Here is a 57671-nt window from a genome sequence, read left to right on the forward strand (position 1 = left end):
TCTGAAATATATCCTATAAAATGAAGTATCTTTCCTATAAAATAAGTAATATCATGAAAAACACATTCCTATTTGCGCTTATACTGTGCCTAAGTCTAACCAGTTTTGCCCAAACAAATAACTTTGCCGTGACATACACCCTCACCATCAACGCTACCGCGGAAGATAGTGAAATGATGGCGCAAATGATGCAAGGATCAACCATGATCCTCGCCAGTGACGGTACATCAACCTACATGAAGAACAGCATGGGTATGATGGGCGATCAAGAAGTGCTTGTAAATTCAGAAACCAAAGAAATGACCATGTTTATGTCCGGTATGATGGGGAATATGGCCTTTCAAGGCAAAAGTGATGCCTTGGGAGAAGAAACTCCAAACAGCGGAAAGGTCACCCTCATCAATGAGACGAAGAAAATCCTCGGAAGGAAATGCAAGAAAGCCATCGTTGAGGATAATGAGGGGAATACTTCAGTCTTTTGGTATACCGAAGATATCATACTACCGAAGAACTCCGAGAACATGCCTACCGATTTACCCGGTCTTGCACTGGAAATGATCATTAGTACAGAAGGGGTCGATATGACCTACACCGCTACCGACTTGAAAGAGGATATATCTATGAAGAATTATGCCATTAAAATTCCCGAAGGTGTAGAAATTCAACCACTGGATGCCATTATGAATATGGGGAAGATGTAAGTTGGTGAGGGGTGAATGGTGAATGGTGAATGGTGAATGGTGAAAAATAATTCCTTATTCCAGATTTTTTACTGCTTATTTATTATTCCTTATCCTCCAGCAACGGCACAAACCGAAACTCTCCGTATTCCTCTTTTTCAAATTCGGTATCATCGGTCCGCGTAAAGACGGTCATGATTTGGACGTGCTCCCCCACGGGGATCACCAGCTTCCCGCCTACTTTCAGCTGTGCTAACAGGGGTTTTGGCACAAAGGGTGCCCCGGCGGTTACAATGATACCGTCAAAAGGAGCTTCAGACTCCAGCCCTGCATATCCATCCGCAAAAATGAGTTTCTTGGGTCGGTACCCCAATTTCGGAAGAAAACGATTGGTCTTTTTAAACAGTTCGTTCTGCCGTTCGATGGAATAGACCACTGCGCCCATCTCTAGCAGTACCGCTGTTTGATAGCCACTACCCGTACCTATCTCCAAAATCTTATCCCCCCGCTTCACCTCGAGCAGTTCTGTTTGTCGCGCCACGGTATAGGGTTGCGAAATGGTCTGGTCTGCCGCAATGGGAAACGCCTTATCGACGTACGCATGATCCACAAAACCACTGTCCATAAAGAGATGTCGCGGCACCGCATTGATGGCCTGTAATACCACTTTATCCGTGATCCCCTTCTTTTTTAGGGTTTCAACGAGTCGTTTGCGCATGCCTTGGTGGGTAAACGTATCTTTCACTGCTTCGGATTTGGTCTTACAAAGTACGTAAAATTTATGCGTTTCTTCGGAAGGATTTCTTCTGAAAATAGTTTCTGAAGGCAACTTTACGTTGCTGAAACAGCTTCCATACGTTGTCGGACTAATTCAGAATGTGGCTTCGTATTTTCTTCTGAAACACCTACCTTTGTGAAAAACAAATGCCCATGCTAAAAGCAGGAGTTCTGGGTGCAGGTCACCTGGGCAAAATCCATCTTAAGCTTCTTCACCAGTCTGAAAAATACGAACTGGTAGGTTTCTTCGACGCCAACCAAGAAGCTTCCGCCACAATAGAATCGGAATTAGGGTATAAGAGCTTTCCCTCTATGAAAGCCCTTATCGATGCCTGTGATGTCGTGGATGTGGTCACCCCTACCGTATATCATTTTGAATGTGCCAAACAGGTCATTGAGGCCGGCAAGCATCTCTTTATCGAAAAACCTATTACCCATACCGTCGCTGAAGCCGAAACCCTGCTTGCGTTGGCCAAACAACACGGTGTGATGGGCCAGGTGGGTCATGTAGAACGTTTTAATCCGGCATTTCGAGCGGTCCATGAAAAGATCGAAAACCCCATGTTCATCGAAGCACACCGCCTTGCGGAGTTCAATCCGCGTGGAACCGATGTTTCTGTAGTTCTGGATCTCATGATACACGATATCGATGCAATATTGAGTGTGGTCAAGTCCAACGTAAAGCACATCAATGCCAGCGGCGTATCTGTCATTAGTGAAACTCCGGACATCGCCAATGCGCGAATCGAATTTGAAAATGGTTGTGTAGCCAACCTTACGGCCAGTAGGATCTCGCTTAAAAAGATGCGAAAGGCACGGTTCTTTCAACGGGACGCTTATATCTCTGTCGATTTTTTAGATAAAAAATGTGAGGTGGTTAAGATGAAGGACGCCCCTGAAGATGCCGATGATTTCGCAATGGTCCTTACAAACGCCGAAGGTGTCAAAAAACAGATCTATTTCGACAATCCGAAGATCGATGCCAACAACGCCATTTTGGATGAATTGGAAACCTTCGCCGATGCTGTTTCCAACAACACCACACCTATTGTCACCCTCGCGCAGGGAACGGAAGCGTTGCGCGTAGCCATGCAGATCATTTCCAATTTTAAAAAAATATAAACAACGAATATGAAAAATATAGCAGTCATTGGTGCCGGAACCATGGGGAATGGAATCGCCCATACCTTCGCACAATTCGATTACAAAGTACAACTCATTGATGTTTCACAAGCGTCTTTGGATAAAGGAATGGCAACCATCACCAAGAACTTGGATCGCATGGTAGCCAAAGAGACCATCACCGAAGCCGATAAGAACAAAACCCTTAAGAACATCACCACATATACCAACTTGGAGGAAGGAGTGGAATACGCAAGTTTGGTTGTGGAGGCCGCTACTGAGAATCTGGATTTGAAATTAAAGATCTTCAAGGACCTCGATACCTTCTGCCCGGACGACACGATTCTGGCGAGTAATACGTCCTCTATTTCCATTACACAGATCGCGGCTGCTACCAAACGACCTGGCATGGTGATAGGCATGCACTTTATGAATCCGGTTCCTATAATGAAACTGGTAGAGATCATTAAAGGGTATAGCACCAGTGAGGAGACCTTTGCTATTGTGAAGGAACTTTCAGAAAAATTGAATAAGGTACCGGTAGAAGTGAACGACTATCCCGGATTTGTAGCTAACCGGATCCTCATGCCCATGATCAACGAAGCAATAGAGACCTTATACAATGGTGTGGCCGGCGTTTCTGAGATCGATACCGTGATGAAATTGGGGATGGCACATCCCATGGGCCCCTTACAGTTGGCAGACTTTATTGGGTTGGATGTTTGTTTATCCATCCTTAAGGTGATGTATGATGGCTTTAAGAACCCGAAATACGCTCCGTGTCCGTTATTGGTTAATATGGTCATGGCCGGAAAGCTGGGAATCAAAAGTGGTGAAGGCTTCTACGATTACAGTGAAAGCCGAAAGGCCGAGACCGTAGCGGCAATGTTTCGGTAGAACGTATGCGTATGCAGAGGAATCCTGATACCATGGTGAGCACCTTGAGCACAGGTTTGAAATCTACATGTGTGCAGTCCCGTTCTTTTATTTCGCTTTTAACACTTATCTAAAAAAATGGCAACCATACTTCCATTCAGAGCAGTTCGACCCACCAGAGACAAAGTAAGTCTGTTGGCGGCACGGTCCTATGACAGTTATACCCCTGCGCAGGTGGAATCACGCCTGCGGGACAATCCGTTTTCTTTCTTACATATTATCAATCCCGGCTATAAATACCAAAAGGAAATAGAAGGAGAAGAAAGATACACCTTGGTGCGAAACCGCTATCAAGAATTCAAGGAAGACGGTATCTTTATACAAGACGAAAAAGCTTCGCTTTACATCTATAAGATCGTAAATCGCGACGGACTCGAATTTAACGGATTGGTTGCCGCCGCCAGTGCACAGGATTACGAGAGCGATGTCATCAAAAAGCACGAAGACACCTTAGAATACAAAGAGACTATTTTTGTAAAATACTTAAAGACCGTTGGCTTTAATGCCGAACCTGTACTCCTCACCTATCCCGATCATGATGAACTTGCGAACCTCATCGAGTCGGTCATGCAAGATCGAGCCGAATATGAGTTCACCACTACCTACCGCGATACCCATTATATGTGGAAGGTAGACGATGCGGTCTTGGTGAAACGCATCACTGCTATCTTTGGCGAGATGGAAACACTCTATATTGCCGATGGACACCACCGGTCTTCCTCTTCCTACCTCTTGGCAAAAGAGCTTCAGTCCGAAAATAACGCGCATACCGGAAAAGAAGCCTATAATTACTTTATGAGCTATCTCATTCCCGAAAGTGACTTGAAGATCTACGAGTTCAACCGCTTGGTCAAGGACCTCAACGGTTTGACCAAAGAAGAATTTTTGATCAAATTGGATGCGCTTTTCCGTATTGAAAATCGCGGACAAGAATATTACAAACCTTCCAAGAAGCATCATTTTAGCATGTATCTGGATGGAGCATTCTATTCGCTGTACCTTCGGAAGAATAATTATTCCATTGAAACCGCTTTGGATGCTTTGGATGCTCAAATCCTGTACAAAACAATACTACGTCCTATTTTAGGGATTGAAGACCTTCGCAATGACCATCGTATTGAGTATTCCCACGGCAAGAACGATCTCGCCTATGTAAAAACTGCCGTCGACCGAGGCGATTTTAAAGTAGGTTTCGGACTGGTACCTGTTGATACCGAAGAACTGAAGCAGATCGCAAATGAAGGCCTTAAGATGCCTCCTAAGAGTACCTATATCGAGCCCAAGCTTCGGAGTGGGGTCACCATATATGAATTTTGATAGAAAGAAGAACGTTGAAAAGCTTGTATGAATATTTCAGAAAACATTACACAACTTAAACAAAAGATTCCTTCCCATGTCACTCTGGTAGCGGTCTCTAAGACCAAACCGGTCGCAGAACTTATGGAAGCCTACAACGCCGGACAACGCGTTTTTGGTGAGAACAAGATCCAAGAGATGGAAGAAAAGTGGCAGGAAATGCCTAAAGACGTGCAATGGCACATGATTGGTCATGTACAGCGAAACAAAGTAAAATATATGGCACCGTTTGTAAGTTTGATACATGCGGTGGAGAGCGAACGATTGCTAAAGGAGATCAACAAACAGGCAAAGAAGCACGAACGTGTGATCGATTGTTTGCTTCAGATCAAGATCGCCGAAGAAGATACCAAGTTTGGCATGGATACTGCTGATGCCCTAGCGCTGCTCACTTCAGAAACCCTAAAAAACTTTACGAATATTCGTGTGGTAGGGCTTATGGGAATGGCTACCTTTACGGAAGATGAAGCACAGCTTACAAGGGAGTTTCAACAGTTGAAATCCTTTTATGATGCCCATAAAGAACGCTATGGCTTTCATACCCTTTCTATGGGAATGAGTGGCGACTATAAGATCGCCATCGCTAATGGCAGCACGATGATTCGGGTGGGTAGTGCGATCTTTGGAGACCGAATTTATTAAATAACGCAAATAGAATTTACAGAATACGAGTGTACGCGATCTTAGATATAGAAACGACCGGAGGAAAATACAATGAAGAAGGGATCACTGAAATTGCGATCTACCGTTTCGACGGACAACGCATCGTAGACCAATTTAGTAGTTTGGTCAATCCTGAAAGGAAGATCCAACCTTTTGTAGTGAATCTTACCGGGATCAATACCGAAATGCTACGCAATGCACCCAAGTTTTATGAAGTGGCTAAACGTATTATAGAGATCACAGAAGATTGCATTCTTGTGGCGCACAATGCACAATTCGACAACCGTATTCTTACCACTGAGTTCGACCGGCTTGGATATCCTTTCGAAAAAGAAACACTATGTACTGTGGAGCTTTCCAAGAAACTCTTACCGGATCTTCCCTCCTACAGTCTGGGCAAATTGGTACGCAGTCTGGGAATTCCCCTAAGCGACCGTCACAGGGCACAGGGAGACGCCAAAGCTACACTTACCCTCTTCAAAATGTTGCTGGCAAAAGATACTTCCAAAGAGATCATAACAAAACATGTTCGTAAAGATCCCAAGCGACAGCTGGAGCCAAAACTTTTGGATATGATCGCCGCCGCACCTTCAACCACCGGCGTGTATTATATGCACAATGCCGAAGGGGATATTATCTATATTGGGAAGAGTAGGAACATCAAAAAACGGCTTACACAACACTTTACCAACGACAATAGAAAATCGAAAAAGATACAACTGGAAGTCACAAGTGTGAGTTTCGAAGAGACCGGAAGCGATCTTATTGCGCAGTTGAAAGAGAGTGAAGAGATCAAGCATAACAAACCTTTATTTAACAGAGCCCTTCGGAAGTCGATCTACAGTTACCAATTGGGCATGTCTATCGATGAAAAGGGATATAGACAATTGAAGATAGAAAAGGCAGATTCCCGCAAACAACCCATACTTACGTTTACTAACTACCAGCAAGCAAAGGCTGCCGTATACCGTATTACGGAAGAATATCAATTGTGCCAAAAGCTAACGGGGTTACATAAAACACAGCACAGTTGTTTTTCCTACGGGATTAAAGAATGTCAAGGTGCTTGTATAGGGGAAGAAGCAGTGGAGGCCTACAACGCTCGCGTACATACTTTTTTGGAAAAGAACAGTTATAAGAACAGCCACATGCTCGTTATTGATAAAGGAAGGGATGTCGACGAGCGGTCGGTGATCCTTATTGAAAACGGGAACTACAAAGGATTTGGTTTCTACAATCTCAATTATCAGATCAACAATCCGGAAATCCTGCGATCTATCATTAGTCCGATGAAGAATGATCGTGATGCGCAGCATATCATTCAAAGCTATCTGCGAAAATATAAGGTACTAAAAATTGTAAATCTGCCTAAAGAGCCTGCTATCTAAAGAAAGTTGTTTAAATTTAGGGCAGTACATAAATACGACCTCATTGGAATCACACCCAAAAAGAACCTGGAGAGCTAAGTTACACACCATCATCTATGAGGCCGATACGCCTTTGGGGAAGCTTTTTGATGTTGTACTGCTCATCCTCATCTTATTAAGTGTTTTGTTCGTGATGCTGGAAAGTGTCAGAACCATTGATGAAAAATTCCACGACATCCTTTATATTGGTGAATGGGTAATTACGATCTTCTTTACGTTCGAGTATATTGCCCGTATCATCACTGTCAAGAAGCCTACCAGCTATATCTTTAGCTTTTATGGGATCATCGATTTCCTGTCAACCATTCCGTTATACCTATCCTTTATACTGGTAGGGAGTAACTTTTTACTCACAGTAAGAGCATTGCGGTTGTTGCGGGTCTTTCGGATCTTAAAGATCACCCGCTACGTGGGGGAATCCAACAAATTGAAGAAGGCTCTCATAGACAGCCGACCCAAGATCTTCGTGTTCCTGTTCGCCGTTCTTATCATTTCGATCATTGCCGGAACATTGATGTACCTTGTCGAGGGCGAGGAAAGCGGATTTAAAAGTATTCCTTCCAGCGTTTATTGGTGTATCGTAACCCTTACTACGGTTGGTTTTGGTGACATTGCTCCGGTAACACCTTTAGGGCAGTTTATTGCGGCCATCATTATGATCATGGGATACGGCATCATTGCGGTCCCTACTGGCATTGTAAGCGCAGAATACGCCAAATCCATGGAAAAGAGAACGCAAGATGATCCGCATTATGTACATGTCAATACGCAAGTATGTCGTAATTGCGGTGCATCGCGCCATCGGGATGATGCCGATTTTTGTCATCGCTGCGGTAACCATTTACATCCCGAAGATATAATCCCCGAGGATGGCAACTCCTAGACCCTTACTTGTATGTGTCGTTGGTCCTACCGCCATTGGCAAAACAGCCTTGTCTGTAGCCATTGCACAAGAATTCAGTACACACATCCTTTCGGCCGATTCCAGGCAATTCTATAAAGAAATGACCATTGGAACAGCGGTACCTTCTTCGGAAGAACTCCTGGCTGCCCCACATCATTTTATTCAAACTAAGAGCATTTTTGATCCGTACAGTGTAGGTGATTTCGAACGAGAAGCACTGGAAACTCTGAAGCAATTGTTTAAGGAACATGCCGTTGTCGTCCTCGTGGGCGGTTCGGGATTGTATATCGATGCCGTGGTTCATGGCTTGGACGATTTTCCTGAGGTTCCTTCAGAAATACGGGAAACGCTCAATACGCTTTATGCAACGAAAGGAATTGAGCCGCTACAAAAGGAATTGTCACGCACAGACCCGGTGTATTTTCAGAAGGTAGACATCCACAATGCGCATCGTCTTATCAGAGCTTTGGAAGTGTGCCGCGGCACGGGACGTCCCTATTCTTCTTTTCTGAAAAAAGGGACTGTTGCGCGCTCATTTGATGTATTGTATGTTGGGTTGACGGCAGAGCGGTCTCTTATCTATGAACGAATTAACGCACGCGTTGATGCGATGGTCGCTTCGGGATTGGTGGAAGAAGCACGAGCCTTATACGCACACCGGGACGTGAATGCACTACAAACAGTGGGATACCGCGAACTGTTCGATTATTTTGAAGGAACACTGGATTTGGAAGAAGCCATTGAAGCGATAAAAAAAAACAGCCGGCGCTTTGCAAAGCGCCAACTTACTTGGCTACGGAAGAACGATGCGATCCATTGGTTCGATTTCCCTGTAGATCCTTCCGAAGTGATCCAACTTATTTCCATAAAAAAAGCCCGATGAACGGGCTTTCTTTACACTTATTCTTGTGGTCTTAAACTATTGATCGACCTCGTCCTTTACCACCAAACGGAATCCTTCTCCGTGAATATTGATGATCTCGACGCCGTCGTCCTTACTTAGGTATTTACGCAATTTGGCTATGTACACATCCATACTGCGCGAGGTAAAATAATTGTCGTCCCGCCAAATCTTGGTTAGGGCCAGTTCCCGCGGCATGAGATCGTTCTTATGCAGGGCCAAAAGGCGCAACAGTTCGTTCTCTTTTGGAGATAATTTTATTGGTGACTCCTTCTTATAGGTAAGGAAACGCAGTTTCGAATTGAGATGGAAATTACCTACGTTGAATTCAAATTGTTTGCTGTCGGCAATAGAATCAGTTGCCTTGCGCTGAATGATCGCTTTGATCTTCATAAGCAACACTTCGCTATCGAAAGGCTTATTAAGATAATCATCGGCTCCTACCTTATAACCTTTTAAAACATCTTCCTTCATCGCCTTAGCCGTTAGGAAGATAATAGGGACATCCTCGTTCTTTTCTCTAATTTCTTTTGCCAACGTAAATCCGTCTTTATACGGCATCATCACATCAAGGATACAAAGGTCAAAGTCGTCTTTTTTAAACTTTTCAAAACCTTCCATACCGTTCTTGGCATGTGTTACTTGATAGTCGTTCATGGCTAGGTAGTCTTTAAGTACCGTACCAAAGTTGGGATCGTCTTCTACTAAAAGGATTTTTTTGTTTTCAGTTTCCATAATTTAAGATATTAAGTGTAGTTTTAGTATAAATGTACTGCCTTTGCCTTTTTCACTTTCTACGTAGATCTCTGCATCGTGATCGTCTAAGATGCGTTTTACGTAAGCCAGACCAAGACCATGTCCTTTGACATTGTGAATGTCGCCGGTAGATTCTCTATAAAATTTTTCAAAGATTCGTTTCTGAACTGCCTTGCTCATTCCCATACCTTGATCACGAATCTTGAGAATGATACTGTTCTTTACATTTTCGGTATAGATATCGATCTTTGGAGTATCTTCTGAATATTTTATCGCATTGTCCAGTAAATTCACCACCACATTTGTAAGATGCGAATCGTTCCCTAACACTGAAGATTTTAAAGCGCCGAAATGGGTGGTGATGTAACCACCGCGATCTTCTACAATTAGTTCCACGTGTGCGATTGCGCTCTCCACGATGTCGTGTAATTTTAAACGTTCTTTTGGCAGATCCAGTTCATTCTTCTCTAGTTTGGAGATTCGCAGTACGTTCTCCACCTGTGCGTGCATCCTGCGGTTCTCATCGCGTATCATTCCCAGATACCGATTGAGAAATTCATGATCGTCCTTCACTTTGGGGTTCTTGAGTGCATCCAACGCCAAATTGATGGTAGCGATGGGCGTTTTAAACTCATGGGTCATGTTATTGATAAAATCGGATTTGATCTGTGATATCTGCCGTTGTTTAAATAATTGAGATAAGGCACTCGAATACGCCAAGATGATTACCCCCGTAAACACAAGAGACAGTAAGGCCATCCCTAAGATGGAACTTAGTACCTCTTGGCGTTTTCCCAAGAAATTTACGTGTAACGTATAATTTGCGTTCATTTCTTCATTTTCAAAAAGCGGTACCTCATACGTAGATTTAGGGTCCATCTTAAAATTTTTGGAGTGCACCTTCGTCGCCAAGTCATTGCTATACACTGCATATTCAAATTTCGAGGTCACTCCTCTATCCATAAGCTCCTTGCGCAGTTCACTTTCAATCTCTTCACCACTTACGCGTTTGTGAATAGGGGTCTTAGCCGATATATTTCTGAAAGCATCCTCAAACTGTTTACGCTCGTAATCCTTTAGCCTACTAAAGGATTCTATAGTACTCTTCGCCACATTGTTACTGCCATCCACTCCCGGAAGTAACTTGGTGGTACTTTTTTTATTTGTGATCTTCTTAAATCGAATGCTGTCTATTTCAGTATCCAAAAAATTTGACGACAACTTATAATCTTCTTCCAAGATACCGTCGGAAAAAATAAAGGTCTCATCGGTCCCGTCATTTCGTGTGGTATAGATCAATTCACTGAAATTTACATTGTCCGGTACGTCAATACTGTCTACATACCCACTATACACATTATAGTAATCCTCAACCTCACGAAGTTGAATCTTCGACGCCACCGCTATAAGAGTATTCCGAACGTTAAAACTAAACTGATCTTCCTTGGTTTGATAGGAGTTCGTGATCCAATACCCCTGAACAAAAATGATCCCCAGTAATGAGAGCGTCATTAGGGCGATAAGGATTGCGAAAAGCTTTTTGTTCATATCCCCAAATGTAAGATTTTAACATTTAGGCGACTTTCCATTTAACCAAATGTTAACAAAATGATTTGGCGATCACTTTTCCCTAGTATTGATAAGCCTTTCGTGGATTTGTTTCACCTGCGCTTGCGTAGCGCTCAGATCTGTATTTTCAATGACGAAATCGGCCAGAGGGATCTTTTTTTCATCCGACCATTGGTTGGCCATTCGTTGCTCAATTTGTTCGGCACTAGCAGTATCGCGCTGCAGGATTCTTTGGATGCGCGTTTCACGAGGTGCAATTACCAAAATTGTGAGATCACATTGTTTATAACCTTCATTCTCGAACAGTATGGCTGCTTCCTTAATGCAGTAGGGCCCCTCTTGGCGTTTGACCCATCGTTTAAAATGTGCTGCCACCTTTGGGTGAATAATGCTGTTCACCTGTTGTAATATTTTTGGGTCATTGAATATAATAGAAGCTACATAGGCCCGGTCAAGTTCCTCATTTGTATAAGCCTTTGTTCCTAAAAGTGCGATCAACCTCTTTCGGATAACCTTTGAAGTATTAGTGAGCTTTTTGGCTTCGATATCGGCAATGTATACGGGAATACCTAAATTTCGGAACATTTCCGCCACAGTGGTTTTCCCACTACCAATACCGCCGGTAAGTCCTATAATTTTCACGATTTTTAAGTCACTTTTTTATTGTTTGAAGACCAAATAATCGATCTTCTTTTCACTAAATTCTATATTTCGAATACTTGTCGGGCTTTCTTCAAGCTTGGGTATCATAAAATGTTCTTCCTCATTTCGTTCGGCAAAATCACAAATCAACTTAAATTGTTTCGGGTCGATCGTATTGAATTCGGATACAGAAACGATGAAGGTAATTACAATGCGTTCGGGAATTAGTTTTAATGTAATGCCATCCGGCAGATTGACCACCGTGATAGGGAGTGTCAATTCTTTTTGCGTGAACTCTTCAGCACGTAGCGAGATTCTAGCCTTTGTGGGGCTTAGTGTTATTTTTTTTTGAAGCGGTACTTTCAGTTCGATCTCCCTATCAATATTCGTATCAATATTTTCTAGCGACAAGGGTTCTGTCTCAATAAACTGAATGGAATCCAATTGAGGTGCCGGACCCGTAACTTGTACTGAATCCGGGGACATGCGCAATGAATCGGTAGTATTAAATCCTTCTTTGAAAGAGATGCTAACTTGAGGGCGTAACGGTACTTTCTTTGAGATCACCTCACTTAACGAAATACGCAATTCGTCCAAAGAAATATTCTTCACCAATACTTGCTGTTCCAACTGACCCGAAATAATCTTTGCTAGTTCAGTCTTGTTGATCACGGCCTGTCCCGCATTCGTTTTATAGTAATTACTTACATCAATGGTAACTTGAGGTCTTTTCAATTCATATAACAGAAACTGAAATCCACTGGCCGTAATGTCGAAGGATAACTCGGTAGGGTTATCATCTCCCAAAACCTGTGTCGCAGGGGGGTTCACATAATTCAGGGACGCACTTAAACTAGCAGTATACTCCCTTGAGAATTTAGTAAGGGACCAAAAAAGAGCCGCCAGCAAAAGAAAGAACAAAAAGGATTTTAGTTTGGCACTCTTGTATTTTTTCTTTTTCAGCATGGACGATGTAGGTATTAGCTCTAAATTACTTAAAAAATAAGTTCGGGAATTGTTTTTGCGGATCTCTTTTCAGCAACCGAATATAAAAAGTAGACCTCAAAAAAGAAATTCCGTAGCCAAAGAATTGAACAAAAAGCGCCACGACCGCTAACATCCCTATATGCAAACTCTTGTTTTTAAAGGTTGCATCAAAAAATAACAGTAATACATAACCACTTAATGGGATGATGAATTTCCAGTCCAGAAAAATTGATGCAACCAATGAAGCGATCGCAAACGCTATAAACAAAGAAGGTAACCAAAAAGTAACTTTAGCGGCATTTGGATGCCATGTCGTTAAGATAGGGCGCACCAACCCGAACTTTTTGACTTGAAGGTAGAACTTCTTCCAAGAGATACGTCTTTTGTGATAGACATATGCATTGGGTACAAAAGCTGTCTTAAATCCCTGCTTGCGAATACGCTGAGAAAGATCGGGGTCCTCCCCCGGGTGTATCTTGCCAAATCCGCCGGTTTGCTCGAAAGCTCGCTTAGAAATACCCATATTGAAACTTCTGGGTTCAAATTGCTGCACACTTCGTTCACTCCCGCGAATTCCCCCGGTAGTAAGAAAAGAGGTCATGACGTAATTGATCGCCTTTTGAAGGTCGGAAAAGCTTGGGTGTGCAGCATCGGCCCCTCCAAAACAATCGACATCATAAGTCGATAAAAAAGCGTCCACCGTAGTAAGATAATGAGGCGGTATAAGACAATCGGAATCGAGAATAATAAAATAATTCCCCTTGGCCTTATTCATGCCGTAATTTCTAGAATCTCCGGGTCCTGAATTCTCTTTAAAGTAATAGGAAATTGGTAAGGTCTCGCTGTATTCTTGAACGATTTTTTCTGAAGGAACCGTTGAACCGTCTTCGACGATCACCACTTCAAAAGGGATGTTTGTCACCATCTTTGAAAAGCTTTCCAGCAGTTCTTTGGTTTCCTCCGGTCTGTTATAGACCGGTATAATAAACGAATATTGACGATTCATTTGCCAAAGGTACTCAAAAAAAAAAGCCACTCGCGTAAAGCGAATGGCTTTTAAAACTAACTTGAAAAAAATTACTCCTTAATAATCTGGTACGTTCCAATCTGTCCGTTTACGGTTGCTTTCAGGATATAGGTTCCTGTAGCAAGTCCCGAAACATCCAATTGCGAACTCGTAGCTCCGATCTTTTGGTTGAGTACTGTTTGACCCAACATATTATACACCGCTACCTGCTCGATGGTATCCAACGCGCTCACCGTCAAGATGTCATTGGCAGGGTTCGGGTAGAAGCTAAAGCCTTCTATGCCGTTCTCATCCACACCCAGTAAGTATCCTTGGATCAAGATATCGGACGCTGCTCCTGTGTTCAATACAAACACATAGTACGCCTGTCCGGCTACCGTATTGATCGAGGCATTCACACCCGGACCACACTGGTTGGTTCCTTGTGGCACTAACGTAAGTTCTGCTTCGGTAGAACTCTCATCCGGAGCGGTATAGAACGTTACCGAACTTGCTCCCGCAGGGTTCAAAATCGTACAAGAGGCTCCTCCGTTGCCTTGAGAGACAAAGTTGTACCAAACTCCGTTGGCTCCGTCTATGTTACATCCCGTCGGGTTTCCGGCCTCTGTCGTTGCAGCAGGCATCGCCACATTAGGATCGGTATAAGGGAAGCCTATCTCATCCACATCTATAGAGTTGGCGATCATATCGTTTGGTGGCGGTACCGGAGTACAGTTCAGGTTCAACGAGAAGTCGCCCTGAGCGCTTCCAAAACCATGTACCAAGATATAGTAGGTCGTACTTCCGTCTCCCTGGAAGGCTACTTCCGACTGAAGACCACAAGTGTCGTCGTTGTCACCAATACAGGTCAACGTACCACAGTCTCCAGAGTACACTGTAAGCTTACTGTCGTAGCTGGTTCCACCATCACAAAGCGATACCACATAGTCGGTAAGCAATCCGCTGGTATCGGTAAAGGTATACCAAACACCCGGAGCGGTGATCGAGGTGTTACACACAGGAGCCGCAGCATCTAAGGTCGCAAAGTTGGTAGAACCTAAAATAGTCTGTCCGCAGCTAATGGTTTCGGCGTTGGCACATTCGTCATTAGCAGCAACCGGGTTACAAGTAACCGACATGGTAAAAGCACCGGAACCTGTTCCGAAGCCTTCCACGGCAATGTAATACGTGCTTACCCCGTCTGAGATAAAGGATACTTCAGACTGAAGGCCGCAAGCGTCATCGTTATTGACAACCACTGTACCACCGCAGGCATCGTATACCGTAAGCATCGAATCGTAGGAAGTACCGGTACACAAAGAAAGCGTCACGATCTCACCCACAACCGTTCCGGTAAATGAATACCACTCATCCGGAGAAGCGTTGAAGCCACCGGTATCGGTATTGTCGGCTGTAGTACCAACAACAATTTCTCCACAGGTTACAGGAGTTGCTCCTATACACACGTCGTTATTAGGTGGAGGTGTTCCTGCGATAGCCACGATTCCTAGTTCAGCACAGTTGGCATTTACCGGACCTAAAGCAGTAGCGGCTCCGGTTGAAATATCTACAGAAGCCCATTCATTGGCACCGCCGCCAATATAAGCACCCATATATAAGGTGTTGGTTGCTGGATCAAAATCGGCATCTTGTGCAAAGTTGATCGCAATACCTAAGGGTCCAATAAGGGTTGGAACCGCTGTGGTAACATCAATAGCGTAAAGGACATCATTTACCAATTCGGCCATATATCCATTTCCGTTATTATCGATTGCCAACCAGATTCCAACCTCACCGGGTAAAACAGCAGTACCCACAACTGTAAGGGTTCCGGTAGCAAGGTCTACAGTATAGATGGTATGATTATCCCCAGATCCTGTAAGTGCATACATGGTACTATTGCTATAATTCCAAGCCAGTCCACGCACTCCATGCCCTGCCTGAATATTTGTCAAAGGACCCACGGTTGTTTGTACACCGGTGGCCGGGTCGATAGAAATAAGGGAAAGGGTTACATTATCAAGCGCATATAAGTTTCCGGAACCGTCATAATCTCCTGCAAATAATTGTGCAGTTGAAGTATTCACTGTGTTGATGGTATAAGGTCCTCCCAAAGCGAAGGTTCCCATGTCGTCTGAACAAAAACCTGCGTCAAAGGCAAAGACCTCATCCATGCCGCCACCGCCGCCACTGTTAAGGACTTCTACTTCCCAACCACACGTGTTAACTACTGCAGTGGCACTAAACTCAAAAGTCAGTGCTCCGCTGGTTGAAGTAAAAACTGCAGATCCATTGGCTGCGATCATCCCCGCTAGTGTATCTGTATCTGCATTTAGGTTACTGTCGTATATTTGTGGGGAAGACGTATCCGGTCCATCGTAAATGTTCAGGAAATCGAAATTTCCAAAAACTCTAAAAGATAAAAATTCTACTTCCAGACCTGTCCCGGTTAGTGTAGTGGTCGTAACACATCCACAATTCGGATAATCTCCTGTGTTACCCGAAGATGTCGTAGCACAGTCTCCTCCGGGTCCTCCCGTGGTTCCATCAGACGGATCGTAAAAGAAGTCCCCTGTTGCAACAGCAAAGGTTTCGGTAGCACCTGCCGTAGGTATAATATTTGCTAAGGCATTTCGGTTTTGAGAGCTGTAATACGCATGGAGCATTTGTCGCTCTACAGCTGTGAACTGACTCGTATCAACTCCTGTTTGGTTTCCTTGAGCTGCAAGTCGCGCCAGAAGTTCATCAATACTAGGCGTTTCTTGCACCTGTGTTCGAAACAATTGTTCCTGTTGTAATTCGGCTTCAATCGCTGAAGCCGGTGTTTGCGCTATGGTAGTACCAAAAAGTAGCATGGTACATAACGCGATTGTAATTTTCTTCATAATGAAAAGTTTAATTAGTTACTATTTGTTTAAAGTTACTGAAAAATGTTCTAGCTTCATTAAAAATTCGATAAGAAAACACAAAACATCGATGTATACTTTATTCATGTTAATGAAGAAAATAAATTGAAATTTGAGTAATGTATTGACTTCTATACTGATGTTTAATGAAATAAAGAAAGCAGACCGTAGACCTGCTTTCAAAATAGTAACTAATTAGTCTGAAATAGACTACTCTTTAACAATCTGGTACGTTCCAATCTGTCCGTTTACGGTTGCTTTCAGGATATAGGTTCCTGTAGCAAGTCCCGAAACATCCAATTGCGAACTCGTAGCTCCGATCTTTTGGTTGAGTACTGTTTGACCCAACATATTATACACCGCTACCTGCTCGATGGTATCCAACGCGCTCACCGTCAAGATGTCATTGGCAGGGTTCGGGTAGAAGCTAAAGCCTTCTATGCCGTTCTCATCCACACCCAGTAAGTATCCTTGGATCAAGATATCGGACGCTGCTCCTGTGTTCAATACAAACACATAGTACGCCTGTCCGGCTACCGTATTGATCGAGGCATTCACACCCGGACCACACTGGTTGGTTCCTTGTGGCACTAACGTAAGTTCTGCTTCGGTAGAACTCTCATCCGGAGCGGTATAGAACGTTACCGAACTTGCTCCCGCAGGGTTCAAAATCGTACAAGAGGCTCCTCCGTTGCCTTGAGAGACAAAGTTGTACCAAACTCCGTTGGCTCCGTCTATGTTACATCCCGTCGGGTTTCCGGCCTCTGTCGTTGCAGCAGGCATCGCCACATTAGGATCGGTATAAGGGAAGCCTATCTCATCCACATCTATAGAGTTGGCGATCATATCGTTTGGTGGCGGTACCGGAGTACAGTTCAGGTTCAACGAGAAGTCGCCCTGAGCGCTTCCAAAACCATGTACCAAGATATAGTAGGTCGTACTTCCGTCTCCCTGGAAGGCTACTTCCGACTGAAGACCACAAGTGTCGTCGTTGTCACCAATACAGGTCAACGTACCACAGTCTCCAGAGTACACTGTAAGCTTACTGTCGTAGCTGGTTCCACCATCACAAAGCGATACCACATAGTCGGTAAGCAATCCGCTGGTATCGGTAAAGGTATACCAAACACCCGGAGCGGTGATCGAGGTGTTACACACAGGAGCCGCAGCATCTAAGGTCGCAAAGTTGGTAGAACCTAAAATAGTCTGTCCGCAGCTAATGGTTTCGGCGTTGGCACATTCGTCATTAGCAGCAACCGGGTTACAAGTAACCGACATGGTAAAAGCACCGGAACCTGTTCCGAAGCCTTCCACGGCAATGTAATACGTGCTTACCCCGTCTGAGATAAAGGATACTTCAGACTGAAGGCCGCAAGCGTCATCGTTATTGACAACCACTGTACCACCGCAGGCATCGTATACCGTAAGCATCGAATCGTAGGAAGTACCGGTACACAAAGAAAGCGTCACGATCTCACCCACAACCGTTCCGGTAAATGAATACCACTCATCCGGAGAAGCGTTGAAGCCACCGGTATCGGTATTGTCGGCTGTAGTACCCGTGATTACATCACCACAGGCTACGGGAGTTGCACCCAAACACTGATTGTTAGTAACCGTACAGGTGCCGCTGATAGCGTAAACGCTTTCAAAAGTACCGTTAATGAACCAACTCGCACCACCGTCCACAGTAGCCGCTTGAAAATTTCCTACCGCACTTGCCGAACTTGATTCGATAGCCGATGTTGTATTAGCATTTGTAGAAGGTGTAAGATGATAGGCCAACCAATAGGTAGTCGTGGAAGTTGCTTGTCCATTCAACATAACCGGAGTAATATCAAAAACAATATCTCTTACATCTACTGCACCATTGGTAAAAATAATGGTTTCCGAAGAAGATGCTAGTGTCTCGGTCGCTATGATATTAGCAGTATCAGGTAGACCTGCCGCATCGCCATAAATTGTGAATTCTGAACTCACTGTAGCCCCAGTATCTAATAATACACTTAGCGTAATAGATTCTAAAGATAAGTTGCTATCTAAAGGTACGGTAATGTCATTCGCAATAATCTGATTGGGAGATCCACTCGTGGTATCATCTGTGAAGAACACTTCGAATCCATTACTGGGGTTCATTTCTCCACACATCATGCCGCCACCGCCACCGCCGCACACAAGACCTGTCTCGGTTGTATCTGTACCACCTGCGAGTTGCCCGCTTACAATCACAGTACCACCGCAGGAAATCGTATAGTTAGGCGTATTGTCATTAAACGTACCCATAGACTCAATAAAGAATTCCAATGGCTCGTCTGATGTCGTTACCATTTGAGTATCGCTGTACGGAGGAGCTCCGTAAGGACCACCACTTAACAGAACATTTCCACCGTTATCGCGTAATTCCCAAGTCACTTCATCACCGAAATTCACGGTATCTTCAACAAGCACCGTCCACATACCCGAGCTTCCGCCACCACAGACCAAGCCGGGTTCGGTAGTATCGGTCCCTCCGGCTAATTGACCTGTTACGATAACATTGCCGCCACAGGAAACCGTATATATGGGCGTATTGTCATTAAAGGTTCCCATAGATTCTATAAAGAATTCCAAAGGTTCTCCATTGGTGGTTACCATTTGCGTATCACTATAAGGAGGTGCACCATAAGGTCCACCACTTAAGATCACATTACCTCCACTATCGCGTAGTTCCCAAGTTACCTCATCACCAAAGTTGGCAGTATCCTCAACGGTTACAGTCCAAACATCACCACCACCGCCACCGGCAGTTTCATAGATGATATTTCCGTTAAATACACGGGGAGCGAATGTTGTTCCCGTGAATGGGTAGTTCTTTGCCGCACCTTCTAAAAATTCGATATTCGCATCGCTCGCCCAAACATTACCTACACCGGTTCCATTGGTATACTGGAAACCATTGCCGGTGGTTGGATTTACCGGAGTCACGTAGAAAGCATGTGTCTCACCCGCAAGCATACTATATCCTAAATTCAAATTGAGCGGTGTTGGCACGCCCAAACCGTTGGAAGTGATACCTGTCGCGGTTCCAATCAAGGTCCAAGCCGCAGCATTTCCTTCAAAACCCACATGTGTTCCTGTCTTTGCATAGACTTCTACATCAAATACAGCTGTAGCCTGACCATGCACGTCAAACGATGTAAGAGTTACATCATTCAAGATGTTCAGGTCGAACATGTTACCGAAGTTTCCGTTCCCGCCGGCAAAACCGGTAGATAATACTTCGGTTGGGAGTGAACTTGATGCTCTGGAATTTGATTGATCCAGTATCGCATTCTGGCAATACTCACCACTGTCGGTAAGTACCATTTCTGAAGCTGCCTGCTTGTAATTCTGTGCTCTCTGAGAAGTATTCTCTAGTTTGTAATCAAGCGCCCTTTGTGAAGCAACAACTTGTTTTTTCTGAAGGGGTACCGTTGTTGAAAGTCCCCTTACTTCCGTCCGTTGAACTTTTTGTGCCGTTACTGTTCCAATGAATAGCAACATACACAACAAGAGTGTAATTTTCTTCATAATAATTTAATAGATTAGTTAATATTGTATGGAAGATACAGAATATTGGAATTGGTTGTATCAATATTCGATAACAAACCATTTTTAACGCCCAAAGAAATAGTGCCAAAAAATTGAAAAGAAAAAGCCTTTCTGTATCAGCCAGATACAGAAAGGCTTTTTCATATTAAAAAAACGTTCTATTCCTCTTTCATAAAAGATGTCATGACCTCATTACTAACACCCATATTCGAAAAACCTCCATCGTTGTATAAATTCTGAAGTGTAACTCGCTTAGTAAGGTCACTGAACATGGCAACGGTATAATTGGCACAATCTAACGCAGTCGCATTTCCCAGTGGCGACATCTTTTCGGCATAGGCGATAAAGCCGTCGAAGCCCTTAACGCCTTGACCGGCTGTGGTAGGTGTCGGCGATTGTGAAATGGTATTTACTCGTACTTTTTTATCTTTTCCGAAGAAATATCCAAAACTACGCGCAATGGATTCTAAATACGCTTTATTATCGGCCATGTCGTTATAATCCGGGAAAACACGCTGTGCCGCCATGTAGGTAAGCGCTACAATACTCCCCCATTCGTTCATTGCATTCTTGTTGTACAGAACATTCATGGTCTTATGAAAAGAGACCGCAGAAACATCCCATCCCTTATGGGTCCAATCGTAATTCTGATCTGTATAATGCTTGCCTTTACGCACGTTTACCGACATTCCTATGGAGTGTAATACAAAGTCTAACTTTCCTCCTAGGATTTCCATGGATTTCGCTATCAAATTCTCCAGATCCTCCATACTAGTTGCATCAGCAGGGATAATCTCAGATCCCGTTTTTTCGGCCAAAGCGTTTATTTGTCCCATACGCATTGCAATAGGCGCATTGGTTAATACAAATTTTCCACCTTCTTCGTGTACGCGTTCTGCCGTCTTCCAGGCGATGGAATTGTCATCCAGTGCGCCAAAGATAATGCCTCGTTTTCCTTGTAGTAAATTATATGCCATTGATTAGGTTGCTTAGGTTAATACTTATGGTTTGATTGTAAAGATACATTTAATTCAATAATTCTTTAGCGTGGGCGATGGCCGAATCTGTTACTTCTTTACCTCCTATCATCTGCGCGATCTCGACGATTCGTTCTGCTTCGGTTAATGTCTTTAAGCGGGTAGCCGTCACCGCACCGCTATCCTCCTTATACACTTTTACGTGGTGATCTCCCTTAGCGGCAATTTGAGGCAAATGGGTAATACTAAAGAGTTGCATGGAACGACTCATCGTACCCATGATGGTTGCCATTTTATGTGCGATCTCTCCCGAAACACCGGTATCGATCTCATCGAATATAATGGTAGGTAATCTTTTATAATGAGAAAGCACTGCTTTTACTGCCAGCATGATCCTACTAAGCTCACCACCGGAAGCCACTTTTTTCAGCGGACTAAAAGCCAAGCCTTTGTTTGCGGTAAACAGCAATTCCAGTTTATCGGTTCCATGGTTTCGAAAGGTTTCTGAAGGAGAGAGCTCAAACTTAAATCGCGCATTGGGAAGCCCCAATTCTTTTAAAATTCCTTCTAACTGTTCTTTTAATTTTGGGATCGCATCTGTACGCTTCTTGTGCAGATGATTCGCCTTTTCGAGGGTTTTTTCCTTCTGAGAACGTACTTGTGCTTCAAGTGCAGCAATACGTTCGTCCATGGATACCGTTACATCGATCTTTCCTTCCAATTCTTGTTGCAGTGCCAGTAATTCCTTTACACTAGACACCAGGTGTTTTTTCTGAAGCGCATATAATACCCGAAGTTTTTCTCCTATCTCAAGCAGTTTTTCGGGGTCGGCCTCTACATTTGCTGCCTTTTCTGATAGCGTCTCTTCAATATCCTCCAATTCAATGATCACACTGTTCAACCTGCTCCATAAGGATTCATATTCCGAAGAAAATGTACGCAACTTGCCTAACGCAATACGGGCTTCTTTAGCGGTCTCCAGAGAACCTATGGTCTCTTCAGAGAACAACTGAAGGATACGCGCCAGCGACTCTTGAATATCCTCAGTATTATTAAGGGTCTCATACTGTTCTTCGAGTTCTTGCTGATCGATCTTTTCTAATCCTGCTTGCTTCAGCTCGTTGTATAAAAACGTATTGTAATCAAGGTCTCTGGTGGCATTCTCCTTTTCTGTTCTTGCTTCGGAAAGGGCTTCGGAAAATTGCTTATACGTTTCTACATGGGATTGGTAGTCTTGCAATAATGCGGCATTGCCGGCCAGTGCATCGATCACTTCCAGTTGAAAAGATTCGGAAGATAAGGTTAATGTCTCATGCTGACTGTGGATATCGACCAAATGAGGACCCAATTCCTGAAGTTGTGTCAAGGCAACCGGCGTATCGTTCACAAAGGCCCGAGATTTTCCTCCCGGAAGGATTTCGCGTCGTACGATGGTTCGGGACTCGTAGTCAAGATCATTTTCCTCGAATACAGATTGTAAGTCGTATTCCCCAATACTAAACTCGGCTTCGATTATACATTTCTTGGAGGCATCTTTAACACTACTAATATCGGCACGTTTTCCCAAAACCAAGGCCAGTGCGCCCAGCAAAATTGACTTCCCTGCGCCCGTCTCACCGGTAATAATGGTGAGTCCGCTGTGGAAATCCACACGAATATCGTCGATGAGCGCATAATTTTTTATGGCAAGGGTTGTAAGCACGAATACAATTTAGTACAGCAACCGTAGGTTGCTTAGATAGCTTCTAAAATAGAAGAGTTTTGTTACTCCTGCAAGAAAATCGAGGCGTTGTTTAAAACTTAATTTCAGCCCAGTTGGTACGCTTTGTTGGTGCCATTCTATTTAGATTCTCCACCAAGGATACGATCTCCACTTGTGGCCCTCCGCTAAAGATCGCTTGGATCTCATCGCTTTTCGCATCAAAGAATGTGCGTAGTAAAAAGGAATTTGGACGTCTGTCATTAATGCTTTTAAGCTTCTCGATCGCTTTTATAATCTCAACTTTAGCCTCTTTCGAGTTCTCGTGCATCTTGTCGATCCCCAGACGGTGGTAATCGTACAGCGCATCGTGAAACTCTTTGTAAACATTAGATAATAAGGCATCGTTGTACCGGTAGCGCGATTGTACGCCATCGGTTGCGCGCCAGCCCGAAAAGTTACTGGACGCTGCCGTATTGATGATCTGTTTTGCTACTTCAAAATATTCTTGACCACCATTCAATTCGAAGGTATCTGCATCTAACCCGATGATGGTATAAACGTGATATGCGATCACCGAAATAAGATTACTATCGAAGCTGTTGATATTAAAATTTAGCGGCTGAAACTCAATGTATCTAAAATTGAATTGCTTATCATTATAATTATACACGGGACTATCGTATGTAGAACCAAAGGCAGGACGTGAAGATTGAATTTGCAAAGAAGCCCCAAAAGAATCTCCCGAATATTCGGTAATGATAATGGTCATGTTACAATCAATACGTTCTTGATTGTTATACACCTTATCTGTCCACTTGCTGTTATTGATGAATTCTGTTACCTGTTGCTCCAGTGTTCTAAATACCTGCTGATTGGGTTGTCCGCTCTGCTCGGCGTCTACGGTAACGGTACAATTCAATTCTTGAGCTTGAAGGATCAAGCTGCTACACACTAGGGAACATAAAAATATTAATCTACGCATGGAGTTGTTCTATAATATATTGTAAAATATCGTTTGCGACTTCTGTCTTGGATTTAACTGAAAAAGGAAGGACTTTATTGTCTTTCGATACTAAAGTCACTTTATTAGTATCAGTCCCAAATCCGGCCCCGTCGTCATTCAGCGAATTTAACACAATTAAATCTAAATTCTTTTTTTTGAGTTTCGTTTTTGCATTTTCCAGTTCGTTCTCGGTCTCCAACGCAAAGCCTACTAAAAATTGCTGCTGCTTTCGCGTTCCTAAGGAAGCCAAGATATCATCTGTCTTTTCCAATGACAGCGTAAGTGCTCCCTCTGTTTTTTTTATCTTTTGTTGAGCCACCTGCTTCGGTCGGTAGTCCGCTACCGCAGCACTTAGGATGGCGATATCACAAATATCGAAGTATTTATGAGCCTCATGATACATTTCTTCGGCACTGGTCACTCGTACCAAGCTGAGTCGTTTATCATCGATAGAAAGTGAAGACGGTCCGGAGATAAGGATCACCTCAGCTCCTAGTCTTACAGCAGCTTCGGCAATGGCGTACCCCATCTTTCCACTGGAATGATTCCCTATGAAGCGTACAGGATCGATGGCTTCGTAGGTAGGCCCGGCCGTGATCAATATTTTTTTTCCGCGAAGCGGAAGCGATCTTCTAATAGCAGCTTCCAAGAATGCAACAATTGTCTCGGGCTCTGCCATGCGTCCCTCACCCACCAGACCACTAGCCAATTCACCGTGTTCTGCCGGAATACGAATATTTCCGAAGGAATCCAAGACATCAAATGTTTGTTTGGTAGCGGGATGTTTATACATATCCAAATCCATAGCAGGCGCATAGTAGACGGGACATTTTGCTGAAAGATAGCACGCCAACAAAAGATTATCACTGGTACCATGAGCCATCTTCGAAAGGGTATTGGCGGTAGCAGGAGCGATCACAAATAAATCTGCCCAAAGGGCCAACTCAACGTGGTTATTCCATTGGGCATTTTCATCTTCATCATTCGTAAATGAAGAAAAGACCTCGTTCTTAGAGAGTGTGGAAAGTGTGAGGGGTGTTACGAACTCCTTTGCAGAAGGCGTCATCACCACTTTTACCTTCGCACCTGCCTTCACAAGCAACCGAACCAGAAAGGCCGATTTATAAGCGGCTATACCGGCAGTGACGCCTAAAAGTATATTTTTACCGCTTAGCACAGACATGATCTTATTTTTCTAAGGCTTCGTCCTTGGTATTACGGTAGTAAATTTTATCCTCCAACCATTCTTGAATGGCCAACGCGTGAGGTTTAGGTAATTTTTCGTAGAATTTGGACACTTCGATCTGTTCTTTGTTCTCGAAGATCTCTTCCAAACTATCGTTGTACGTGGCAAACTCATCGAGTTTTTCCAACAACTCCTTTTTAATATCCCCGTTGATCTGTACAGCTCTTTTGGAAATAATAGAGATGGCTTCGTAAATATTCCCGGTGGGAGCATCTACCTTATTTTTATCAATGGTCGTGGTATTGATAGGTGCTTCAGAATTTTTAATATCGCTCATAATCCTAATTTATACTTGTTGTTGCTGTTTCTGACTCCAAACGTTTGTTGATATCGTTCAAGATCTCATCGGCGTCGGCCTTCAGGTCACTATCGCTATAATATTTAATAAAACTGTTATAATAACTCTTTGCTGTGGTCAAGCGTTCGCTCACCAATGCAGGAATACTGTTGATCGCTAACTTATAGGCGGCTTCAAATCTTCCAAAAAAGGCATCCTTACGATAAACAGAACCCGGATTGTCTGTAATAAAATTTTCAAAGGCACTTATGGCCGCTTTATAGTCGGAAACGCGCAAATACTGTGCAGCGACTTCAAACTCTTTCTTTTCTTTTTTTTGTCTCAGTTCTGAAACCAAAGCATTCACCTCGGTACGCTTCTCGCTATTGGGATACTTATTCACAAATTCCTGAAGGCGCTCCAGTGCTTTGTCTGTATCGGTTTGATCCAAAGAGTAACGCGGCGAAAGTTCGTAATAACTTCTCGCCGAAAGATAGGCCGCAGTTTCTACACTGTCGCTCTTTGGATAGGAAGTTTCAAAACGCTCAAATTGATAGCCTGCCAAATAAAAATCCTCTAGGTTGTAAAAGGTATTGGCGTACATATACATCAATTTCTCGGCCTGTGGCTTTCCACGATACGCAGGAACGATCTGCTCCATCAACTGCAATGCTTTTTTATATTTTCCCTGTTGGTACAGCGAATCTGCCATTGCGTACTTGGGTGCTATATCATCTGCGCGCAACACCTTTTGGTATTCGCTACAGGAAACAAAAAACAACGCCATTACTAGAATTAAAAGACTCGCCTTCATATATTTAAAAAACATCGTGCAAAAGTAGTGAATTATACGTGATTATAAAAACTTATTATGCGACTAAAATAGCCGGATTAACCCCCGAAATTACTGGGGTTTTAAAATATGTAACGACAGTTTTCCCTTTTCAGTATTAAAATGACGCTACAAAAGAATCAATTTTTGCTTTCAAGTTGTCACTTACTCCTACCAGTGGTAATCGCACGGTAGGACCGCAGATTCCAAGGGCATTGAACACGGCTTTGACGCCTGCCGGATTTCCTTCGGCAAAGATATAATCGATGGCAGGTGCGATCTTGTAGTGTATTTTATAGGCTTCCTCGGCTTTTTTATCCAATCCCAGGCGAACCATTTGTGAAAATTCCTTCGGAAAGACTTCTCCAATCACCGAAATGACCCCAGCGCCTCCCGCCAATACCATAGGCAATGTGACCATGTCGTCGCCCGATATCACCAAAAAGTCTTTGGGACAGCCGGAAATTAAACGCATCGCCTGAACGATATCGCCCGCCGCTTCTTTGATGGCGACGATACTTTCAAAATCATTTGCCAAACGAATCACAGTCTCAGGAAGCATATTGGAAGCGGTACGTCCTGGTACATTGTAAAGAATAATGGGCTTGGGTGCCATTTGAGCAATCGCCGCAAAATGCTGATAAATACCTTCTTGGGTAGGTTTGTTATACATGGGTGATACCGAAAGAATGGCAGCGAAATGCGACAGATCCCGTTCTTGCATCTCATTGATCACGGCACGAGTATCGTTTCCTCCTATTCCCAATACCAAGGAGATCCTTCCGTTGTTAGCAGATACAATGGTATCGATGACCAGTTGTTTTTCACTTTTGCTTAGGGTCACACTTTCGGCAGTGGTTCCCAACACTACCAAATAATCGATTCCATTTTCAATATTAAAGTTCACCACGCGGGCAAGTGCTTCGGTGTCGATTTCATAATCTTCAGTAAAGGGAGTAACGAGTGCAACTCCGGTTCCAATGAGCTCTTTCATAATTTTCTTATGTTAACGTTATAAACTTCGGTCTAATTGACGTTCGTTTATTAGTTTATTTTATTCAATATCTTTAAATACTTCTTTAGTTCGTCTCTAAAGCCGTTTACGTTTTCCGGCGGTATGGCGATGATCAGATCGTACAATCTGGGATCGGCATGAATGACACCCACTTTAAATTTGGCTTTGCTTGCCGAAACCATGAGGTCCAGAAATTCGTTCGAGCCTTTGTAGTACCCAATAAGCACATCGAAAGGAACATCTAAGAATTCTTGTGCATTTTGATTGTGTAATTCCCCTTTCCATGTAAAGTCCTTATTGTACACTTGATTGTGCCTCAAGGAGGGTAGTTTTCGTTTCGACTCTAAAAAGGAAAACACCTTTACATCTTTTCTCTGAATGCCCAGCGCCGAAGCAAAATCATAGAGGACATCAAATTCTTGGAACTCACTCTCGTCCACCAGAAATCCTAAGCGGGTCAATGGAGCGTTCATCTGCGAAAGATCCCGGTCTTTCAGGTTTTTCTCTGTAAGTTTTTGTAAGGATCTTTGTTTTAATTTTTTCAACATGTCGGTTCCAAAGAAGTAGGGCAAAAATACGATTTTCGCATCGCTTTACGAAGGATCAAACGATCATTTCTAAAAATTCATCTTCAGAAATAATGGGTACTCCCAGATCGTCGGCTTTTGTCTTTTTACTTGGTCCCATATTCTCCCCTGCCACCACGAATTGGGTCTTTCCTGAGATGGAACCTGAAACTTTTCCGCCGTTGTCCTCGATCAATTTTTTCAATTCGTTTCGAGACACTTTTGAAAATACCCCGGATACTACAAAGGTTGCTCCCTTTAATTTATTGGTTTGATTGGCGAGCTTCTCTGCCGAGATCTCCAGTTGCACGCCATACTGCTTTAGACGTTCGATGATCGCTTTATTTTTTTCTTCGGAAAAGAATGCAACCACACTTTCTGCAATACGCTCACCAATTTCATCTACCGTAGTCAAGGCCTCTGCCGAAGCACTTGCCAAAGCGTCAACCGTTTTGTAATGTCTGGCCAATTTCTTTGCTACGGTCTCACCTACATATCGAATCCCAAGCGCAAAGAGTACGCGTTCAAAGGGAATTTTTTTTGACGCTTCGATTCCGGCAATGAGGTTGTCGGCGCTTTTCTCGGCCATTCGTTCCAACGGAATCACTTGTTCTTTGGTCAGTTCATACAGATCGGCATAATTTGAGATAAGGTTGTTATTCACTAGAAGTGCCACGGTTTCTCCCCCCAATCCTTCAATATCCATTGCTTTGCGTGAAATGTAATGTTGAATACGCCCCATGATTTGCGGCGGACATCCGTCAGAATTAGGACAATAATGTTGTGCTTCTCCTTCTTTTCTCACTAATTCTGTTTGACATTCGGGGCAATGCGAAATGTATTGGGTAGGGTTCGAATCCCTTCCTCTCTGCGAAAAATCCACAGCGATGATCTTAGGAATGATCTCCCCGCCCTTTTCTACGAAAACAGTATCCCCTTCCCGTATGTCCAATTTTTCAATCTGGTCGGCATTGTGTAAGGACGCCCGCTTCACAATGGTTCCTGCCAGTTCCACCGGCATAAGATTCGCTACCGGAGTAATCGCTCCGGTACGTCCCACTTGGTAAGTGATCTCATTGAGGACTGTTGAAACCTGCTCTGCCTTGAACTTATATGCCATGGCCCAACGAGGCGCTTTGGCCGTATAGCCCAACTCTTCTTGCTGTTGTAAGTCATTGACCTTTACGACCACACCATCGGTTTCGTAAGGCAATTGATGTCTTTTAGTGTCCCAGTAGGTTATATATTCCATAACCTCCTCCATGGAATGCGCCAATTTTGCTTCAGGAGGGACCTTAAAACCCCATTCCCTTGCTTTTTGAAGTCCCTCGAACTGTGTCTTTATAGTAAGGCGTTCGCCTTTTATACTGTAAAGCAAGCATTCCAACGGACGCTTGGCCACTTCACTACTGTCCTGAAGTTTTAAACTTCCGGATGCAGTATTTCTTGGGTTCCTATATGGTTCTTCACCAATGGCGATTCGTTCAGCGTTCATCTTCTCGAATCCGGCAAAAGGTAAAACGATCTCCCCCCTAATCTCGAAAAGCGGGGGATAATCTCCTTTAAGCTGTAAAGGCACTGATTTGATCGTTTTGATGTTGGTGGTGACATCATCCCCTTGAAATCCGTCGCCACGCGTTACCGCTCGCTTCAATCTTCCGTTCTCATAGGTGAGACTCATGGACGCGCCGTCGTATTTTAATTCGCACGTATAGGTCACCGGACCGTCAATTTGTTTCTGTATTCGTTTTTCCCAGTCCTGAAGATCTTCTTTAGAGTACGAATTATCTAAAGAGTACATCCTGTAGGTATGTGCCACCGTTTCGAAGTTCTTGGTTACTTCTCCCCCAACCCGCAATGTAGGTGAATTGGGATCGTGGTACTCAGGATGTGCAGCCTCAAGGGCTTGCAAGGTTTTCAGCTTTTGATCGAATTCAAAATCTGAAATTGTCGGATTGTCCAGTACATAATAATTGTAATTGTGCTCCCGAAGTTCGTTGCGAAGCTGATGGATCTGCTGTTCGATGTTCATGTAACAAATATAAAATTCCTTCAGAAAAGTAGAAGCGGTTGAACACACAGTTTATAAACAAAACCGTGTACAGTTTAAGTGCGTTCTTCGGTGAGCCAATGTGGGATGGGAGGTGCTTTGAATTGGGACATTTTCTCCAACAACCCATGGAGAGTGGTGTCGACCAAAAGTAATTCGTAGGTTTCCATAGCAACAAACCCCTTTCGCACCATGGTTTCCAAAAGTTGTAACAGGTCATTGTAGAAACCATTAATATTAAGAAGTCCAATAGGCTTGGTGTGTAAGCCAAGCTGCAACCAAGTAAGGATCTCGAACAATTCTTCCAGCGTGCCAATACCCCCTGGCATAGCAATGAAGCCATCACTTAGCTCCTGCATTCTAAGCTTCCGTTCGTGCATATTGTCGGTCGTAATCAGTTGCGTGAGTCCCAAGTGCACCACTTCTTTTTTCTTAAGAAATCCCGGTATCACGCCCGTAACCTTTCCGCCGGCATCCAAAGTAGCCTTCGCAATGATACCCATAACACCTATCTTGGCAGCACCATAGACAAGGGTGATTTCCCGTTGGGCAAATGTTTCACCCAAACGCACGGCGGCATCGATAATAGCCTGATCATTTCCTTCGCTGCTTCCGCAGAAAACACATATTTTTTCAATCGTTGGCATGGATAGTCGCTTTTATCATTCGGTCTTTCCCGAACATATCCTGTTTTATGACAACCTGAGCAAATCCTTCATTGTTAAGCATCTGCCTCATGTCGTTACTAAGATACTCATTAATCTCGAAGTAAAGAACCCCTTGATCGCGTAATCCTTTTTTTGCAAGCTGAGCAATCTTTTGGTAAAACCGTAACGGATTGTCGTTGGGGACAAACAGGGCCGCTTCGGGTTCAAATTGTAACACATTAGGTTGCATGTGTTCTTTTTCCAGTTCCCGCACGTACGGCGGATTGGAAACGATAAGATCGTATGGCTGTGGAAGCTCTCCAATACTGAAGATGTCTTGATGCCGAAAGGTTACAGAAACGTCGTGATACGCTGCATTCTCTTTTGCAATTTCTAAAGCTCCTTCTGAAATATCCATCGCGTCTACTTGGGCCTGCGGAAGGTATTTTGCCAGCGTTACCGCAATACAACCCGAGCCCGTGCCCAGATCCAGCACGGAAACTGTTTCCTCAGTACGATTCTTTTGGAGCTCGAGGATCCATGCCACCAATTCTTCGGTCTCGGGACGCGGAATTAAGGTATGGGAATTCAAGGTAAAAGACAGCCCGAAGAAATCCGTTCTTCCAATGATGTATTGAATGGGTTCTTGTGCTTTAAGCCGAATGACCGCTGTTTCAAATTGTTCTTGTTCAAGAACTGAAATCGTCGCATCAGGCTCCAAAGCGAGTTCCAATCGCGTCTTCTTCAGAATTTCTTCAGAAAGTATGGAAAAGAAGGATTGTACCTCTTCCGAAGGATAGCTTGGCTGTAGTTCAGAAAAAAAGTGTTGTTTAAGTTCAGTAATCGTCACACTAAAGATCTTTTAACATATGTACCGGGCACGAATAATGGCCGGTGTCGCCCATGGGCCCGTCGATATACCGAAAGCCTACCCGCTCATATAACTTTTGAGCAGCGGTCATATACGGCATGGTCTCCAAATAACATTGTTCAAAGCCGAAGGTTCTCGCCTTGGTGAGGCATAGTTTGATCATGGCATCACCAACACCACGACCCCGCGCTTCGGGAAAGAAGTACATTTTTTGAAGTTCACACACATTGCCTTCGTGATTCTCTAGTGGCGCCACCCCTGCCCCTCCAATGAGTTTTCCGTTCTCCTCTACCACGAAATAGGCTTTTTTTTGGTCTTGATAGGTTTCAAACATCGCATCCAATGCTTTGTCGGCATAGGCTGTACCAACCTTTGGGACGCCAAAATCCTCTAACACATTACGTATTAAGCTCGCAACATGGGGATTGTCTTTTTTTTCAATAGGACGAATGATAGGTGTACTCATCTAACTTATTCCTTGTATTTTTACGTTCTGGAAGTTCCGCTTAGTGTCCTTCCTTAAGGATGGTAAAAATAGGATTTAAATTTGAATACGAGATCTAAAAAACAGGATCCACCATGTTTGATACTATCTCTTAATCACCAAGGAATTGTAAGCCATTGAGCAATCACGAGACATTTATGATGCGCTGTGTACAGCTGGCCAAGAACGGGCTGGGCAGCAGCTATCCCAATCCCTTGGTGGGTAGTGTGATTGTACACAAGGGTTCAATTATTGGAGAGGGGTGGCACTTCAAAGCCGGGATGCCGCATGCCGAAGTGAACGCTATTGAAAGTGTCAAAGAGAAGAACGTTTTGAAAGAAGCAACGCTGTATGTTTCTTTAGAACCTTGCAGTCACTTCGGGAAAACGCCTCCGTGCGCCAATCTTATCATTGACAGTGGTATTAAAAAAGTGGTCGTAGGAAGCCTTGATCCCAATCCGAAAGTTTCCGGACGCGGGATTCAAAAATTGATGGAAGCCGGATGCCATGTTTTGGTTGGCGTTGCTTCTGAAGCATGTGAAGAATTAAACAAGCGCTTTTTTACATTTCATACAAAGAAGCGTCCTTACATTTTTTTAAAGTGGGCGCAAACCAGTGACGGGTATCTGGCCCCCTCGAAAGAAAACCGAACTGAACAGGCACCCATTTGGATCACCGGAAAAGCTGCCCGTCAATGGTCACATAAACTACGCGCAGAAGAACAATCCATATTGGTGGGAACCCAAACTGTCCTAGATGATGATCCCGGATTAACAACTCGTGACTGGTACGGCTCATCCCCGCTGCGCATAGTGATCGATCGGAATTTACGTATTCCCGAAACAGCAACTGTGTTTAATGGATCTTCAGAGACTCTGGTACTAACAGAAAAGGAAAAAGAGAACAACACTATGGTTCGATATGAGAGGGTTTTGTTCTCAGAAAACCTTCCGAAGCAGATATGTGATATATTGTACACTAGCAACGTCCAATCGATGATCGTGGAGGGAGGAACGAAAACACTTCAGTCTTTCATTGCCCTAAATCTTTGGGATGAAGCCTTCGTCTTTACGGGAAGCGTACGATTCAGTTCGGGTATTGCGGCTCCTGTGATTTCAAGCAGATTATTTTCAGAAAAAAAAATAAAAGAAGATCTACTTCGTCATTATAAAAACCTCAACCCTTGATCTATCTACTTCTTAGTATAGCAGCCTCTGTGGCGATCTTTATTGTCTTTAAGCTTTTTAGTCGGTATAAGGTCCATACATTTCAAGCGATCGTCGTCAATTATGTAGTTGCTTGCAGTTGCGGCCTTCTTGCCTATGAAGGTTCGGTGATACCAAGTGTGATCGTTGGTTATGGCTGGTTCTATTACACCTTGGCACTAGGTGCACTGTTTATTACCGTTTTTAACCTTATGGCGATAACGACGCAGCGCAGCGGACTATCGGTCGTTTCTGTAGCCACAAAGATGAGTGTCGTCGTCCCTATTGTTTTTGGGCTGGTCTATTATAAAGAGTCTCTGGGGGCATTGAAGATAATAGGTATACTCCTAGCGCTTGCCGCTGTGTACCTCGCTTCCATCAAGTCTAAAGAAGGACTTACTATCAAGACCAAGAATCTAATCTTTCCGCTATTGGTTTTTATTGGCAGTGGGGTGATCGACACTAGCATCAAGTATTTGGAGGGGAGTTTTGTAGCAGCAAACGATGTCCCATTATTTTCGGCTACTATTTTTGCCAGTGCTGCTATTTTGGGTATCTTAAGCATTGCGGTTCTAGCCGTTCGTGGAAAGATTCATGTACAACTAAAAAATATACTTGGGGGTATTGCCTTAGGGATACCCAACTATTTCTCTATTTACTTTTTAGTAAAAGCCCTTCGGAGTGGATTATTGGATAGCTCGGGAATTTTCACTGTAAACAATGTGGCCATCGTTATGGTTTCCACCTTGGTTGGTATCCTCCTTTTCAAAGAACGGCTACTCCCCAAGAATTGGTTAGGCATAGCGTTGGCTGTGCTCAGTATCTTTTTGATCACGATAGCCGGAATGTAATGGAATTTTCAGAAAAAGACACGTATAGGACTATTAGCAAAGCCTCGAAGGAGGTACTCTATAAAGATCGGGGAAGTAAATTCTATGGATATGCCTATCCGGTTACGAATGAAGATACCATCAAGGAGTACCTTGAAACGCTAAAAAAACAGCACCATAATGCACGACACTGGTGTTATGCTTGGCAGTTGGGCGTAGACTATTCGAGCTATAGAGCCAATGACGATGGAGAACCATCCAACAGTGCCGGAATGCCTATTTATGGTCAGATCCAATCTTTTGAGGTTACCAACATACTCGTTGTGGTAGTTCGCTATTTTGGAGGCACTAAGCTTGGCGTGGGCGGTTTGATACAGGCGTATAAAAACACGGCACAACTCGCTTTGGAAGCTTCAAAGATCGTAAAACGAACCATCGACGAATCGTTTCTTCTCAGCTTCGAATATGCAGAGATGAATACTGTAATGCGTCTAATAAAAGAAGAGAATATTAGGATAGTGAGACAAGAAATGGAGTTACAATGCGCATTTGAGATTGCCGTTCGTAAAAAAGAGGCTGAGAGGATTTTTGATCTTTTTAAAAATACATATAAGGTTACGATTAAGAAACTTGAAAACAGTTGAGCTATTCTTGTAATTTCTTCAACAAATAATCGGGTGCTTTTTGTATTTTTTTTGTGGTGCTGTTCACAAAGACAAGGGAGGTCGTTGCGGTGATCAAAAGGACCCCTTCCTCATTGTGAATTTCGTAATAAAAGTCGATTTTGAAAGTAGGAATTTTCTTTAATGCCGTTGTAACCAATAAAACATCGTCATAGTGCGCAGGAGCCTTATAATCAATCGTTAAATTAATGACCGGAAGGTGGACATTGTTCGCCTCCATCCATTTATATGAAAAGCCTAAATCCCTTAGCCATTCGGTTCTCCCTTGTTCAAGATATTGTGCATAGTTTCCATAGTAGACCACACCCATTTGATCGGTTTCTCCATAACGCACCCGTATTTTTGTAAGATTTTTTTTCACTGCAATTGACTTAAAAGGGGAACTTTTTTCGTAGATTTGAATGAAGTACAGTATGAGAAAAAAAAACAACAAATTCAATACGCTTTCGGTTTTTTTTTTCAATAATTTGTTCACATATTTGCAGTGTTAAGAAAATGTTACAGAAAACACTTTTTCTACATTTTTCACGGCATCATTTAACTAACTAAAACTTCACCATAAACTATGAGCAAAACTGCGGAATCGGTTTGGAAAAATTGTTTGTCCTTTATTGAAGATAATATTACTTCACAAGCATACAAAACCTGGTTCGAGCCTATCAAAGCAGTGAAACTTACAGACAATGCTCTTAGTATTCAGGTTCCCAGCAAGTTTTTTTATGAGTGGTTAGAAGAGCACTATGTGAAATTATTGAAGGTGGCATTAACAAAAGAATTGGGCGCCACTGCCAAATTGGTCTATGTGATCAAAATGGAGAACACCTACGGGAACAAACAGCCTTTTACCGAAAAGATCCCCAGTTCCAACAGAAGCAATTCTCAGGCTTCGCAAGAAGTGGACGTTCCATTAAAAAACAAGAGTCCGGAGCTTAAAAATCCTTTCGTGATCCCCGGGATTCGTAATGTAAAGATAGAATCGCAACTTAATCCCAATTACAATTTCGATAACTTTCTTGAAGGAGAATCCAACAGGTTGGCGCGTTCGGCAGGGATGGCTGTTGCCAATAAACCCGGAGGCACGTCTTTTAATCCGCTTCTTATTTTTGGAGGAGTGGGATTAGGTAAAACGCATTTAGGGCATGCCATAGGCGTGGAGATCAAGGATAAATATCCTGAAAAGACCGTTCTATATATTTCTGCTGAAAAATTTACACAACAATACATAGAATCCGTTAAGAAGAACAATCGAAACGATTTTATACATTTCTATCAAATCATTGATGTATTAATCGTTGATGACATTCAATTACTATCAGGAAAGGCCGGCACACAAGATGTCTTCTTTCACATCTTCAACCACTTACATCAAAACGGGAAGCAAGTAATTCTAACGAGTGATAAGGCTCCTGTCGATATGATCGATATTGAGCAACGCTTGTTGTCTCGTTTTAAATGGGGTCTTTCAGCAGAATTGAACCATCCGGATTATGACACACGTGTTGCTATTATTAAAAATAAGTTATATCGCGATGGTGTGGAAATGCCCGAAGATATCGTAGAGTTCTTGGCAAACAATATAAAAACGAATATTCGTGAGTTGGAAGGAGCCATTATCTCATTGATCGCCCATTCCTCCTTTAATAAGCGAGAGATCACCATCGATCTTGCAAAGAAGATCGTTGACAACTACGTAAAACACACCAAACGAGAGGTTTCCATTGATTACATACAAAAAGTGGTGAGTGAGTACTTTCAAATGGACGTAGACACTCTGCAATCCAAGACCCGTAAGAGACATATTGTACAAGCGCGACAATTGGCCATGTTCTTTGCTAAGAAATTCACCAAAGCTTCTTTGGCATCCATTGGTTCGCAGATCGGTCAGCGTGATCATGCCACCGTACTACATGCTTGTAAGACTGTAGACAACTTGTCTAGCACTGATAAGCAATTCAGAAAATACGTAGAAGACCTTAATAAGAAACTTACGTTGTAACGGACGATCCCGGAATTTCCGGGTTTTTACTTTTCCGCATTATGCAAACAAAAATACTCATGGTCTGTTTGGGCAATATTTGCCGCTCTCCGTTGGCAGAAGGTATTTTAAAGTCTAAAGTCGATACAACCAAGATACACGTGGAGTCGGCGGGCACAGGTGGCTGGCACGTGGGAGAACTCCCCGACCCCCGAAGTATTGAAGTTGCTAGAAAGAACGGTTTGGACATTACCGACCAACGCGGACGAAAATTTTCTGCATACGATTTTGAAACGTACGATCATATCTTCGTGATGGACACCTCCAATTACCGCGATGTCATTGCATTGGCACAAAGTGAATCTGAAAAACGGAAAGTACAACTTATTCTTGATGAGCTGTTTCCCGGAGAGAATGTAGATGTTCCCGATCCCTATTATGGAGGCGATCAAGGATTTGACAATGTGTACCAGATGCTGGATGAGGCATGTGAAAAGATTGCCGCACGACTTTAACTTTTATTATAGAAGGGTTTTACTTACTTTAGTAGGGAATCAAATACGATGCTATGAAAAAATATATCCTCACTTTATTGGGCATTTTCTTATTTGGAATGTCTTTCGCACAGGTCAATTTTGTTCCTTTTGCAGACAACTTAAACAGTCCTGTCGATCTGCAACATGCCGGTGATGATAGGCTGTTCGTAGTAGAACAAGGCGGGCTCATTAAAATCCTCGATCTCAACGGAAACGTGAACCCCACAGCTTTCCTTGATATTTCAGGTCAAGTATCCGGAGGCAGCGAACAAGGTTTGTTGGGATTGGCTTTTCATCCCGATTATGCCAACAACGGTTTCTTCTATGTGAATTATACAAAAACAAATGGAGATACCAGAATTGCACGGTTTTCGGTAGATCCCGGAGATCCGGATATAGCGCTCCTTGGATCAGAACTCACCATACTTGAATATTCACAACCCTTTTCCAACCATAACGGAGGTGGCATCGCCTTTGGTCCCGATGGCTATCTATACATTTCCTCCGGAGATGGCGGAAGCGGTGGTGACCCCGGCAACAGAGCTCAAAACACGACCATCCTGTTGGGAAAATTATTACGTATCGATGTAGACAATCCCTCGGGAGGCAACAATTACGGTATCCCGGCAGACAATCCGTTCGCAGGTAGTTCTGTGAATGCACAAGAGATCTGGGCCTACGGATTGCGCAACCCGTGGCGCTTCTCCTTTGACAGCTTAACCGGTGATCTTTGGATAGGCGATGTGGGTCAAGGCGATGTGGAGGAGATCGATAAAGCAGGACCCACCGAGGCCGGTTTAAATTACGGCTGGCGGTGTTATGAAGGATCCGAACCTTTTAATACTTCCAACTGTCCGGACCCAAGCATGTTGACCTTTCCGGTTGCCGAATATTCTTCAAGTACAGGCTCGGGGAACTGCTCGGTTACCGGCGGCTATGTGTACCGTGGAAATACCTACAACGGAAGCTACGGATTGTATTTGGCAGCCGATGTATGTAGCGGAAGGGTTTTTACCGTAGACAGTGCAAATAATTTGGTTGACGAGGGTACATTTAGTGGCGCATGGGTTTCCTTTGGGGTGGATTTTACCAATGAGCTGTACATTGTTGATATTGGCGGAAGGGTCTTAAAATTTGAAGGGACCATCCTCGATCTGGACGAATTTGATCTCAATTCATTTACTGTGACTCCAAATCCTGCCAATGCTGAAGTTCGTATCGCTTCGGAAAAAGATACGATCGCTTCCATAGTCGTGACCGATCTTAAAGGCAGTGTATTATATTCTGAAGGTTCGGTAAGATCATTAGAAGCAACCCTTTCAGTAGAAAACTACAGCAAAGGCATGTATCTGGTTCGAATCACTTCCGAAGCAGGTGCCGTAAGTGTTCAAAAACTCGCCGTTCAATAGCAGGCGCATGGAGGGCAAAAAGGGACATTTGTATCTAATACCATGTACCTTGGGTGACACACCTCCCTTAGAGGTACTTCCCTTATTGGTAAAGAAAGCAGTAGAGCATATTGACCATTATATTGTGGAGCACGAAAAGAGTGCGCGGCATTTTATAAAGAATATCGTCCCTCGGAAATCACAACCCGACCTGCACTTTCAGCATATCAATAAATTTACGCACGATACTGAAATTCCGGAAATGCTTACCCCCTGCTTTGAAGGTTTTGATGTGGGGGTCATTTCAGATGCCGGCTGTCCCGGTATCGCAGATCCGGGTGCCCTCGTTGTACGACAAGCACATTTGCAAGGGATTCGGGTAGTACCTTTGGTGGGTCCGTCCTCATTGCTATTGGCTATGATGGCCAGTGGGTTCAACGGACAGAACTTTGCTTTTAACGGATACTTGCCCATCGATAAACAAGAGCGAAAGACCGAATTGAAACGCTTGGAGCGACTTTCATCCGAACAAAATCAATCTCAATTGTTTATTGAAACCCCTTATCGTAACAATCAGATGCTGGAAAGTCTGTTACAAACACTTCATCCTGAAACACAGCTGTGTGTAGCCTGTGACATTACGTTACCTTCAGAATACATCTACACAACCACTGTGGCCTTGTGGAAAAAAAGAAAGGTGGACCTCCATAAAAGACCCACCTTATTTATTCTTCAAAAGTGATAACTTAGATCGCTTTTGCTTTTTTATTTGCTACAATATGTGATGTATCATATCCCGAAAATTTCTTGAGGTAATACCGAATGGAAGTTCCGTTTGCATCTGCAAAACCAACTTCGCCACCACTACGCAAGAACTTCTTTACATTGCCAGCGCCGGCAAGATGCGCCGCAGCCAAGATTCCGGATTCCGTAACCTTTACGCCACCTATATAACGACCTCTGTAACGCTTGATATCTCTGCGTAAGATCCATTTGTTGCGTGCCGCATAAGCATCGAAGGCTTTTTCTTGTAAATATGTATCTCCTAAAAAAGTTTCTGCATTCTTAATACCGATCATTTGTAAGGTTCCCTTACCAAATTGATATTTTCCTAAATATCCAAATTGATTGATCGTTTCGTAATCCCCTCTGGATTCTTTAAAGCCTAATGCCTCTTTAAATCCAACGTAGGTTTTTCCTAAAAACAAAGTATAGGAAGGAACTATGGTTGAATTGAAGTCTGTTACATCCAATTCGTTTGGAACATCATAACAAAGTTCAATTTCATCCATTCGGTACTGTGAAAGATCGACCCTGTTTCGTGTCGAAAATCCCGTTATCACAAGCGATGTGATAATCAGCAAACCAAATAAGCGTAGTAAATTACGTTTCATTTTTAATAAAAATTCGAATCCCCGGAGGTATCCTATTTTCAGCGTGCAAAGATACGCCTTTTTTTACAAATTTGATTTTCAGACTGTTAAAAAATGTTAAAACCAAGTCTGCTGTAATTTGTGCGAAAAGGGTCACAAATTTTGCAACTTAAAAATACGCTTTTATTGTATTGAAATAACCATGTCGTGCTGAAATTAATGACAGGTTATGAACAGAATTAAGATGGGCCTAAAATGAAAAAACCAGGCTTGTCAACCTGGTTCTCTCAATAATTATAATGTCGCTCTGGCATTATTATCGGGTAGTATGGAAGTAAGGTCGTAATGTGCAAACTTTTTCATGTACCTTGTTATAGGTACATTATTGGCGTCTGCAAATACGTCCTCTCCATTCGATTCAAGAAACTTCATTACATTTCCTGCACCGCCCAAATGCGCTGCGGCGATCAAGCCGGATTCGGTTATTCGTATGCCATCAATTACTTGACCATTGAATTTAGTAATATGGTCTTTTAGTACCCATTTGTTTTTGGAGATAAGCGCTTCGAACGCTTTTTCCTGCAACAAAGGGGAGTTTAAAAATTGACGCTTATTATAAATTCCTACCCAATTAAGGGCAGAACGGCCAAATTGATATTTGCCCATATAACCTAATCTGTTTACAGCGTTGTAATTTCCACTGCTTTCGCTAAAGCCGAGGTCCTCACAAAAGCCTAAATACGACTTTCCAACAAAAGGAATGTTTTGTTGGGGATTCATACTTACTTCGTAATCAAAAGGAACATAGGCGAGTTCACCTTCAATTTCCGAAGCAAATATCGAACTGCTTTTACTTTCCTTGCTAAAGGAAAAACCAGACACCACAAACGTGGCGACTAGCAGCAGCACAGACAATTTCATAAAACGTTTTCGCATGTTCTACTTAGTTTAAGAATTATAATTATTGCGCCATTTCTTCGTGAAATGGCGAAATACTCTTAACAGCAAACATAAATCGCTAGCAAACCTACGCCTGCTAAAAAGGTTTTATGAATTGTTAGATTTTTATGTCAAAGAACATTTTAAAAATGATGTAATTCGTGATTATTTATACCGTATAACGTGTGTTTCCACGTTACACCTACATTTACAAATATATGGAGATAGGGAGGTATTAAAAGAGCCCTTAACAGTCTTTAACCCTGCTTTTTGTAAAGGTTTAACAGAATTTACCGATTCACCCCGTTCGCATTTACCCAGCGCACATATTCGGCTTTATTAGCATTGTGCTGCGCCAAGGTCTTCGCAAATTTATGGTAACCAAAATTAGTCACATCGGCTACGAAATAGAGGTAATCGTGCTTTTCCGGCTGCAATACTGCATCGATGGCAGAAATGTCCGGCATGGCAATTGGTCCGGGCGGCACCCCGGCATATTTGTACGTATTGAAGGGTGAATCCAATTCAAGGTCCACGTAAAGTACTCTTTTTATAACTTGCTCAAAATCATTCTCTCCTTTCTTTTTCGCATAGATCACCGTAGGATCTGCCTGCAGCAGCATCCCTCGCTTCAACCTATTGACATACACCCCGGCTACACGAGGCCGCTCATCCACTTTGGCCGTTTCTTTTTGAACAATAGCGGCCAAAGCCATGACCTCATTTTTGCTTAAACCCAATGCCTTGGCTTTTGCCACTCTGGATTCGGTCCAAAAGCGATCGTATTCGGTTCGCATCCTGTCACGAAACGTTTCGGCCGAACTGTTCCAATAAAACTCGTACGTATTGGGTATATACATCCCTAGCGCCGTATCTTGGTTGAAATTGTTTTCAGTCAAAAATTGAGGATCACGCATAGCGTTCAACAACGAAAGGCTGTCTGCTTCTATCTGTTTCGAAATATGACCCGCAAGATTCTCTAAACGCTCCTGATTATTGAATTTCACATTAATGGGAATATTCTTGCTTCTAATGGTATTGATAATATCATTATTATTCATTCCCTTTTTAATAATGAAATGTCCCGGTTTTATATTTGCGTGATATCCCTTGCGTCTCGCCACTAATTCGAACGAGTCGATATCGTCCAATAAAGGTTCCAACTCTGCTAACACATCTCTAAATTGGGCGTTGGAAGCGATGTAAACATGTGCCTCTTTATTGTTAAAAGCAGTATTTTCTGAAAAAACATTGGTGTATACATAGAGTGCAAATACGCCCATACCTACGAGACCCAAAAGAACAACGGCGATTAGAATTTTTTTAATGTACATGTGCTATTAACTGATATATATATTCATTTTTATAGGTTCCTTCGGAAAAAATCCAATCTCGTTTGAGTCCCGCTTCGGAAAACCCTGCTTTCGTAAACAAGTGTATGCTTTTTTTATTGTCTTCGGAAACATTTGCGTACACTTGGTGCATCTGTAAGTGTTGGAAAGCGTATTTACAAACAAGTGCAACCGCTTCCGAAGCATGGCCTTTACCCCTATCTGCTTCCGAAGCAATAATAATACCCAAACCAACCCGGTGATTCTTCGGGTCAAAATCAAACAGGTCGATCAAACCAATGACCTTGCCGTTCTCTTGTGTACAAATAACCAATCGTAGTTGTTTGACCTCGTAAATATCACGGTGCGCGTTGTCCAGATATTGTTTCAGTACAAACTTAGAATAAGGCGTTACGGTATTGCTTAGTTCCCAAATGCTTTCTTCATTCTCGAGTGTGTAGAGAAAATCCAGATCTGAAGGCTCTAAAGCCCGAAGCATTACAGTATTTCCTGTGAGCGTAATCACGACCAAGTCCCTTTAAAAACCTGTACTGCAGGGCCTATTAAATAAACATCTTTATATCCGGCGTCCGTTTTCGTGAAGGTAACCGTTAAGTTTCCACCGGGTGTTTCCAAGGTAACCCGAAGCGCCCGGGTCCTGTCCAAGACATGCATAGCCAGAGCAACTGCTGTCACTCCTGTCCCGCAAGACAAGGTTTCATCTTCCACCCCGCGTTCGTAGGTGCGAACTGAAAAAATGTCATTCCCCTTGGGTGTCACAAAATTTATGTTGGCTCCCGCCTTCCCGTAGCGATCATTTCGAATAGCACGCCCTTTCTCAAATACATTGTACGCATCTACAGCTTCCACGATCTCGACATGATGCGGAGAACCGGTATCCAAGAACACAAAATCTTGAGACAGGGTTACTCCGTGCACATCGTTCATCCTCAATGAAACAAGCTCCCCTTCAATCGTCGCTTCATGCATGCCGTCTACCGCTTCAAAGGTTGCTTTGGAATCAATTATGCCTAAATAATTCGCAAAATGAACAATACAGCGTCCTCCATTACCGCACATGGAGCTTAGGTTTCCATCGGCATTGTAATAGACCATGGAAAAATCTGCCGTAGCATGGGGTTCCAGTAGGATGAGTCCATCGGCTCCAACGCCAAACCTTCGATCACAGAGTTGTGCCACCAATTTGGTATTATTTTTGGAGAAGATACGCTGACGATTATCAATCATCACAAAATCGTTTCCGGTTCCTTGATATTTATAAAACTCGAAGGCCATAATGACAAAGGTATAAAAAGCCTAAGCTAGTTTTTAAAGAAAAGGCTTGTTAAATGGACGTTAAATGTGAAATAGTTTAAGAATAATCTCGTCTTTATATAGTTAAGTATAATATTAAAATAGTTTACAAATGAAACAGACACTTCAATTTTTTATCGTTGCGCTGTTTGCCGGCGCTCTCACCTTGGGCGGTTATAAGATACTTGAAGAACCTAAAACCGGTTCTCTCACAACTCAAAATGAAACCGCTTCTTTTATCCCAACGAATTTCACATCATCCACTGCCCCGATTGGTAGTATAGATTTTATAGAAGCTGCCGAGAAAACAGTACACGCGGTGGTTCACGTAAAGAATAAGACCATTACCACACAACCCAGAAACATGATGGATTATTTTAACGGCGGTGGCGTTCCCAGAGAAATGATAGGATCGGGTAGCGGGGTAATCATCTCTGCAGACGGTTATATAGTAACAAACAATCATGTGATCGCCAATGCTTCCGAATTATCGGTAACCTTGAATAACAATAAAACCTACAATGCCGAATTGATCGGGACAGATCCTAAAACCGACATTGCTCTTATTAAACTAGACAGCAATGAAGAGTTTCCTTACGTCCCTTTTGGTGATTCCAACGAGATCAATTTGGGCGAATGGGTCCTTGCGGTAGGAAATCCTTTTAATCTTACCTCTACAGTTACAGCCGGAATTGTTAGTGCCAAAGCACGTGACCTGAACCAATTTGATTCCAATCCGCAATCTTTTATTCAAACCGATGCAGCCGTAAATCGAGGGAACAGTGGTGGTGCCTTAGTTAATACCAGAGGAGAGCTCATTGGAATCAATACTGCGATCACTTCAGAAACAGGATCGTATGTAGGGTATTCCTTTGCGGTACCTTCTAATATCGCCAGAAAAGTGATCGAAGATATCATGGAGTTTGGCAATGTACAACGTGGTATCCTTGGGATCACCGGAGGTACTTTGAATTCACAGATCGCTAAAGATATAGGCATCAACGATACCGAAGGAGTTTATATTGCCGGTGTTGAAAAAGGGAGCGGTGCCGAAAAGAGTGGCCTGCGAGAAGGAGACGTGATCAAGAAATTGGACGGCTATAAGGTTGGAAAATTCTCTGATCTTTCCGGCTATTTGGGATCCAAAAGACCCAACGATGTTGTACAGGTAACCGTGCTTAGAAACGGAAGCGAAAAGAATATTCCCGTAACGCTTATCAAACTGGAGACCTTCGAGATTTCAGATCTTGGTCTTGAGGTAAAGAATGCAAGCACATCCGATCTAAAATCTCGGGGCGTATCAAACGGCGTGTTAGTGACCAGAACATTGACACAAGATATGTCACGATATAATCTGGCCGGTATTTTAATCACCAAGATCAATGATGAGACGATAGAAGATATTGACGATGTAAAACGAATCATGAATCGTCGCGACTACAGCGCACCTATCAAGATGACCTTTGTAGATCAGCGTGGCGAAGTAAACACGTTCATCTTCAGATAGTGCTTGTTTCTTTCTGAAGAAGGTACCCCTCTAAAAATCTGATTTTTGGAGGGGTATTATTTTTATTATTTGCTTCATCATACCGTTGGAAATAATTACTTTTGCAGCAAATTTAAAACCCCGCTCTCGTACACGTGAGCGCCTTAAACCACACAACTATGAGTTTTGATGACGTTTATGAAAAAGAACTGTCTTTTCAAACCGACCGCCGTAAAGCGACCGTAGAATTTATAAAGATCGTGAGCGATCTTTGGTACGACAAGTCTATTGAGTTGGTACTTTTCAGAAACCAATTGATTGACAGAAATGTAAGTGAGATCTTGAATCTTCACGAATATGCCGGAGAATTTGTACAAAAACCCATTTCCATTTTCGATTCTGTAGAAATAGCGCAAGCCATCAAAACTTTGGACCTTCCTCCTGCTAAGCTTGACATTGGAAAGCTTACATACGAATATCATTTGGAAGATAATAAGTATGAAGATGCCATTGCTTTTGTAAGCGATAAACTGAAAGACGCTAAGCAAACACACAACATTACACCAAAAGACGTTGTTTTGTACGGGTTTGGTAGAATTGGACGTCTATTGGCGCGAGAGCTAATGACCAGAACCGGACAAGGGAGTCAGATGCGATTACGAGCCATCGTAACACGCGGGGCCATCGATGCTACGGTTTTGGAAAAAAGAGCGTCATTGTTGCAGTATGATTCGGTACACGGAGACTTTCCCGGAACCGTTCGTGCCGATCTTGAAAACAAAGCTTTGATTATTAACGGCACTACGGTTCATATCATTTCAGCCAACAATCCTGAAGAGATCGATTACACCGAATATGGTATCGAGGATGCCCTTATTATAGACAACACAGGCGCTTTTCGCGACAAAGAAGCCTTGAGCCGTCATTTGGTGGCCAAAGGAGCAGCCAAAGTGTTGCTTACTGCCCCCGGGAAAGGAGTGCCAAACATTGTTCACGGTGTGAACCATCAAGAATACGATCCGAATGAAGTAGATATTTTTTCGGCTGCCTCTTGTACCACCAATGCCATAACTCCAGTTTTGAAGGCCATCGAAGATAGTTTTGGTGTAGTTCAGGGACACTTAGAAACCATTCATGCGTATACCAATGATCAGAACTTGGTCGATAATATGCATAAGAAATACAGAAGAGGCCGTGCTGCCGCTTTGAACATGGTTATTACTGAAACCGGTGCCGGAAGCGCAGTTTCGAAGGCATTGCCATCGTTTGAAGGTAAATTGACCTCGAATGCGATTCGCGTACCGGTCCCCAATGGTTCTTTGGCTATTCTGAAGCTGGAATTAGAAGCGAAAACGTCTATTGACGGGATCAATTCGGTCATGAAAAAATACGCTTTGGAAGGTGATCTGGTAGAACAAATCAAATATTCGTTAAACAACGAATTAGTGTCTAGCGACATCGTGGGATCCTCGGCTCCTTCTATTTTCGACAGCAACGCGACCATTGTGGCCAATGACGAAAAGAATGTGGTGCTTTACGTGTGGTACGATAACGAGTACGGGTACAGCCATCAGGTCATTCGTTTGGCGAAATACATCTCCAAAGTAAGACGCTATACCTACTATTAGTAGTCACAAAGTTTTATTTCTGAAAGCCTGTTGACGCGTCAACGGGCTTTTTTGATACGTTGTTTTTTAGAACAGCGTTACAAGAAAGTTGAAACATTGTGTAATCAATAGGTAAGGTATTTGATTACTGAAAGCCCTATCTTCGTAACATAGTCATTACGCATGAAGATACTAAAAGCTACAATCGATCATTTGGAAGCACTGGTCCCTCTCTTTGACGGGTATCGGGTATTCTACAAGCAGCCTTCCCATCCTGAAGCAGCCCGCGCCTTTTTGACCGAACGGTTTATCAAAAAAGATTCCGTCATTTTTATTGTATTGGACAAAGAAGGAAGTGGCCTTGGATTTACCCAATTGTACCCTAGTTTTTCTTCAGTAGCCATGCAACGCACTTATATTTTGAACGATCTATTTGTTGCGCCATCTGCGCGAAAACAGGGTATTGGTGAAGCCTTGTTGAACAAAGCAAAGGAATTTGCAACGGCTAACGGAAGCCGCGGACTCACCTTAGAAACCGATATCGATAATTCCGCCCGGCATCTCTATGAAAAATTAGGCTGGAAAAAAGATACACATGTTTTTCATTATACTTGGGAAGCATAAACTCATTGAATTGCCGTATTTTTACCCTCTAAAAATAGTACTATGGATCATTTGACAAAACTTGAAGAACTGTTGGATCAAGCCAATATGGATATTAAGAACGGGCAATATGATGAGGCCACCAACAAACTTGAAAAAATTATCGACATGGATCCCAATTTCGGGAAAGCATATAACCATTTGGGCTATCTTTACGAAGTAAAATTTAAAGAATACGAAAAAGGTGAAACACTCTACAAGCTTTGCTTAGAAAAAAGCCCCATGTATCCGGCCGTCTACTATAATTATGCCGTTCTACTTTCTACCCTCGAAAAATACGACGAACTAAAAGAGTTACTGGATCAGGCGATCACGATTCCCGGAATCACCAAATCCACCATTTATAATGAGTACGCCATCATGTACGAACAACAAGGAAAGCTCACCGCAGCTATAGAGCATTATAAAAAAGCAGCATTGAACACCTTAGACAAAAGCGTCTTAGAACGCGCAAAAGGTTCTATTGAGCGCTGTAAAATGAAACAAGAATTTCTATAGGCATGCGTATTGACATCATAACCGTTTTACCCGAATTACTGGAGAGTCCGTTTGAGGCTTCTATTTTAAAGAGAGCTATTGAAAAAGGGTTGGTGGAAGTACATACCCACAATTTACGTGAATATGCTACCAACAACTACAAACAGATTGACGACTATCAGTTTGGAGGGGGTGCCGGAATGGTGATGATGATCGAACCTATAGATAAATGTATTACCAAACTTAAAGGCGAAAGAGCTTATGACGAAGTTATTTATATGACGCCGGATGGGAAGACCTTGAATCAAGGAATGGCGAATGAGCTATCACTAAAGCAAAATATCATTATCCTTTGTGGTCACTATAAGGGGGTAGACCAAAGAGTGCGGGATCATTTTATCACCAGAGAAATATCGATTGGCGATTTTGTACTTAGCGGTGGTGAACTTGCTGCCGCCATTGTATGTGATGCTGTTATCAGGTTACTGCCCGGCGTACTAGGGAATGAGACAAGTGCCCTGACCGACAGTTTTCAAGACGATCTGCTCGCTCCGCCCATCTATACACGCCCTGCCGACTATAAAGGGTGGAAAGTGCCGGAGATACTTTTAAGCGGCAACACCCCTAAGATCGAGGCTTGGCGTGAAGCCGAAGCACACAAAAGGACGGCAACACGACGACCCGATCTGTTGGAAGAGTGACCCGCGATAGCAATTGAGGGAAATTACGCCGCCGCAGGTTGCCCGGGGGGGGGTAGCCAAGGGGAGTAATCCCGAAAGCGCGACCCTCCTGATAAAAGGAGGGGATCGCCCAAATAAAAATGAGAAAACAGTTGCACCCTAGTAGAAAATGCTTATTTTTGCAACCGATTTAATCCAACCTCTGGCGAGATCCGTGAATGTTGTTTTAAACAGAACGCTAAGTCAATAACAATGGAAGAGTTAGTAAAATTTGTACAAGACGAATTTATAACCAAGAAAGAATTCCCGAAGTTTAGTGCGGGAGATACCATTACGGTGTATTATGAGATCCGTGAAGGAGAAAAGACAAGAACACAGTTCTTTAAGGGTGTTGTAATCCAGATTAAAGGTACCGGAAGTTCACAAACCTTTACCATACGTAAAATGTCCGGAACGGTAGGTGTAGAGCGTATCTTCCCCGTGAATTTACCTGCACTTCAAAAAATTGAAGTGAACAAGACAGGTAGTGTACGTAGAAAACGTATCTACTACTTTAGAGGTCTTACCGGTAAGAAAGCAAGAATTAGAGAAAAGCGATCGTAGTTTTTCTTTGAAAGCACTTCTAAAAAGCACTCTTTTCAAGGGTGCTTTTTTTATGAACAAATGTTCATAACCTTCGTTTATAATTGGTTAATATTTAAACCCTTATAAAAGTTGTTTTATTGAATTTCTGTTCTATATTAGCAATATCAAAATGGTGTTACAGCCAGATTGTATACATAAAGTAACGTTCTTTATATACTTTTTTTTAGTTGTTTGAGATGCTAACGATCCTTGCGATGGTTAGGATTGAGATTAAAGAAAAGTTCGAGACTGTTTTTTGAGACCAAGCGTAACTTTTAGTTACTGGTTCGAGAAAAACAATTCTCTTGAAACCCATCACAACTGCAAGGGTATAATAAACTTGCTTTGATTCGCCTTGGGCGAATGGTTGGTAACGATGTGTTTCACAAGAAGCCATAGCACTGTAGCAATACAATGTTATGGCTTTTCTTGTTTTAGGAAGTTCGTGGCATTAACAAAATATAGTAGCACCCCCCTTTTAAAAGCCTGTTCAAATCGTTATATTTGCCATTCTTTACTACCAAAAGTTTATTTTTTAATACTGAAAAAACAATCCATTCAATGTCGAATAAAGCGAAAATAATCTATACAAAGACCGACGAAGCACCCTACCTGGCCACTCACTCACTGCTTCCTATCTTGGAAGCTTTTACAGCTCCTTCGCAGATCGAAATTGAAACACGTGATATCTCCCTTGCAGGGCGTATACTCGCTAACTTTCCGGAGTACCTTAAAGAGGAACAACGTGTGAATGATGCCTTGACAGAACTAGGAGAACTCGCCAAACAACCCGATGCCAATATTATAAAGCTTCCCAATATTAGCGCTTCTATTCCACAGCTCACCGAAGCAATTACAGAATTGCAATCACAAGGCTATGCTCTACCCGACTATCCGGAAGATCCTAAAACCGATGAAGAGAAAAAAATAAAAGCTACCTACGACAAGATTAAAGGGAGCGCTGTGAATCCCGTGCTTCGAGAAGGAAATAGCGATAGACGGGCACCCAAGGCTGTTAAGAACTATGCCAAAAAGAATCCGCATAGCATGGGCGCGTGGAAGAGCAACTCAAAAACGCATGTTGCTACGATGACCCAAGGGGATTTTAGACATAATGAAAAATCGGTTACCATTGCCGGGGCGGGAGCTCTAAAGATCGTACTCAACGAATCATCGGGAGCCAAGACGGTACTTAAAGAATCGGTTCCTGTATTAGCCGGGGAGATCGTGGATGCTTCGGTAATGAGCAAAAAAGAGTTACTGTCCTTTCTAGAACATCAGGTAAAAGATGCGAAAGACAAAGGAGTGTTGTTCTCATTGCATATGAAAGCGACCATGATGAAGGTAAGTGACCCGATCATCTTTGGACATGCAGTTCACGTCTATTTTTCAGAATTGTTCCAAACACATAAAGATACCTTTGATGCCCTAGGCGTAGATGTAAGAAATGGTTTTGGAGATCTTACAAGTAAGCTATCAGAACTACCTTCGGAAAAAAGAAAAGCTATTGAAAAGGACATTACTCGTATTTTAAAAGAACAACCTGACCTTGCTATGGTCAATAGTGACAAAGGGATCACCAATTTACACGTGCCCAGCGACGTGATCATTGACGCTTCCATGCCGGCGATGATCCGAAACTCAGGTCAAATGTGGGATAAAGATGGTGCAACCCGTGATACCAAAGCCGTGATCCCAGATAGTAGTTATGCCGATGTTTATCAAGAGACCATCGACTTTTGTAAAGAACACGGAGCATTTGATCCAACAACCATGGGAACTGTACCCAATGTTGGACTTATGGCACAAAAAGCCGAAGAATACGGATCGCACGATAAAACATTTGAGATACCTGCTGATGGAACGGTAGCAGTGGTTGATCAAGATGGCAACACTCTAATAGAGCATGCTGTTGCCAAAGGAGATATTTGGCGAATGTGCCAAGTAAAAGACTTGCCAATACGCGACTGGGTAAAATTGGCGGTAAGTAGAGCCAGAGCCACCGGGAGTCCTGCTGTATTCTGGCTGGATCAATCCCGTGCACATGATGCACAATTGATCAAAAAAGTCAAAGAGTACCTTCCACTTCACGACATACAAGGATTGGAAATTAAAATATTATCACCTAAGGACGCTACAAAATATACCCTAGAGCGTGTAAAATCCGGGAAGGATACCATTTCGGTGACAGGTAATGTGTTACGGGATTATCTTACTGATCTCTTTCCTATCCTAGAATTGGGCACGAGCGCCAAAATGCTTTCTATCGTTCCTTTGATGAACGGCGGAGGGCTCTTTGAGACCGGAGCCGGAGGTTCTGCCCCAAAACATGTAGAACAATTTACAGAAGAAGGTCATTTAAGATGGGATTCGTTAGGCGAATTCTTGGCCATAGCAGTTTCTTTGGAACATCTTGGCAATACTTTCGGCAATGAACGCGCCCTTTTATTATCTGAAACGCTGGATGATGCAACCGAAAAACTCCTTGAAAACAAAAAGGGACCATCCAGAAAGGTCAATGAACTTGATAACAGAGGCAGTCATTATTATTTAGCATTGTATTGGGCGCAAGCATTGGCTGCTCAAAATAAGGATGCTACACTAAAAGAGCGGTTTGCTCCTATTGCGAAAGCACTGGAGGCTAACGAAAAGACCATTTTAAACGAACTGACCGCTGCACAAGGCCATTCCGTGTCCATAGGTGGGTATTACTGGCCGGATGAAAGTAAAGTAATCCAAGAAATGCGTCCCAGTAAAACGTTTAATAGGATATTATCCGGCATTCAATAAATCTTTGTTAAAAAGCCTTCGGAACTTACGAAGGCTTTTTTTTATCGTTATTTTTAAAAAAAATTGCATTGAAAAATATTCTTGTATGGTTAGCGTGCTTCGGAACTTCGGTACTGATGGCACAGGAACGATATACCTTAAGTGGTACTGTTTCCGAAGCGGACACAGGTGAAACACTTATTGGTGTTAATGTTATAATCCCCGATCTTCAAACGGGAACGGTTACAAATCAATATGGCTTCTACTCCATTACACTGCCTCAAGGAGACTATGAAGTGTATTACAGCAATCTGGGCTTTGCAACGAAAACCATGGCAATATCGCTGCAACAAAATATCCAACAAGATATTATTTTAGAAATAGATACAGAGGAACTCAACGAAGTCGTTCTCAAAGCTGATGTTGAAAAACTCAATATCAAAAAGCCGCAAATGAGTGTAAATTCATTGTCTATGGAGACCATCAAGCAATTGCCTGTGGTCTTAGGGGAAACAGACGTCATCAAGTCCATTACCTTGCTTCCCGGGGTTACCAATGCAGGGGAAGGCGCCAGCGGCTTCAACGTTCGGGGCGGTGCTGCCGATCAAAATTTGATTCTGTTGGACGAGGCGACTCTCTATAACTCTTCACACCTGTTCGGATTCTTTTCGGTGTTCAATCCGGATGCTATCAAGGATCTTACACTTTACAAAGGAGGTATCCCGGCGCGGTATGGCGGACGTGTATCTTCGGTACTGGATATCTATCAAAAAGATGGCAGCAAGCGGGAATTCCGTGCCAAAGGAGGCATAGGATTGGTGGCTAGCAGGTTGCTGCTGGAGGGCCCAATTAAAAGAGATACCGCTTCATTTTTGGTGGGTGGCAGAAGCAGTTATGCCCACTTATTCTTACCATTGTTTGACAATAATAATGTGGCATATTTTTATGATCTCAATACTAAAATAAGCTACAATCTTAATAAGAACAATCGGTTGTACTTGTCGGGTTACTTCGGAAGAGATGTTTTTAGTATTGCAGACAGTTTTGCCAATAGCTTCGGAAATACGACCTTCAATCTGCGCTGGAATCATTTGTACTCTGATAAGCTCTTCAGCAATCTATCCTTAATCTATTCCGATTATTTTTATGGTCTTGAGCTGAAGTTTGTTGAATTCGATTTCGACAGTGGAATCCAGAACCTAAACCTGAAATATGACTTTACGCATTTCCTTTCAGAAAAGATAGACCTGCGCTACGGTCTTAACAGTATCTATTATTCATTCAACCCGGGTGATATTAAACCCACCACCGAGGGTTCGGGTATCAATCCTTTTAAACTTACCGATAAGTATGCCTTTGAGAATGCCGTCTATGCAGATGCCGAAGTAATCCTTTCCGGTCGTCTTGCCATTCAGGCCGGATTGCGAGTTTCAACCTTCAACAGGCTGGGGCAAGACGCTTTGAATATTTATAAAGATGACAATCCCATTTTATACGATGAGACTTTGGAAATTTACCAAAAGGCAACACCCATAGATACCCTTGCATTCTCGCGTGCTGAGACTATAAAATCCTTTGCACAGTTGGAACCACGAGTGGCAGTAGCGTACCAACTTAATGATAACACCTCACTGAAGGCGAGCTATAACCGTATGGCGCAGTACATCCATCTCATTAGCAATACCACTTCGCCTACCCCCTTTGACATCTATGCACCCAGTGGTAAATATATTGAACCACAATTGGCCGATCAAGTGGCTATTGGATATTTTAAAATTTTCGACAGATATTCGTTAGAAATAGAAAGCTTCTACAAAACGGTTAGGAATCGATTGGACTATGTGGATGATGCAGATCTTATTGCCAACAATGCTATTGAACAGATTCTTTTAAATGGAGAAGCAAGGGCGTACGGCTTGGAAGTGCTTTTCAGAAAAACAGAGGGTACGTTACAAGGCTGGATTGCTTATACGCTCTCTAAAAGCGAACAGCGAACCCCAGGAAGAGCACTTGTGGAAACAGGGATCAATAACGGTGCGTGGTACAATTCGCCATGGGATAAAACGCACGATATTAGCGTGACGGCCCAATATGAATGGTCCAAGAAATGGTTTTTTGGTGCCAATATGGTGTATCAAACAGGACAACCGACAACCTTTCCCAGTGGACAGTATACCTATAATGACATAGTGGTTCCCGTATATGAAGCAAGAAACAGCAGTAGGCTTCCATCGTATCATCATTTGGACCTTTCGGCTACCTGGGTACCAAAACCCAATTCGGAAAAACGGTGGAAAAGTGAGTGGGTCTTTAGTATTTACAATGTGTATAATAGGAAGAATGCTGCTTCCATCTCTTTTCGTGAAAATACTGATATCAACAGAAATGAAGCAGTTCGTCTGTCGATCTTTGGTATTATTCCGGCGATTACCTATAATTTTAAATTTTAGATCATGAAGCAATTTTTTATCTTTTTTGGATTGTTAGTAACGCTTTCTTCATGTGAAGATGTAATTGATGTTGACCTAAACGAAAGCGCTCCTAGATTTGTGATAGAAGCGAACATTTTTCACTTTAAAGAACAGGATCGCAATCGTGTTCATGTTGAACTAAGTGAAACAACTCCTTTTTTTAATAATATTCCGCAACCTGTAACTGGTGCTTCTGTTATAATTATAGCAGAAGACGGAACTCAATTCAATATTGAAGAAGCGCCCAGTGGAGGAGTGTATACTATGGAAGGGTTTCCGTTAGTGGAAAATTCGATGTACCGAATTGAAATTACGTACAACAATGAAATCTACACGGCTACAGAACAACTGGAATTGGTACCTTCTTTAGAATTTGTAGAACAACTAAATGATGGCGGTTTTTCTGGAGAAGATATTGAGTTGAAAGCATTTTTTAATGATCCACCGAACGAAGAGAATTATTATTTCTTTGAAGGTTTGAGTACCCGAGGGAATGCCTATGACACCTTTAACGATCAGTTCTTTGACGGGAATCAGATCTTCGGGTTTTATTCTGTGGAGGATCTAAAAGCCAACGATCAAGTAACTTTTTATCTCCATGGCGTAGATAAGAACTTTTACAACTTCATGTTTGTATTGTTGCAGCAAAGTACAGATCAAAGTGACGGACCGTTCGAGACACAACCCGCTACAGTAAGAGGTAATATTGTAAATACTACCACACCCAATAACTTCCCGCTTGGCTATTTTAGGATTTCTGAAGTATCTGTGCTCGCATATACTGTTCAATAATTGACTTCATTTTAGGTAAAGAATCGTAAATTTGTATATGAGTTTTACCAAAACTACCGAGGCAGATTCACATTACGACCACCTAGAAAAAATGAGCGTCGGCGATCTGCTCATTCATATCAATACCGAGGACAAAACAGTCCCATTGGCAGTTGAGCGCGCGCTTCCTCAGATTGTGACCCTCACCGAAGTGGTCTCTAATGCATTAAAATCCGGCGGACGTTTGTTCTATATTGGTGCCGGCACCAGCGGTCGACTGGGCATTGTGGATGCCAGTGAATGCCCCCCAACCTTTGGTGTCCCTCATGATCTTGTTATTGGTTTGATAGCCGGTGGGGATGCTGCCATTAGGAAAGCCGTGGAATTCGCCGAAGACTCCCACAAACAAGGCTGGGAGGATCTAAAAAAGTATGCTGTTTCAAAAAAAGATGTCGTGATTGGAATTGCGGCTTCAGGAACAACACCCTACGTCATTGGCGCACTTAAAAAGTGTAATGAAGATAATATTGTTACAGGATGTATCACCTGCAATGCGGGAAGTCCGTTGGCATTAACAGCGAAACATCCCGTAGTAGTAGTAGTGGGTCCCGAAGTAGTAACGGGAAGTTCTCGCATGAAAGCCGGAACTGCACAAAAATTAGTATTAAATATGATTTCCACTGCAGCGATGATTCAGTTGGGTCGCGTTAAGGGAAATAAGATGGTGGATATGCAATTGAGCAATAATAAACTCGTGGATCGCGGTACTAAAATGATCATGCATGAGCTCAATATTTCAGAAAAAGAGGCACAACAGTTGTTGAATATCCACAAGAATGTTCGTTCTGCCATTAAAGCGTATCGCAATGAGACACACTAACAAGCAAATTTTAGTGAAAGGTATTAAACGGCTAGTATTGTGCATCCCGCTTTTGGTCTTAACGACCTATATACTCACGTTCGCCTTTTTGAATAAAGAAACCATCCCACTTTATATATTCTTACCTTTGGGAATTATTGTCATGGCAGTAACGATCTTCCTTCTTTTTAGTGGAATAAAGATTATTTTGACTTCTTTATTTGGGGAAAAGAATTCTTCATAATTAATCTTTTTTTATAAATCGAAGGGTGTGTTGCTTGCCTTCAGCTTCAACGGTAAGAAGATAGACCGCAGCTTCCAAAGAGGAAACGTCAAGCGTTATACTTTCTGAATGTACTGTTTGCTCTAAAATACGTTGCCCCAATAAATTCATGATCAATACGCGCTGTATAAGACCGTTGTATTGAACGGTTAAAACGTTATTAGCAGGGTTGGGATACAGCCGTAGTGCATTGGCATCAACATCTGAAATTCCCAAAACAATATTGACAGTAACTGCAAGCGGTTCGCTCAAACAATTATCGACAATACTCACTGCATAATATGTAGTCCCATCGACTAGAACGGTTGATAATGGTAATGGATTGGCACCTGTCATCGCATCTGCTTCTGTTGCGAACCATGTTACGTTTGAAGGTGAAACCACAATATCGGCCAGTGTCGCACCCTCATTAAAAGTCTGGCTCGCATCCCCGGTAGGAGTCGCAGGAGGCGTACAGGGTGTTAAGCTTATCATTCCAAAATATTGGCTGGATTCCGAGTTTATGGCCGTACTCGTTCCTGTATTAGGATCCAAGCTTCGCACCCCTGCGGCATTAGACACAAGTACGTTATCGTTACCCAAAATTGCTACACCTCTTAGATTTCCTTCATTCCAATAATTGAGAATGGATCCATCGGCAATTGAAAATTCATAAAGTCCGGAGCTATTGGGTCCGGTGACACTAAAAACAGCAGCATATACAGAATTATTCGCTGTATTGACCTCCATTTGTTGGATGAAATTCACAACCCCTTGATTCAGTATATTTCCTAATACATTACCACTATAATCACGACGTTCAATTTTAGATTCTGAGCCTATATAGGAAATATAAACTTCTCCGTTTCCAACGTCAATAATATCGAAGGTAGAATCATTTCCAGTAGTAGAGAAAAAACCTAGATTATTTCCATCTAGATCAAACCTAACTATGGCATTTCCAGGCGCACCATTATTAGTTCCTGCATTGGTTACCCACACTTCCCCATTAACGATTTCCATTCCTCGGATATTATCTAAGCCACCTCCGGTTACTTGACCTCCTATGGTGCTAAGATAATTCCCATCAATATCAAATCGATCGATTCGATCCCGTATTTGATCTGTGATCCAAATCTCATCAACAACTTGAAGCAACGCTTTTGGAGTTCCCGGGTCCAAAGGTGTAAGATCGATAAAAGACGGGTCTAGTATAGTTCCATCGTTGGGATCTAAAAGCACAACCAATGGATCTTGAATAACAGCAATTCTTTCTTGAGCTGTTAATAAAGAAACAAATAAGACAAGAATTATAAAAAAAGGCATACGGAAGTTAGTAGAAATAGTATTCATATTTGGCTGGTTTTAGAACTACAAGATAGAAATAAAATCGATTTGCATAGAAAAAACAATACGATGAAGGGAAATGATTTATGTCTAGTAAATAGGAAACGAGTACATTATAAAAAAACCAATTGCCCTAATGAAGCATTTTAAAGTAATTAGATATGCTTGTAATTCACCTTCATCTTGTTGAATTTACGGCATAAAAAAAG

Annotated in this window: 52 protein-coding genes; 25 read left to right on the forward strand and 27 right to left on the reverse strand. The window is 42.7% G+C overall.

Translation table 11 applies throughout. The features are described from left to right. The first annotated feature begins 53 nt into the window (after positions 1–53). The gene (locus AACZ11_RS08720) at positions 54–701 is read left to right on the forward strand and encodes a hypothetical protein (protein WP_290626390.1); all 648 of its coding nucleotides are present in this window, start codon (positions 54–56) and stop codon (positions 699–701) included. 82 nt (positions 702–783) lie between these two features. Here the strand turns inward: AACZ11_RS08720 and AACZ11_RS08725 are convergent, their stop codons facing one another. After that, on the reverse strand, positions 784–1425 hold the full coding sequence (locus AACZ11_RS08725; protein ID WP_290626397.1) for a protein-L-isoaspartate(D-aspartate) O-methyltransferase: 642 nt from the start codon (positions 1423–1425) through the stop codon (positions 784–786). 185 nt (positions 1426–1610) lie between these two features. On the opposite strand from AACZ11_RS08725, the gene AACZ11_RS08730 reads away from it, so the two are divergent. The 7 genes from AACZ11_RS08730 (at position 1611) to miaA (ending at position 8748) form a co-directional block, all read left to right on the forward strand. Then, entirely contained in the window at positions 1611–2579 is a 969-nt protein-coding gene (locus tag AACZ11_RS08730) for a Gfo/Idh/MocA family oxidoreductase (RefSeq protein ID WP_290626388.1), read from the forward strand. A 9-nt stretch (positions 2580–2588) separates the two neighbouring features. Then, the gene (locus AACZ11_RS08735; protein WP_290626386.1) at positions 2589–3476 is read left to right on the forward strand and encodes a 3-hydroxybutyryl-CoA dehydrogenase; all 888 of its coding nucleotides are present in this window, start codon (positions 2589–2591) and stop codon (positions 3474–3476) included. 117 nt (positions 3477–3593) lie between these two features. Continuing rightward, the gene (locus AACZ11_RS08740) at positions 3594–4832 is read left to right on the forward strand and encodes a DUF1015 domain-containing protein (protein WP_290626384.1); all 1239 of its coding nucleotides are present in this window, start codon (positions 3594–3596) and stop codon (positions 4830–4832) included. Positions 4833–4859: 27 nt separating this feature from the next. Continuing rightward, positions 4860–5513, forward strand: a complete 654-nt coding sequence (locus AACZ11_RS08745; RefSeq protein ID WP_290626382.1) for a YggS family pyridoxal phosphate-dependent enzyme — start codon at positions 4860–4862, stop codon at positions 5511–5513. A gap of 14 nt (positions 5514–5527) precedes the next feature. Then, complete coding sequence (locus AACZ11_RS08750; RefSeq protein ID WP_290626392.1) at positions 5528–6922, forward strand: exonuclease domain-containing protein; 1395 nt, start codon at positions 5528–5530, stop codon at positions 6920–6922. A 43-nt stretch (positions 6923–6965) separates the two neighbouring features. Beyond that, positions 6966–7844: an ion transporter gene (locus AACZ11_RS08755; protein ID WP_290626380.1), complete on the forward strand. Its 879-nt coding sequence runs from the start codon at positions 6966–6968 to the stop codon at positions 7842–7844. Then, positions 7831–8748: a tRNA (adenosine(37)-N6)-dimethylallyltransferase MiaA gene (miaA, locus tag AACZ11_RS08760; protein WP_290626378.1), complete on the forward strand. Its 918-nt coding sequence runs from the start codon at positions 7831–7833 to the stop codon at positions 8746–8748. The genes AACZ11_RS08755 and miaA overlap by 14 nt, the downstream gene beginning before the upstream one ends. A 36-nt stretch (positions 8749–8784) precedes the next feature. On the opposite strand, the gene AACZ11_RS08765 is transcribed toward miaA, so the two are convergent. The 19 genes from AACZ11_RS08765 to AACZ11_RS08855 form a co-directional block, all read right to left on the reverse strand. Next, positions 8785–9501, reverse strand: coding sequence for a response regulator transcription factor (locus tag AACZ11_RS08765; RefSeq protein ID WP_034257642.1), 717 nt, complete (start codon positions 9499–9501; stop codon positions 8785–8787). A gap of 3 nt (positions 9502–9504) precedes the next feature. Further along, positions 9505–11070 (reverse strand): HAMP domain-containing sensor histidine kinase, encoded by a 1566-nt coding sequence (locus tag AACZ11_RS08770; protein WP_290626372.1) that lies wholly within the window; start codon positions 11068–11070, stop codon positions 9505–9507. A 72-nt stretch (positions 11071–11142) separates the two neighbouring features. Further along, positions 11143–11733, reverse strand: coding sequence for a dephospho-CoA kinase (gene coaE, locus AACZ11_RS08775; protein WP_290626370.1), 591 nt, complete (start codon positions 11731–11733; stop codon positions 11143–11145). 18 nt (positions 11734–11751) lie between these two features. After that, positions 11752–12699: a YbbR-like domain-containing protein gene (locus AACZ11_RS08780; protein WP_290626368.1), complete on the reverse strand. Its 948-nt coding sequence runs from the start codon at positions 12697–12699 to the stop codon at positions 11752–11754. 25 nt (positions 12700–12724) lie between these two features. After that, a complete protein-coding gene (locus AACZ11_RS08785) occupies positions 12725–13726 on the reverse strand; it encodes a glycosyltransferase (RefSeq protein WP_290626366.1) in 1002 nt (333 codons plus the stop codon). 71 nt (positions 13727–13797) lie between these two features. Beyond that, entirely contained in the window at positions 13798–16611 is a 2814-nt protein-coding gene (locus AACZ11_RS08790; RefSeq protein ID WP_339832173.1) for a T9SS type A sorting domain-containing protein, read from the reverse strand. A gap of 231 nt (positions 16612–16842) precedes the next feature. Beyond that, a complete protein-coding gene (locus tag AACZ11_RS08795; protein ID WP_339832175.1) occupies positions 16843–20181 on the reverse strand; it encodes a T9SS type A sorting domain-containing protein in 3339 nt (1112 codons plus the stop codon). Between the two features lie 179 nt (positions 20182–20360). Next, positions 20361–21179, reverse strand: coding sequence for an SDR family oxidoreductase (locus AACZ11_RS08800; RefSeq protein ID WP_290625561.1), 819 nt, complete (start codon positions 21177–21179; stop codon positions 20361–20363). A 49-nt stretch (positions 21180–21228) separates the two neighbouring features. Continuing rightward, a complete protein-coding gene (recN, locus tag AACZ11_RS08805; RefSeq protein ID WP_290625563.1) occupies positions 21229–22881 on the reverse strand; it encodes a DNA repair protein RecN in 1653 nt (550 codons plus the stop codon). A gap of 91 nt (positions 22882–22972) precedes the next feature. Then, complete coding sequence (locus AACZ11_RS08810; protein WP_290625565.1) at positions 22973–23863, reverse strand: DUF4835 family protein; 891 nt, start codon at positions 23861–23863, stop codon at positions 22973–22975. Beyond that, positions 23856–25067 carry a bifunctional phosphopantothenoylcysteine decarboxylase/phosphopantothenate--cysteine ligase CoaBC gene (gene coaBC / locus AACZ11_RS08815; RefSeq protein WP_290625567.1) on the reverse strand — a complete coding sequence of 404 codons (1212 nt, stop codon included), beginning with the start codon at positions 25065–25067 and terminating at the stop codon, positions 23856–23858. The genes AACZ11_RS08810 and coaBC overlap by 8 nt, the downstream gene beginning before the upstream one ends. A 4-nt stretch (positions 25068–25071) precedes the next feature. Next, a complete protein-coding gene (locus AACZ11_RS08820; protein WP_290625569.1) occupies positions 25072–25407 on the reverse strand; it encodes a DNA-directed RNA polymerase subunit omega in 336 nt (111 codons plus the stop codon). A gap of 4 nt (positions 25408–25411) precedes the next feature. After that, on the reverse strand, positions 25412–26221 hold the full coding sequence (gene bamD / locus AACZ11_RS08825; protein WP_290625571.1) for an outer membrane protein assembly factor BamD: 810 nt from the start codon (positions 26219–26221) through the stop codon (positions 25412–25414). Positions 26222–26357: 136 nt separating this feature from the next. Further along, positions 26358–27233, reverse strand: coding sequence for a 4-hydroxy-tetrahydrodipicolinate synthase (gene dapA / locus AACZ11_RS08830; protein WP_290625573.1), 876 nt, complete (start codon positions 27231–27233; stop codon positions 26358–26360). A gap of 50 nt (positions 27234–27283) precedes the next feature. Beyond that, positions 27284–27826 (reverse strand): hypothetical protein, encoded by a 543-nt coding sequence (locus AACZ11_RS08835; protein WP_290625575.1) that lies wholly within the window; start codon positions 27824–27826, stop codon positions 27284–27286. Between the two features lie 31 nt (positions 27827–27857). Further along, the gene (gene ligA, locus AACZ11_RS08840; protein WP_290625577.1) at positions 27858–29852 is read right to left on the reverse strand and encodes an NAD-dependent DNA ligase LigA; all 1995 of its coding nucleotides are present in this window, start codon (positions 29850–29852) and stop codon (positions 27858–27860) included. 74 nt (positions 29853–29926) lie between these two features. Next, positions 29927–30517, reverse strand: a complete 591-nt coding sequence (locus AACZ11_RS08845; protein WP_290625579.1) for a TIGR00730 family Rossman fold protein — start codon at positions 30515–30517, stop codon at positions 29927–29929. Then, on the reverse strand, positions 30504–31367 hold the full coding sequence (prmC, locus tag AACZ11_RS08850; protein ID WP_290625581.1) for a peptide chain release factor N(5)-glutamine methyltransferase: 864 nt from the start codon (positions 31365–31367) through the stop codon (positions 30504–30506). The genes AACZ11_RS08845 and prmC overlap by 14 nt, the downstream gene beginning before the upstream one ends. A gap of 1 nt (position 31368) precedes the next feature. Then, a complete protein-coding gene (locus AACZ11_RS08855) occupies positions 31369–31854 on the reverse strand; it encodes a GNAT family N-acetyltransferase (protein ID WP_290625583.1) in 486 nt (161 codons plus the stop codon). 155 nt (positions 31855–32009) lie between these two features. On the opposite strand from AACZ11_RS08855, the gene ribD reads away from it, so the two are divergent. Genes ribD through AACZ11_RS08870 form a run of 3 tightly spaced genes read left to right on the forward strand, consistent with a single transcriptional unit; the run spans position 32010 to position 34551 of the window. Further along, the gene (ribD, locus tag AACZ11_RS08860) at positions 32010–33059 is read left to right on the forward strand and encodes a bifunctional diaminohydroxyphosphoribosylaminopyrimidine deaminase/5-amino-6-(5-phosphoribosylamino)uracil reductase RibD (RefSeq protein WP_290625585.1); all 1050 of its coding nucleotides are present in this window, start codon (positions 32010–32012) and stop codon (positions 33057–33059) included. Next, positions 33056–33928: an EamA/RhaT family transporter gene (locus AACZ11_RS08865; protein ID WP_290625587.1), complete on the forward strand. Its 873-nt coding sequence runs from the start codon at positions 33056–33058 to the stop codon at positions 33926–33928. The genes ribD and AACZ11_RS08865 overlap by 4 nt, the downstream gene beginning before the upstream one ends. After that, positions 33928–34551 (forward strand): YigZ family protein, encoded by a 624-nt coding sequence (locus AACZ11_RS08870; RefSeq protein ID WP_290625589.1) that lies wholly within the window; start codon positions 33928–33930, stop codon positions 34549–34551. Before AACZ11_RS08865 ends, AACZ11_RS08870 begins: the two co-directional genes overlap by 1 nt. 1 nt (position 34552) lies before the next feature. On the opposite strand, the gene AACZ11_RS08875 is transcribed toward AACZ11_RS08870, so the two are convergent. After that, positions 34553–34951, reverse strand: a complete 399-nt coding sequence (locus tag AACZ11_RS08875; protein ID WP_290625591.1) for a thioesterase family protein — start codon at positions 34949–34951, stop codon at positions 34553–34555. A gap of 204 nt (positions 34952–35155) precedes the next feature. Here AACZ11_RS08875 and dnaA point away from each other — a divergent pair, with 204 nt between their 5' ends. Genes dnaA through AACZ11_RS08895 form a run of 4 tightly spaced genes read left to right on the forward strand, consistent with a single transcriptional unit; the run spans position 35156 to position 39231 of the window. Further along, positions 35156–36586 (forward strand): chromosomal replication initiator protein DnaA, encoded by a 1431-nt coding sequence (gene dnaA / locus AACZ11_RS08880; protein WP_034257624.1) that lies wholly within the window; start codon positions 35156–35158, stop codon positions 36584–36586. A gap of 41 nt (positions 36587–36627) precedes the next feature. Beyond that, positions 36628–37080 (forward strand): low molecular weight protein-tyrosine-phosphatase, encoded by a 453-nt coding sequence (locus tag AACZ11_RS08885; protein WP_290625595.1) that lies wholly within the window; start codon positions 36628–36630, stop codon positions 37078–37080. Positions 37081–37133: 53 nt separating this feature from the next. Further along, positions 37134–38510 carry a PQQ-dependent sugar dehydrogenase gene (locus AACZ11_RS08890; RefSeq protein WP_290625597.1) on the forward strand — a complete coding sequence of 459 codons (1377 nt, stop codon included), beginning with the start codon at positions 37134–37136 and terminating at the stop codon, positions 38508–38510. A gap of 7 nt (positions 38511–38517) precedes the next feature. Beyond that, positions 38518–39231: an SAM-dependent methyltransferase gene (locus AACZ11_RS08895; RefSeq protein WP_290625599.1), complete on the forward strand. Its 714-nt coding sequence runs from the start codon at positions 38518–38520 to the stop codon at positions 39229–39231. Positions 39232–39235: 4 nt separating this feature from the next. Here the strand turns inward: AACZ11_RS08895 and AACZ11_RS08900 are convergent, their stop codons facing one another. The 5 genes from AACZ11_RS08900 to dapF all read right to left on the reverse strand — a co-directional run bounded on the left by AACZ11_RS08900 (position 39236) and on the right by dapF (position 43428). Continuing rightward, a complete protein-coding gene (locus AACZ11_RS08900) occupies positions 39236–39883 on the reverse strand; it encodes a peptidoglycan-binding protein LysM (RefSeq protein ID WP_290625601.1) in 648 nt (215 codons plus the stop codon). Positions 39884–40156: 273 nt separating this feature from the next. Next, complete coding sequence (locus AACZ11_RS08905) at positions 40157–40783, reverse strand: hypothetical protein (RefSeq protein ID WP_290625603.1); 627 nt, start codon at positions 40781–40783, stop codon at positions 40157–40159. Positions 40784–41091: 308 nt separating this feature from the next. Next, positions 41092–42135: an endolytic transglycosylase MltG gene (gene mltG, locus AACZ11_RS08910; RefSeq protein ID WP_290625605.1), complete on the reverse strand. Its 1044-nt coding sequence runs from the start codon at positions 42133–42135 to the stop codon at positions 41092–41094. After that, positions 42125–42658, reverse strand: a complete 534-nt coding sequence (locus tag AACZ11_RS08915) for a GNAT family N-acetyltransferase (RefSeq protein WP_339832185.1) — start codon at positions 42656–42658, stop codon at positions 42125–42127. Before AACZ11_RS08915 ends, mltG begins: the two co-directional genes overlap by 11 nt. Next, on the reverse strand, positions 42655–43428 hold the full coding sequence (gene dapF, locus AACZ11_RS08920) for a diaminopimelate epimerase (RefSeq protein ID WP_339832188.1): 774 nt from the start codon (positions 43426–43428) through the stop codon (positions 42655–42657). The genes AACZ11_RS08915 and dapF overlap by 4 nt, the downstream gene beginning before the upstream one ends. 130 nt (positions 43429–43558) lie before the next feature. Between dapF and AACZ11_RS08925 the strand changes: the two genes are divergently transcribed. From AACZ11_RS08925 to murQ, 10 genes are all read left to right on the forward strand, one after another. Beyond that, a complete protein-coding gene (locus AACZ11_RS08925) occupies positions 43559–44953 on the forward strand; it encodes a trypsin-like peptidase domain-containing protein (protein ID WP_339832191.1) in 1395 nt (464 codons plus the stop codon). Between the two features lie 158 nt (positions 44954–45111). Then, the gene (locus AACZ11_RS08930; RefSeq protein WP_339832193.1) at positions 45112–46560 is read left to right on the forward strand and encodes a glyceraldehyde-3-phosphate dehydrogenase; all 1449 of its coding nucleotides are present in this window, start codon (positions 45112–45114) and stop codon (positions 46558–46560) included. 162 nt (positions 46561–46722) lie between these two features. Continuing rightward, entirely contained in the window at positions 46723–47163 is a 441-nt protein-coding gene (locus AACZ11_RS08935) for a GNAT family N-acetyltransferase (protein ID WP_339832195.1), read from the forward strand. Positions 47164–47205: 42 nt separating this feature from the next. Beyond that, entirely contained in the window at positions 47206–47700 is a 495-nt protein-coding gene (locus tag AACZ11_RS08940) for a tetratricopeptide repeat protein (RefSeq protein ID WP_339832197.1), read from the forward strand. A gap of 2 nt (positions 47701–47702) precedes the next feature. Beyond that, on the forward strand, positions 47703–48380 hold the full coding sequence (gene trmD / locus AACZ11_RS08945; RefSeq protein WP_339832199.1) for a tRNA (guanosine(37)-N1)-methyltransferase TrmD: 678 nt from the start codon (positions 47703–47705) through the stop codon (positions 48378–48380). Positions 48381–48611: 231 nt separating this feature from the next. Beyond that, entirely contained in the window at positions 48612–48962 is a 351-nt protein-coding gene (gene rplS, locus AACZ11_RS08950) for a 50S ribosomal protein L19 (RefSeq protein ID WP_034257607.1), read from the forward strand. 582 nt (positions 48963–49544) lie between these two features. Beyond that, the gene (locus AACZ11_RS08955; protein ID WP_290625846.1) at positions 49545–51773 is read left to right on the forward strand and encodes an NADP-dependent isocitrate dehydrogenase; all 2229 of its coding nucleotides are present in this window, start codon (positions 49545–49547) and stop codon (positions 51771–51773) included. 116 nt (positions 51774–51889) lie between these two features. Further along, entirely contained in the window at positions 51890–54202 is a 2313-nt protein-coding gene (locus tag AACZ11_RS08960) for a TonB-dependent receptor (protein WP_290625847.1), read from the forward strand. Positions 54203–54205: 3 nt separating this feature from the next. Next, positions 54206–55015: a DUF4249 domain-containing protein gene (locus AACZ11_RS08965; RefSeq protein WP_290625845.1), complete on the forward strand. Its 810-nt coding sequence runs from the start codon at positions 54206–54208 to the stop codon at positions 55013–55015. A 37-nt stretch (positions 55016–55052) separates the two neighbouring features. Beyond that, the gene (gene murQ, locus AACZ11_RS08970; RefSeq protein WP_290625844.1) at positions 55053–55874 is read left to right on the forward strand and encodes an N-acetylmuramic acid 6-phosphate etherase; all 822 of its coding nucleotides are present in this window, start codon (positions 55053–55055) and stop codon (positions 55872–55874) included. Positions 55875–56097: 223 nt separating this feature from the next. Here murQ and AACZ11_RS08975 read toward each other — a convergent pair whose 3' ends face one another. After that, the gene (locus AACZ11_RS08975; RefSeq protein WP_290625843.1) at positions 56098–57468 is read right to left on the reverse strand and encodes a T9SS type A sorting domain-containing protein; all 1371 of its coding nucleotides are present in this window, start codon (positions 57466–57468) and stop codon (positions 56098–56100) included. Between the last annotated feature and the right edge of the window lie 203 nt (positions 57469–57671).

It is taken from the genome of uncultured Altibacter sp. (genome assembly GCF_963972995.1).
GTDB lineage: Bacteria > Bacteroidota > Bacteroidia > Flavobacteriales > Flavobacteriaceae > Altibacter.

Bases quoted from the DNA above. Each gene is read 5' to 3' on its own strand.
- AACZ11_RS08720 (WP_290626390.1), top strand. From the start codon at position 54: ATGAAAAACACATTCCTATTTGCGCTTATACTGTGCCTAAGTCTAACC.
- AACZ11_RS08890 (WP_290625597.1), top strand. From the start codon at position 37,134: ATGAAAAAATATATCCTCACTTTATTGGGCATTTTCTTATTTGGAATG.
- AACZ11_RS08785 (WP_290626366.1), bottom strand. From the start codon at position 13,726: ATGAATCGTCAATATTCGTTTATTATACCGGTCTATAACAGACCGGAG.
- AACZ11_RS08820 (WP_290625569.1), bottom strand. From the start codon at position 25,407: ATGAGCGATATTAAAAATTCTGAAGCACCTATCAATACCACGACCATT.
- dnaA (WP_034257624.1), top strand. From the start codon at position 35,156: ATGAGCAAAACTGCGGAATCGGTTTGGAAAAATTGTTTGTCCTTTATT.
- AACZ11_RS08770 (WP_290626372.1), bottom strand. From the start codon at position 11,070: ATGAACAAAAAGCTTTTCGCAATCCTTATCGCCCTAATGACGCTCTCA.
- mltG (WP_290625605.1), bottom strand. From the start codon at position 42,135: ATGTACATTAAAAAAATTCTAATCGCCGTTGTTCTTTTGGGTCTCGTA.
- AACZ11_RS08730 (WP_290626388.1), top strand. From the start codon at position 1,611: ATGCTAAAAGCAGGAGTTCTGGGTGCAGGTCACCTGGGCAAAATCCAT.
- AACZ11_RS08960 (WP_290625847.1), top strand. From the start codon at position 51,890: ATGGCACAGGAACGATATACCTTAAGTGGTACTGTTTCCGAAGCGGAC.
- AACZ11_RS08930 (WP_339832193.1), top strand. From the start codon at position 45,112: ATGAGTTTTGATGACGTTTATGAAAAAGAACTGTCTTTTCAAACCGAC.
- AACZ11_RS08745 (WP_290626382.1), top strand. From the start codon at position 4,860: ATGAATATTTCAGAAAACATTACACAACTTAAACAAAAGATTCCTTCC.
- coaBC (WP_290625567.1), bottom strand. From the start codon at position 25,067: ATGTCTGTGCTAAGCGGTAAAAATATACTTTTAGGCGTCACTGCCGGT.
- AACZ11_RS08735 (WP_290626386.1), top strand. From the start codon at position 2,589: ATGAAAAATATAGCAGTCATTGGTGCCGGAACCATGGGGAATGGAATC.
- AACZ11_RS08895 (WP_290625599.1), top strand. From the start codon at position 38,518: ATGGAGGGCAAAAAGGGACATTTGTATCTAATACCATGTACCTTGGGT.
- AACZ11_RS08800 (WP_290625561.1), bottom strand. From the start codon at position 21,179: ATGGCATATAATTTACTACAAGGAAAACGAGGCATTATCTTTGGCGCA.
- AACZ11_RS08885 (WP_290625595.1), top strand. From the start codon at position 36,628: ATGCAAACAAAAATACTCATGGTCTGTTTGGGCAATATTTGCCGCTCT.
- AACZ11_RS08870 (WP_290625589.1), top strand. From the start codon at position 33,928: ATGGAATTTTCAGAAAAAGACACGTATAGGACTATTAGCAAAGCCTCG.
- AACZ11_RS08780 (WP_290626368.1), bottom strand. From the start codon at position 12,699: ATGCTGAAAAAGAAAAAATACAAGAGTGCCAAACTAAAATCCTTTTTG.
- AACZ11_RS08845 (WP_290625579.1), bottom strand. From the start codon at position 30,517: ATGCCAACGATTGAAAAAATATGTGTTTTCTGCGGAAGCAGCGAAGGA.
- AACZ11_RS08940 (WP_339832197.1), top strand. From the start codon at position 47,206: ATGGATCATTTGACAAAACTTGAAGAACTGTTGGATCAAGCCAATATG.
- AACZ11_RS08900 (WP_290625601.1), bottom strand. From the start codon at position 39,883: ATGAAACGTAATTTACTACGCTTATTTGGTTTGCTGATTATCACATCG.
- dapF (WP_339832188.1), bottom strand. From the start codon at position 43,428: ATGGCCTTCGAGTTTTATAAATATCAAGGAACCGGAAACGATTTTGTG.
- AACZ11_RS08965 (WP_290625845.1), top strand. From the start codon at position 54,206: ATGAAGCAATTTTTTATCTTTTTTGGATTGTTAGTAACGCTTTCTTCA.
- AACZ11_RS08740 (WP_290626384.1), top strand. From the start codon at position 3,594: ATGGCAACCATACTTCCATTCAGAGCAGTTCGACCCACCAGAGACAAA.
- AACZ11_RS08935 (WP_339832195.1), top strand. From the start codon at position 46,723: ATGAAGATACTAAAAGCTACAATCGATCATTTGGAAGCACTGGTCCCT.
- trmD (WP_339832199.1), top strand. From the start codon at position 47,703: ATGCGTATTGACATCATAACCGTTTTACCCGAATTACTGGAGAGTCCG.
- AACZ11_RS08810 (WP_290625565.1), bottom strand. From the start codon at position 23,863: ATGCGTAGATTAATATTTTTATGTTCCCTAGTGTGTAGCAGCTTGATC.
- AACZ11_RS08975 (WP_290625843.1), bottom strand. From the start codon at position 57,468: ATGAATACTATTTCTACTAACTTCCGTATGCCTTTTTTTATAATTCTT.
- AACZ11_RS08855 (WP_290625583.1), bottom strand. From the start codon at position 31,854: ATGAGTACACCTATCATTCGTCCTATTGAAAAAAAAGACAATCCCCAT.
- AACZ11_RS08955 (WP_290625846.1), top strand. From the start codon at position 49,545: ATGTCGAATAAAGCGAAAATAATCTATACAAAGACCGACGAAGCACCC.
- ligA (WP_290625577.1), bottom strand. From the start codon at position 29,852: ATGAACATCGAACAGCAGATCCATCAGCTTCGCAACGAACTTCGGGAG.
- murQ (WP_290625844.1), top strand. From the start codon at position 55,053: ATGAGTTTTACCAAAACTACCGAGGCAGATTCACATTACGACCACCTA.
- AACZ11_RS08790 (WP_339832173.1), bottom strand. From the start codon at position 16,611: ATGAAGAAAATTACAATCGCGTTATGTACCATGCTACTTTTTGGTACT.
- AACZ11_RS08925 (WP_339832191.1), top strand. From the start codon at position 43,559: ATGAAACAGACACTTCAATTTTTTATCGTTGCGCTGTTTGCCGGCGCT.
- AACZ11_RS08765 (WP_034257642.1), bottom strand. From the start codon at position 9,501: ATGGAAACTGAAAACAAAAAAATCCTTTTAGTAGAAGACGATCCCAAC.
- bamD (WP_290625571.1), bottom strand. From the start codon at position 26,221: ATGAAGGCGAGTCTTTTAATTCTAGTAATGGCGTTGTTTTTTGTTTCC.
- AACZ11_RS08905 (WP_290625603.1), bottom strand. From the start codon at position 40,783: ATGAAATTGTCTGTGCTGCTGCTAGTCGCCACGTTTGTGGTGTCTGGT.
- AACZ11_RS08795 (WP_339832175.1), bottom strand. From the start codon at position 20,181: ATGAAGAAAATTACACTCTTGTTGTGTATGTTGCTATTCATTGGAACA.
- miaA (WP_290626378.1), top strand. From the start codon at position 7,831: ATGGCAACTCCTAGACCCTTACTTGTATGTGTCGTTGGTCCTACCGCC.
- dapA (WP_290625573.1), bottom strand. From the start codon at position 27,233: ATGAAAGAGCTCATTGGAACCGGAGTTGCACTCGTTACTCCCTTTACT.
- rplS (WP_034257607.1), top strand. From the start codon at position 48,612: ATGGAAGAGTTAGTAAAATTTGTACAAGACGAATTTATAACCAAGAAA.